This window comes from Paenibacillus sp. NPDC058898 (genome assembly GCF_049316025.1).
Lineage (GTDB): Bacteria > Bacillota > Bacilli > Paenibacillales > Paenibacillaceae > Paenibacillus_AQ.
The window spans coordinates 1-57,671 of record NZ_JBMOSM010000005.1; the positions used below are offsets into that span (position 1 = coordinate 1).

The 57,671-nt window shown below is 45.6% G+C and carries 40 protein-coding genes and 1 rRNA gene (1 of these 41 running past the window's edge); 4 read left to right on the top strand and 37 right to left on the bottom strand.

Annotated elements, in window-relative coordinates:
- Window positions 1-236, bottom strand: a 16S ribosomal RNA gene (locus tag ACOZB4_RS14985); the annotation flags it as partial.
- A gap of 494 nt (window positions 237-730) precedes the next feature.
- On the opposite strand from ACOZB4_RS14985, the gene ACOZB4_RS14990 reads away from it, so the two are divergent.
- Window positions 731-1,987 carry an MFS transporter gene (locus ACOZB4_RS14990; RefSeq protein ID WP_076326485.1) on the top strand — a complete coding sequence of 419 codons (1,257 nt, stop codon included), beginning with the start codon at window positions 731-733 and terminating at the stop codon, window positions 1,985-1,987.
- A 59-nt stretch (window positions 1,988-2,046) separates the two neighbouring features.
- Here ACOZB4_RS14990 and ACOZB4_RS14995 read toward each other — a convergent pair whose 3' ends face one another.
- The 24 genes from ACOZB4_RS14995 to ACOZB4_RS15110 form a co-directional block, all read right to left on the bottom strand.
- Window positions 2,047-2,244 carry a hypothetical protein gene (locus tag ACOZB4_RS14995; RefSeq protein ID WP_379414330.1) on the bottom strand — a complete coding sequence of 66 codons (198 nt, stop codon included), beginning with the start codon at window positions 2,242-2,244 and terminating at the stop codon, window positions 2,047-2,049.
- A gap of 161 nt (window positions 2,245-2,405) precedes the next feature.
- Window positions 2,406-6,956 (bottom strand): S8 family serine peptidase, encoded by a 4,551-nt coding sequence (locus ACOZB4_RS15000; protein ID WP_379414331.1) that lies wholly within the window; start codon window positions 6,954-6,956, stop codon window positions 2,406-2,408.
- Between the two features lie 362 nt (window positions 6,957-7,318).
- Window positions 7,319-9,334, bottom strand: coding sequence for an NAD-dependent DNA ligase LigA (ligA, locus tag ACOZB4_RS15005; RefSeq protein ID WP_379414332.1), 2,016 nt, complete (start codon window positions 9,332-9,334; stop codon window positions 7,319-7,321).
- Between the two features lie 39 nt (window positions 9,335-9,373).
- Window positions 9,374-11,704 (bottom strand): DNA helicase PcrA, encoded by a 2,331-nt coding sequence (pcrA, locus tag ACOZB4_RS15010; protein ID WP_379414333.1) that lies wholly within the window; start codon window positions 11,702-11,704, stop codon window positions 9,374-9,376.
- 249 nt (window positions 11,705-11,953) lie between these two features.
- The gene (locus ACOZB4_RS15015) at window positions 11,954-12,643 is read right to left on the bottom strand and encodes a heptaprenylglyceryl phosphate synthase (RefSeq protein WP_379414334.1); all 690 of its coding nucleotides are present in this window, start codon (window positions 12,641-12,643) and stop codon (window positions 11,954-11,956) included.
- 430 nt (window positions 12,644-13,073) lie between these two features.
- Complete coding sequence (locus ACOZB4_RS15020; RefSeq protein ID WP_379414335.1) at window positions 13,074-13,946, bottom strand: phosphatidylinositol-specific phospholipase C/glycerophosphodiester phosphodiesterase family protein; 873 nt, start codon at window positions 13,944-13,946, stop codon at window positions 13,074-13,076.
- Between the two features lie 129 nt (window positions 13,947-14,075).
- On the bottom strand, window positions 14,076-14,681 hold the full coding sequence (locus ACOZB4_RS15025) for a class I SAM-dependent methyltransferase (protein WP_379414336.1): 606 nt from the start codon (window positions 14,679-14,681) through the stop codon (window positions 14,076-14,078).
- A 445-nt stretch (window positions 14,682-15,126) separates the two neighbouring features.
- A complete protein-coding gene (locus ACOZB4_RS15030) occupies window positions 15,127-16,527 on the bottom strand; it encodes an undecaprenyl-phosphate glucose phosphotransferase (RefSeq protein WP_379414337.1) in 1,401 nt (466 codons plus the stop codon).
- Window positions 16,524-17,435, bottom strand: a complete 912-nt coding sequence (locus ACOZB4_RS15035) for a glycosyltransferase family 2 protein (protein ID WP_379414338.1) — start codon at window positions 17,433-17,435, stop codon at window positions 16,524-16,526. The genes ACOZB4_RS15030 and ACOZB4_RS15035 overlap by 4 nt, the downstream gene beginning before the upstream one ends.
- A 103-nt stretch (window positions 17,436-17,538) precedes the next feature.
- On the bottom strand, window positions 17,539-18,468 hold the full coding sequence (locus tag ACOZB4_RS15040) for a glycosyltransferase family 2 protein (RefSeq protein ID WP_379414339.1): 930 nt from the start codon (window positions 18,466-18,468) through the stop codon (window positions 17,539-17,541).
- Between the two features lie 132 nt (window positions 18,469-18,600).
- The gene (gene rfbD, locus ACOZB4_RS15045; RefSeq protein ID WP_379414340.1) at window positions 18,601-19,485 is read right to left on the bottom strand and encodes a dTDP-4-dehydrorhamnose reductase; all 885 of its coding nucleotides are present in this window, start codon (window positions 19,483-19,485) and stop codon (window positions 18,601-18,603) included.
- A complete protein-coding gene (gene rfbB, locus ACOZB4_RS15050) occupies window positions 19,482-20,504 on the bottom strand; it encodes a dTDP-glucose 4,6-dehydratase (protein WP_379414341.1) in 1,023 nt (340 codons plus the stop codon). The genes rfbD (ACOZB4_RS15045) and rfbB (ACOZB4_RS15050) overlap by 4 nt, the downstream gene beginning before the upstream one ends.
- A 124-nt stretch (window positions 20,505-20,628) precedes the next feature.
- Window positions 20,629-21,597 (bottom strand): dTDP-glucose 4,6-dehydratase, encoded by a 969-nt coding sequence (gene rfbB, locus ACOZB4_RS15055; protein WP_379414342.1) that lies wholly within the window; start codon window positions 21,595-21,597, stop codon window positions 20,629-20,631.
- 22 nt (window positions 21,598-21,619) lie between these two features.
- Window positions 21,620-22,165: a dTDP-4-dehydrorhamnose 3,5-epimerase gene (gene rfbC / locus ACOZB4_RS15060; protein WP_379414399.1), complete on the bottom strand. Its 546-nt coding sequence runs from the start codon at window positions 22,163-22,165 to the stop codon at window positions 21,620-21,622.
- A gap of 7 nt (window positions 22,166-22,172) precedes the next feature.
- Complete coding sequence (locus tag ACOZB4_RS15065; protein WP_379414343.1) at window positions 22,173-22,763, bottom strand: hypothetical protein; 591 nt, start codon at window positions 22,761-22,763, stop codon at window positions 22,173-22,175.
- 33 nt (window positions 22,764-22,796) lie between these two features.
- A complete protein-coding gene (locus tag ACOZB4_RS15070; protein WP_379414344.1) occupies window positions 22,797-24,356 on the bottom strand; it encodes a methyltransferase domain-containing protein in 1,560 nt (519 codons plus the stop codon).
- A gap of 15 nt (window positions 24,357-24,371) precedes the next feature.
- Window positions 24,372-27,101, bottom strand: coding sequence for a glycosyltransferase (locus ACOZB4_RS15075; protein ID WP_379414345.1), 2,730 nt, complete (start codon window positions 27,099-27,101; stop codon window positions 24,372-24,374).
- Complete coding sequence (locus tag ACOZB4_RS15080) at window positions 27,094-27,858, bottom strand: ABC transporter ATP-binding protein (RefSeq protein WP_379414346.1); 765 nt, start codon at window positions 27,856-27,858, stop codon at window positions 27,094-27,096. Before ACOZB4_RS15080 ends, ACOZB4_RS15075 begins: the two co-directional genes overlap by 8 nt.
- 17 nt (window positions 27,859-27,875) lie before the next feature.
- Window positions 27,876-28,655 carry an ABC transporter permease gene (locus ACOZB4_RS15085; RefSeq protein WP_379414347.1) on the bottom strand — a complete coding sequence of 260 codons (780 nt, stop codon included), beginning with the start codon at window positions 28,653-28,655 and terminating at the stop codon, window positions 27,876-27,878.
- Between the two features lie 13 nt (window positions 28,656-28,668).
- Window positions 28,669-29,838, bottom strand: coding sequence for a glycosyltransferase (locus ACOZB4_RS15090; RefSeq protein WP_379414348.1), 1,170 nt, complete (start codon window positions 29,836-29,838; stop codon window positions 28,669-28,671).
- Window positions 29,831-30,346, bottom strand: coding sequence for a GNAT family N-acetyltransferase (locus ACOZB4_RS15095; RefSeq protein WP_379414349.1), 516 nt, complete (start codon window positions 30,344-30,346; stop codon window positions 29,831-29,833). Before ACOZB4_RS15095 ends, ACOZB4_RS15090 begins: the two co-directional genes overlap by 8 nt.
- Before the next feature lie 18 nt (window positions 30,347-30,364).
- Window positions 30,365-31,207, bottom strand: a complete 843-nt coding sequence (rfbD, locus tag ACOZB4_RS15100) for a dTDP-4-dehydrorhamnose reductase (RefSeq protein WP_379414350.1) — start codon at window positions 31,205-31,207, stop codon at window positions 30,365-30,367.
- 1 nt (window position 31,208) lies between these two features.
- Window positions 31,209-32,090 (bottom strand): glucose-1-phosphate thymidylyltransferase RfbA, encoded by an 882-nt coding sequence (gene rfbA, locus ACOZB4_RS15105; protein ID WP_379414351.1) that lies wholly within the window; start codon window positions 32,088-32,090, stop codon window positions 31,209-31,211.
- A 62-nt stretch (window positions 32,091-32,152) separates the two neighbouring features.
- Complete coding sequence (locus ACOZB4_RS15110; protein ID WP_379414352.1) at window positions 32,153-33,280, bottom strand: DegT/DnrJ/EryC1/StrS family aminotransferase; 1,128 nt, start codon at window positions 33,278-33,280, stop codon at window positions 32,153-32,155.
- Window positions 33,281-33,547: 267 nt separating this feature from the next.
- Between ACOZB4_RS15110 and ACOZB4_RS15115 the strand changes: the two genes are divergently transcribed.
- Window positions 33,548-36,007 (top strand): O-antigen ligase family protein, encoded by a 2,460-nt coding sequence (locus ACOZB4_RS15115; protein WP_379414400.1) that lies wholly within the window; start codon window positions 33,548-33,550, stop codon window positions 36,005-36,007.
- A gap of 77 nt (window positions 36,008-36,084) precedes the next feature.
- On the opposite strand, the gene galU is transcribed toward ACOZB4_RS15115, so the two are convergent.
- Window positions 36,085-36,957, bottom strand: coding sequence for a UTP--glucose-1-phosphate uridylyltransferase GalU (gene galU / locus ACOZB4_RS15120; RefSeq protein ID WP_379414353.1), 873 nt, complete (start codon window positions 36,955-36,957; stop codon window positions 36,085-36,087).
- Window positions 36,958-37,252: 295 nt separating this feature from the next.
- On the opposite strand from galU, the gene ACOZB4_RS15125 reads away from it, so the two are divergent.
- On the top strand, window positions 37,253-38,299 hold the full coding sequence (locus ACOZB4_RS15125) for an acyltransferase family protein (protein ID WP_379414354.1): 1,047 nt from the start codon (window positions 37,253-37,255) through the stop codon (window positions 38,297-38,299).
- A gap of 147 nt (window positions 38,300-38,446) precedes the next feature.
- Here ACOZB4_RS15125 and ACOZB4_RS15130 read toward each other — a convergent pair whose 3' ends face one another.
- The 4 genes from ACOZB4_RS15130 to ACOZB4_RS15145 form a co-directional block, all read right to left on the bottom strand.
- Entirely contained in the window at window positions 38,447-39,754 is a 1,308-nt protein-coding gene (locus ACOZB4_RS15130; RefSeq protein WP_379414355.1) for a lipase family protein, read from the bottom strand.
- Between the two features lie 24 nt (window positions 39,755-39,778).
- The gene (locus ACOZB4_RS15135) at window positions 39,779-40,060 is read right to left on the bottom strand and encodes a hypothetical protein (RefSeq protein ID WP_379414356.1); all 282 of its coding nucleotides are present in this window, start codon (window positions 40,058-40,060) and stop codon (window positions 39,779-39,781) included.
- A 307-nt stretch (window positions 40,061-40,367) separates the two neighbouring features.
- A complete protein-coding gene (locus tag ACOZB4_RS15140; RefSeq protein WP_379414357.1) occupies window positions 40,368-42,881 on the bottom strand; it encodes a U32 family peptidase in 2,514 nt (837 codons plus the stop codon).
- A gap of 528 nt (window positions 42,882-43,409) precedes the next feature.
- Window positions 43,410-44,507: a DNA alkylation repair protein gene (locus ACOZB4_RS15145; RefSeq protein WP_379414358.1), complete on the bottom strand. Its 1,098-nt coding sequence runs from the start codon at window positions 44,505-44,507 to the stop codon at window positions 43,410-43,412.
- A 532-nt stretch (window positions 44,508-45,039) separates the two neighbouring features.
- Here ACOZB4_RS15145 and ACOZB4_RS15150 point away from each other — a divergent pair.
- Entirely contained in the window at window positions 45,040-46,248 is a 1,209-nt protein-coding gene (locus tag ACOZB4_RS15150) for an MFS transporter (protein WP_379414359.1), read from the top strand.
- Between the two features lie 333 nt (window positions 46,249-46,581).
- Here ACOZB4_RS15150 and ACOZB4_RS15155 read toward each other — a convergent pair whose 3' ends face one another.
- From ACOZB4_RS15155 to uvrB, 7 genes are all read right to left on the bottom strand, one after another.
- Entirely contained in the window at window positions 46,582-48,537 is a 1,956-nt protein-coding gene (locus ACOZB4_RS15155) for a GTP-binding protein (protein WP_379414360.1), read from the bottom strand.
- A gap of 242 nt (window positions 48,538-48,779) precedes the next feature.
- Window positions 48,780-50,714, bottom strand: a complete 1,935-nt coding sequence (locus ACOZB4_RS15160; protein WP_379414361.1) for a copper amine oxidase N-terminal domain-containing protein — start codon at window positions 50,712-50,714, stop codon at window positions 48,780-48,782.
- Entirely contained in the window at window positions 50,708-51,790 is a 1,083-nt protein-coding gene (locus ACOZB4_RS15165) for a S1C family serine protease (protein ID WP_379414362.1), read from the bottom strand. The genes ACOZB4_RS15160 and ACOZB4_RS15165 overlap by 7 nt, the downstream gene beginning before the upstream one ends.
- Before the next feature lie 246 nt (window positions 51,791-52,036).
- Window positions 52,037-52,246: a hypothetical protein gene (locus tag ACOZB4_RS15170; protein WP_071219760.1), complete on the bottom strand. Its 210-nt coding sequence runs from the start codon at window positions 52,244-52,246 to the stop codon at window positions 52,037-52,039.
- A 256-nt stretch (window positions 52,247-52,502) separates the two neighbouring features.
- A complete protein-coding gene (locus ACOZB4_RS15175) occupies window positions 52,503-53,996 on the bottom strand; it encodes an S-layer homology domain-containing protein (RefSeq protein WP_379414363.1) in 1,494 nt (497 codons plus the stop codon).
- Between the two features lie 209 nt (window positions 53,997-54,205).
- Window positions 54,206-57,073, bottom strand: a complete 2,868-nt coding sequence (gene uvrA, locus ACOZB4_RS15180) for an excinuclease ABC subunit UvrA (RefSeq protein ID WP_379414364.1) — start codon at window positions 57,071-57,073, stop codon at window positions 54,206-54,208.
- Window positions 57,074-57,176: 103 nt separating this feature from the next.
- Window positions 57,177-57,671, bottom strand: partial view of an excinuclease ABC subunit UvrB gene (uvrB, locus tag ACOZB4_RS15185; RefSeq protein WP_098749165.1) — the end only. Its footprint extends 1,497 nt past the window's final position; 495 of the gene's 1,992 nt are visible here — the last part of the coding sequence; its start codon lies beyond the right edge, outside the window; the stop codon is at window positions 57,177-57,179.

The window sequence follows — 57,671 nt, forward strand, 5'->3', positions numbered from 1 at the left end:
CCCAAGTGACAGATTGCTCCGTCTTTCATTATTCCACAATGCTGTGAAATAAATCATCCGGTATTAGCTACCGTTTCCGGTAGTTATCCCAGTCTCGAGGGCAGGTTGCCTACGTGTTACTCACCCGTCCGCCGCTAACTCTCAGGAGTGCAAGCACTCCATCAAGTCCGCTCGACTTGCATGTATTAGGCACGCCGCCAGCGTTCGTCCTGAGCCAGGATCAAACTCTCCAATAAAGTTTGACTTGCTCATTTCAAAGCTAACGTATTAACGTTTGCTTGTATTACATTGACGTGATCCATTTGTTCAGTTTTCAAGGAACTTGTTGGCTGCTTTGCCGATCATCTTCAATCAGCAGCGCAGGTTTATATCTTATCAAGTATTTAACTTGATGTCAACACTTTTTTTCGACGCCGTTCGACAAGCTTCAAAAGATTCCGTCAAAAGCGACAGTCAGTAATATACCATGATACAAAAGATATAGCAAGCATTTTTATAAGAAAATATGTAAAGTTTCGCATAACATCGATCCTATCATGATTTATACCTTATAGAGATCGATATGTAACCCAGTCTGTCGGTGGCCTCTTCATAAATGTGCTTCATCATGGACCTCAAATTCACGAAGTATCATCTCGAAATGTAATTGATTTCCTATAAAAAAGGTTTTAAGGTTAGTTCATCGCTTTTTTAAAGCCCGACTACATCTAATAAGAAAGGAGTTCGCCGAATGGCAGACAAAAGCATCGCTCTCCAAAAGCCCAAAGATACTCCCAGTCCTGCTCACGGAGAAGCACATCAAGCCACCGTATATAAAATTCTGATCGCCATCAGTTTCGTACATTTGTTTAATGATTCGATTCAGTCCGTGATCCCTGCTATCTTTCCTATATTAAAGGATAATCTGCTGCTTACCTTTACTCAGATCGGTTGGATCTCCTTTGCTATCAACTTCACATCATCTATCATTCAGCCGGTTATCGGATACGCCGCGGATCGAAGGCCGACACCGATTCTGCTTCCGATCGGTATGTGTTTCACGTTTGCAGGCGTATTTATTCTTGCATATGCACATACATATCTCCTGGTTCTATTCGCGGTCGTTCTGATCGGATTAGGCTCGGCGACCTTCCACCCTGAGGGAATGCGGGTCGCTCATATGGCTGCAGGTATGCGAAAAGGGTTATCCCAATCGATCTTTCAAGTAGGGGGCAATGCCGGACAGTCACTTGCTCCGCTCCTGACAAGATACATTTTCGTACCATTCGGACAGTTTGGCGCGATCGGTTTTACCTTCGTTGCTGCGGCTGGTATCATCGTGCAATCCTATGTTGCCCATTGGTATCACGGTATGCTGAAGGCTGGTTACACATTTAAAAAGAAAGCTGCCGGGCGCATGCTCGACCCCGCCCGCCGCAAGAGCGTACGCAATGCAACGCTGGTGCTCGTCATTCTCGTGTTTATCCGCTCCTGGTATGGCGCAGCCATTAGCAGCTATTATGCCTTCTACCTCATGGATGCATACAAGATCACGATTGATAATGCTCAGATCTATATTTTTCTGTTTCTCGCTTCCGGAGCTGTGGGCACCTTCTTCGGCGGTCCACTGGCCGACCGCTTTGGCCGCCGCAATATGATCATGCTCTCCATGATCGGTACGGCACCCATTGCGTTGATTCTGCCGTTCGCCTCGCCATTCTGGGCGGCTGTATTGCTGCTCATCGGCGGATTTGTCCTATTATCCAGTTTCTCGGTTACCGTTGTATATGCCCAACTGCTGCATCCTGGCAATATCGGTACGGTATCCGGGCTGATCACCGGGTTTGCTTTTGGCATGGGCGGGATCGGTTCGCTTGTGCTCGGTAATCTCGGGGATGCTTGGGGAATCGGCAATGTCATGATCGCCATCGGCTTCCTGCCACTGCTTGGTCTGCTTGCCCTGCTTCTTCCCGGTGATGACAAGCTGGACCAGTGGGCGAGAGATTAATCGACATATAAAAAAGACACTCAGCGGTCGCACTTTGCGTGCATCTGGTGAGTGTTTTTTTATTTTATTTTTCTAACGAGTTTGATAAACCAGTATAGGAATATCCATGGAAGCACGTACTTCGTCAGCCACTCGATCGTTAAGCGGAGACCTTCCGTTCCCCCGTTGGACTGAATCAAGCCTTTTAATACCAAAATGATAAGAAACAACGGTAAGATCAATATGGGGATATAACCTAACCATTTTTTATTCTTCATCACTACCACCTCTCTGCCAAAAATATAGCACATCCGGTAAATTAAAAATCAAAATATTTATCTCATCAATAAAAAGGGAGCTATCCTGGTTTAAGAAAAACCATGGACAACTCCCCATTGCTTTAAACCCTTCTTATAAGTGAAATTCGACCCTGTCGAATTTAGATCTTGTTCAGATAATCAAGCAAACGGTACACAATCACGGATACCTGAGCCCGAGTGGAAGTTTCACCCGGTGCGAAGCGGTTGCCGTTCACTCCCTTCACCAGACCCTCGTTCACAGCAAAAGCTACGGCCGCACGTGCATCCTCCGAAATCAGATTCGTATCGTTGAATGACAAGGTGCCTGCGTCGGAATCAATCTTCAACGCTTCCGCAATCATGACTACCATGTCTTCACGGGTCAGCGGAGTCTTCGCTCCCGCTTCTTTGCTGCGTGTTTCCCAATCGATGCCTGTCTCGAAAATACGATCAAGCAGTGTAGCAAATTCGGCACGGGTCACCGCATTGTTTGGAGAGAAGCGACCTGCACCTGTACCGTTCGTGATATGCTGCGAGGCAGCAACCTCTATCTCATCCTTAGCCCAGTGGCTGACGATGTCGTTAAAGGTCACGTTATTCTCGGCAGCCACATAAGATCCTGGTACGTTAACACGGAACGTGATCGATCCACGCGCAGCCGATTGCAGCAATCCTGCGGATTGCAGGTCTCCTTTTTCCGTCTGCACGTAGGCACCTACCTTGCGCGCATCCTTCACTTTTGTTGGGTCATAGTTCAACGTCAGCAAAAGCGGATGTTTAAACTTGTCCCCGTGTTTGACCGAAATGATCGGGGATACAGCGTTCAAGCTGCCCGCGGCTCCCTCTTTGCTTGCAGCTACGGAAACCGCTAAGCTGAATCCGCTGCTCGTTGTGAAATCATCCAAGGCATCAGCAGGAACCGTCAGGCTAAATCCGTTACCTGCAATAACAAGCGGTTTGCCGGATGCTTTCAGTTTATCCACGGTAGCCTTACCGAGGGTAAGGGCTACATCGCTATATTTGCTGAAATCCAGCTTCGATACATCCAGCTTCACTTCTTTACCGTCTCCGGCAATTCCTGCTGTAACCGCTGCTTCCGACAGAGCGGCCGTTGCAGACTCGGTACCATCCGCATTTTTCTTCGTGGTTACTTTGGCATCACCTGATACTTCAGGAGCCGGAGTGGACGGAGTCCCTGTGGAACCGCCACCGGAGGACGATCCTCCTCCACCTCCGCCGCCGGATCCGCCACCCGGGTTACCTGGATCAGGGTTGCCTGGTCCGGGCGCGCCCGTCAGCTGCAAAGATACGGAAGCCTTTCCTTGAAGTCCTTGATGGTCTTTGACGGAAAGTTCGACAGTATAGTTGCCTGAAGACAAGCCGTCTAAGGCAATGTTAAAGGCACCATCCTGTTCGACATCAAAACGGCCTTCCTTCGCTACCGTTTTATTGGCTCTTTTAATCACATAAGTGGCATCCAGCCATTCGCTGACGTCAAAATCAATCGTCCATTCATCCCACATTGCTGGAGCAGCCGTTACATAGAGGTCATCGACCGTGCCGGTTAATGCGGGATTGTTCTTGCCGGAGATTTTGACATCAAGCTCGGTTTTGATCTCTGGTGCCGTTCTCTTCACGAAGAAAGGAATTGTGGCGTAATCAGAATAAATATTCCCATTAGTGCCGAGAGAGAGAAGCTCAACCGAGTACAAGCCGTCTTTGACCTCTTCTATTTCCTTGGATGAATAGTTGTGGTACTCCCCATCCCAGTCGAGTGTATATTCCGTATTAGCATTAAAGAGATACTCATCCGTACCAAAAATTTGCCCAATCACTCCATCTTGATCTGGTCCTGATTCTGGGTGAAGGCTATCATACAAATCTACGATGACGATTCCCATAGGATTATAGAATTCAAAACCTACACTCAGTTCACCCAGCTCTCCTTGTTCGTTCAGAGGGAAATGCGCCAGATAGTTCTCGGTCTCACTGTAAACCTTGGTATATTTGACACCGGTCATTTCCAGATTAAAGTAAGCTACATAGGGTACAGAGTAAGTACGAGTATCATTTTTGAAAATAATATACCCCTGCTGCTCTGAAACCCCGGATACACCTGCCGGAACTTGAAGCGTTACAACCAGTTCTTTCTCGCCACTTAAATCAAAAGAAGGTTGATCCACCGTAACAGCTACTCCAGGGGTAGATTGAGTTGTACTAACCTCAACCTCAAACTGACCACCAATGTCACCAATCTGCTCAACTTTTATTTTCTTCTGAACAGTTTGTGCGGTCGCTCCTGTAAAATTACCGAAGTTAATGCTTCCCGTAATATTATCCTGCTCTTTACTTGTTCCGTTCTCCTGATAAGAAGTTTTGTCCAGAACCTTCACCAGAGCCTCTGCCTGGATCGTATTGAGTGCTTGTACGCGCCCGGCCCCTTGATCCGTTACGTCGTAAGACTCGGTATTCAGTACTTTGGCATTGTTCATCAGTGCGACTTTGACATCGAATGGAGTCCAATCGTTGTGTTTCTCCAAAATGAGAGCTGCAAGCCCTGCCACATGCGGGGATGCCATACTAGTACCTGTTAAACGATCATAGGACTGACTGTAATCTGCATCTGCAATGTCCTTCCCGTATGCCGGAACGGATGACAAAATGCTTGTTCCTGGTGCTACCACGTCAGGCTTGATGTCAAGCGTCTTTTTAGCCGGGCCTCTGGAGCTGGAATCATTAATCTCATCGCCTGCGGTTCGGTTTTTAATAAAATCCGTGAAATTCACTTTCAGGTCCGGGTTGGCCTCGAGCAGCGATTTAATATATTCGCCGTCTTCTTTGCTCATACTAAAGGTTGGAATGAAGGCAAAACTGTCTCCAAGCAAAACGCCGATCGGACCAGGGTTCTGGTTGAATACGATGACACCCGTCGCGCCCGCTGCTTTCGCGTTGGCAATTTTATCGACAAAGGCGAGTTCGCCGCGTTTAATCAAAGCAATTTTACCTGTTACGTCTTTATCTGCGAAGTCCTCTGGCTTACCCAGATCCGCATAAACCAGTTCAAAATCTCCATCAAGGACGAATTCTGGGTCCTCAGCCAGGTTCCAAGCCATTAATTCAAGCTTATACGTAGCATCTACCACAGTAATCGGAGTGACATCGTCTGCCGGAGGCACTTCTACATCCTTGACAGATTCAACAGGCGCTTCATCCGTGACCGACTCCTCTTCTGCGCCATCTCCCGATTGAACTGGATTGGCATCCTGCTCCGTATCGACGGATGGTGCAGTTTCATCCATAGCGACCGTGTCATCAGTCATTGCTGCCTGGGCAGATTTATCGATTGGTGCGGCATCTTCAGTCGATGTTGGCCCAGATGCTTCATCTGCCTTTGCTCCTACATCCGTCTGCTTTTCAGGTGTGACAGATGGTGATGGTCCTTCTCCAAGCTCCAACGGACCCTCCTTGTTATTAATTGGCTCACCTGGCAATTCCGTATCCGTGAAAAAGTGCGATGTTGCCGCAATTTCGTCACTTGGACCTGTAGAGTTTCCTACCGTTATCGGAAAAGCCGCCGCCCCCGGCGATCCAACCGTCCAGCGGTTTGGTCCTGTATTTCCGCTTGCAACGACTGGCGTGACACCAGCCAGCGCAGCATTGTTGAGTGCTACGGATGTTACATAATCCGGGTCATTGCGGGAATTACCAAGCGAGAGGTTGATTACATCCATCCCATCCTGAACGGAACGGTCAATACCTCCCAGTACCCAGCTGGAATTACCGCTTCCGTACGGCCCAAGAACGCGGTAAGCATAGATATCCGCTTCGGGTGCAATACCCACGACTCCATATTCGCCAGCATCGCGGGCTCCGATCGTACCTGCTACGTGCGTTCCATGATCTGTCCAGTACGTATTCCCCCTGTCATCGACCTGCGGGGGATTGGAAGGATCGTTCTCCCAGTCGACTGGAGTAGTCTCATATGGATCATTATCATTGTCAACGAAGTCATATCCGCCCTTATAAGCATCTTTCAGGACAGGGTGAGCATAATCAATACCTGTATCAATAACGCCGACTTTAATGCCTTTACCTGTATATCCGAGATCCCATACTTCCGGAGCACCGATGAATGGCCCCGTATCTTTCATATATGGATTCACTTCGCCCTTCGGTCCAACCGTTACCTCCAGATCGGGATAAACGCCTAAAACGCCTGGAATATCAAGCAGCGCTTCAACCTTGCTGCCATCGATCTCCATTGACACCCCATTGAATGCGTAACTGTATTGGTTCGAAATTTCGTGTGATATATTCTTCGTGTTCAGGCTGCGAATAAAAGTCCGCTGCTCCAATTGGACCTGGGCTTCGACCTTCGCCTCTGCCGAAGAACTAAAAGATTGGCCCTGAATGGAGGATAGGCCTTTTGCCAAAGCCACTGGCTCAGTAGATAACTCTACGATGACTCTTGTTGGACCCCCAGCAGACTTCTGTAGACTTTGATCAAGCTTGGGAAACTCCGCTAGCTTAGCTCTCTGTTTTAGAATATCCTTTAACTGCCTTGCTTCATCGGCACTGAGCTGATTGCCCTGTTCGATCTGCCGTTCTGCCGGAGCGGCCCCAGCCGCTGGTGCAATCAATGATAGCATCAATATAAAACTTAGTAGTGCGGACCATAACTTTTTACTCAAGGCTTTGCCCCTCCCAAAAAATTAGATTTCTCAATCAATTCAGGGTCTGGGATGTCATCAGCATAACTGTGCTGCCTATCGATGGTATCCACTCCTTTCCGCATAAGACTGACCCGTGGTAAATTATTCGAGAATCTGAAATTAGATTCCTTCATCCTTTTCTGTATGTTTTTGTTAAATCCAGTCGATTGTATAGGAGGTTTTGACGAATGCCAGGAAACATCATAAATTCAAGGGAATTAAGGCTTACATAGGAGGTAAGGGGGGAGAAATGAAATCGAGGAAAAAGAAAAACCGAGACTATGAAATAGCCTCGGTTTCTAAGGGGTGTAACTGATTCTGCAAGATATATCCAGTCGATCCTATGATTCGTTCAGCAACCGCACAAACTCTTCTTCATCCTCCAGGATGTCGATGCCGAGCTGCTGGGCTTTGGTCAGCTTGCTGCCGGCTTTTTCGCCTGCAATGAGGAGGTTGGTTTTCTTGGACACACTGCCGGTGACTTTGGCACCGAGTGCTTCCAAGCGTTCGGTTGCCTCTTCGCGGGTCAGCAGATGGAGGGTGCCTGTCAGCACGACCGTTTTGCCGCTGAAGTAAGAATCGGTGCTGACCGGCTTCGGTGCTTCCGGTGCTTTCGCCTGGACACCCAGTGAGAGCATTTTCTGAATGCTCGCTTGCGCAAACGGATCCGCGAAGTATCCAGCGATACTTTCGGCCACGATGCCGCCTACGTCCGGCAGCTCGACCAGCTCTTCTGCAGTCGCTGCCATCACACGATCCAGATCACGGTAATGATCGGCCAGCATTTTGGTTGTGGATTTGCCGGTATTCGGTATACCCAGTGCAAAGAGGAATGATGCGAGATCCCGCTCCTTGCTCTTCTCGATGGCATCCAGCAGATTCTGGGCTTTTTTCTCACCGAAGCGCTCGAGCTTCAGCAAACTGTCAAAAGATAACGTATAAAGATCAGCCGGTTCCCGCACACCCAGTTCGTCGTATAACTGGATCGCGGTCTTGTCGCTGAACGTTTCAATGTCCATGGCATCCCTGGAAGCAAAATGCGTGATGCGGGCTACAATTTGCGGCTTGCACCCTGTCTTGTTATTGCAGAAAAGATGGGCGCCGCGCTGCTCCAGCGGAAATCCGCAGGATGGACACTGTTCCGGGAACAATATCTCTTCCCCATCCTGCTCCTCCGTTACTTTGCCGAGAATCTCGGGAATGACGTCATTCGAACGGCGAATAAAGACACGGGAGCCCAGCGCGAACTTAAGGTTCTTGCGCTCAATATCTCCGATATTGTTCAGCGTACAATTTTGCACGGTGACTCCAGCAAGCTCAACAGGCTCTACACGCGCTAATGGTGTGATTTTTCCGGTCCGCCCCACATTCCAGCTTACCGACTGCAGCACGGTCGTGGTTTCTTCCGCTTCGAATTTGTAAGCGACTGCCCAGCGCGGGAACTTGTCGGTATATCCAAGAGCCTCGCGGATGCGGAAATCAGTCACCTTCACCACCGCTCCGTCGATGAGATAATCGAGCTCGGAACGGCGTTTCTCGATATCGGCCAATTGCTCCATCACGTCATCAAACTGCTCAAAATAGAAAATGTACGGATTGACCTTGAGTCGGTTCTCTCGTAGGAAATCCATCATTTCCATGTGATCGGCAAAGGTGATTCCATCCGAATAACCTACATTATAGAAGTAGGCGTTCAGCTTACGCTCGGCCGTCACCTTCGGATTAAGATTGCGGAGTGCCCCTGCTGCGGCATTACGCGCGTTTTTGAGAGGCTCAGCCGCGGTTTGATTGTATTTGTCCAGCACGGACAGGTTCATGATGCCTTCGCCCTGTACTTCAATCGTGCCTTCTGTATACGGGATCGTCATCGGCACCGACTTGATGGTCTTCACCTGAGCCAAAATGCCTTCGCCAACCACACCGTTGCCCCGTGTCGACGCCTGAACCAGCTTACCATCCTGATAGGTCAGATTCAGCGTCAACCCGTCAAACTTCAGCTCCAGTGCATAACAAGGCGCCTTGAGAGGATTGCCGGGATTCTTCGTATTGTAGTCATTGACCAGCCTGACGACGCGATCGTGCCAGGTACGGAGCTGCTCGATGTTCTGAGCCTTATCAAGGCTCCATAACGGAGCCAAATGGCGATGCGGGGCAAAACCTTTCAGAATCTCCCCACCCACCCGCTGGGTCGGAGAATCCGGAAGCGTCACTCCGGTCTCTGCCTCCAACGCTACCAGCTGGTCGTACAGGGCGTCATACTCCTTGTCGCTTACAAGCGGCTGATCCAGCGTGTAGTAATGGTAATTGTAATTGTTCAGCTCCGCAATGAGCTTCTCCATCTTTTCCTTGAAATCCATGCAGGGGCAATCCTCCTTCAATAATATAAGTTCTATCCCTTATTCCACCTTCGTAATCGGCGCGAAGCCGGCAAGCAGACGTTTCACACCCACAGGCGCCGGGAATGCAATCTGCAATTCCATGTCGTTGCCACTACCTTTGACCGCTACAATCGTACCGGTTCCCCATTTGCCATGGGCTACTTTGTCACCAGCTTTGAAATCGCCGTTGTCCGAAGAAGCTGCCGAACGAGATGGCGCACCGGTTGTCATGGTCACCCGGCTCTTCGGTGCGGCTTGCGCGGAAGCGGTCGATCCGCCAAGGGAGAGGTCATTGGTACGGCCGCCGCCAAAGTTGCTGCCTCCACCACCGCTGAAACCGCGTCCTGCATAAGATCCGCCCACATTGCTACCGCCGCCGCGGCGGTATCGGTCATGCGCCATCTGGGTATCTTCCTTCAGTTCTTCCGGAATCTCCTCCAGGAATCGCGAAGGCATGTTCGCCGTCGTGCGGCCAAATAGCGTACGCATGCGCGCACAGGACAGGAATAACTGCTTCTCCGCACGCGTGATCCCTACATAAGCAAGCCGGCGCTCCTCTTCCAGCTCTTCGTTATCCATAAAGGCACGGCTGTGCGGGAATACCCCTTCCTCCATGCCGATGATGAATACGACCGGGAACTCCAAGCCTTTGGCACTGTGCATGGTCATGAGCACGACAGCATCGTCGCGATCTTCTTCGTCATCGTTCATCGAGTCGATGTCCGCAATCAAGGCAAGATCCGTGAGGAAGGAGATGAGCGACTTATCCTCGTTGTTCTTCTCGAACTCTTGCGTAACCGACAGGAACTCGTCGATGTTCTCAAGGCGGGATCTGGATTCGATCGTATTCTCGTTTTGCAGCTCGAGACGGTACTCGGACATCTCCAGTATTTTTTCCGTAAGCTCGGTGACCGACAGAAACTCGACCATTCGGCTGAGCGCGGCAATCATGTCGTAGAAACCCACTAGCGCATTGCGCGTCCGTCCGGCGAAGCCGAGGTCGTCCACGATTTCCAGAACGCGGAAGATCGAGATGCCCCGCTCTGCGGCCGCAGCAGCCAGCTTCGCGACGGTTGTGTCGCCGATGCTTCTTTTTGGCACATTAATGATCCGCGTTAAACTAATATCGTCGTCCGGGTTGGAAATCAGGCGAAGGTAAGCAAGCATGTCCTTAATCTCTTTGCGATCATAGAACTTGATGCCCCCGACGATCTGGTACGGGATGTCCGACTTGATCAGAATTTCCTCGATCACCCGGGACTGCGCATTGGTCCGATACAGAATCGCGTGGTCCTGATAACTCTTGCCGGCGTTAATGCTCTTGCTAATTTCCGAGGTAACAAAATACCCCTCATCATGCTCCGTATCCCCGCGGAACACCTTAATCTTCGGTCCTTCACCTTGCTCGGTCCACAGATTCTTCGGTTTGCGGCCAGTGTTCAGGCCAATAACATTGTTGGCAGCGTTCAAAATGTTCGCTGTAGAACGGTAATTCTGCTCGAGCAGAATCGTCCGCGCCTCGGGATAATCCTGCTCAAAATTCAGGATGTTCGTGATATCCGCGCCACGCCAGCGGTAGATCGACTGATCGCTGTCCCCGACGACGCAGATGCGGTGATGGCTGTCCGCCAGCATACGGCAGAGCATGTACTGCGCCCGGTTGGTATCCTGATATTCATCCACGTGGATGTACTGGAATTTGCGCTGGTAGAAATCGAGAACCTCCGGCACTTCCTTAAACAGCTGAATCGTGGTCATGATCAGATCGTCAAAATCAAGCGAATTGTTGCTCTTCAAGCGCTTCTGGTATTCGGTATATACCTTGGCTACAAGGGATTCAAAATAGTCTCCGGCTTTCTGTTCATACTGCTGCGGGGAAATCAGCTCATTCTTAGCGGCGCTCATGGCCGCTTGAATCGCCTTCGGCTCGAATTTCTTCGTATCGATATTGTGATGCTTCATTACGTTCCGAATAACCGACAGCTGATCCGTCGAGTCCAGAATACTGAAATTCGAGGTGAAACCAATCCGTTCAATGTCTCTACGCAAAATCCGCACGCACATCGAGTGGAACGTCGATACCCAGATGTCCTGGCCTTCGCGGCCAACCAGCTTGGATACCCGCTCCTGCATCTCGCGGGCTGCTTTATTCGTAAATGTAATCGCAAGGATGCTCCATGGTGCAGCTTTGCGAGTGGCGATCAAGTAACCGATCCGGTGCGTCAGCACCCGCGTCTTACCGGAGCCGGCACCCGCCATAATGAGCAGCGGTCCGTCGGTTGCTTCAACGGCTTGACGCTGCTGTGGATTCAGACGACTGACGGCGTCGTGTATATCAATGGAATGCATAGTATTGCCTCCTAATAGGTGTAGATTTGATAAGGGAGAAACTTGGGTAACGATCATAATCGAAAAATGAGATAGGGTCTAGCAGATAGATAAAATTAAAAGAGAATGAATATGAATATAGATTACGACGTATCTGTATCTAGGACACTGTGAGTTCTGCGTTGCTTAGATGGAAAAGTAACTATTATAGAATTGAGGTTAGCGTAAAGCGTCTCAACATTTTTTAGCAGATCATATAACCGAGACCAGTCAGCCCTTCACGGCCTTAACCGTCTCGAGCGCCTGCTCCAGATGATCATACACAATGTTGCCTACAACGATCGTATCAGAGATAGCTGCTGCCTCCGACGCTTGCTGGGCGTTCGTTATTCCGCCACCGTAGAACAAACGGGCGTTATCCAGCGATCTGCGCACTGTGCGGACAGTTTCCATATCACCAAAGGCGCCGCTGTATTCCAAATACACAATCGGAAGATTCATCAGCTTGTCCGCAATCTGCGCATAAGCAGCGGCTCCGCTCGCATCAATCGAAGTCTCTGCTCCGGTCAACTTCGCCACCGCGGCGTTCTCGTTCAACACGATATATCCTTCGGTCACAACCAGATCCCACGGTATCATATACCCGTAGCGTTCGATTCCTTCGCGATGCCGGCCCATGATCCAGGTTGGATCCTGCGTATTCATGACCATCGGAACCATATATAGATCAAATCCGGGTACAACGGCTTCCAGATCGGATACTTCCTGCACGCACGGCAGCTCGTAACGCCTAATTCGGGACAGCAGATCCACGGTATTTTCATAAGTGACTCCGGTTGAGCCTCCGACCATAATGGCATCGGTTCCTGACAAACATACCACATCAAGGGTCTCGTCATCGATCTCCTTGTCGGGGTCCAGCTTAAACACATGCCTCCAGGATTGTATCATCTCTTTCAAGCGTCATTCCTCCACGTTCACGGGTTACTATTATACTAAAATAAGTCTATGCTAGCACGGTAAGCAAGTCAATTTATGTTCGCATAAAATACGAACATTTTTTTGGTAATTGTCATTTATCCGTTCAGTCGATATCCGAACCGGGCCGCTGGAAAGGGATTTGGGCTGATACTTCGCTAAGACAAGTGTCTATCGACGTACAATTCCAGACCGCACGACGTCACCACCCCAGACCGCATTTAGATGGTGGTTTTCTTGTGATATCAGGAGGCCATGCTTCGAAATTTATACTTTCTCATATTATGAAAAAGCCCGCGTCTCTTCTGAGACAACGGACTTCGATGATCAGCATTACTATATATGAAGAATAGCCTATTCCTTAGACGGGCGTTGCAACATGAAGCAAGCCATGTAAAACACCCTATGCCAGTCACTTTTTAATGGTGTATCTCAAACTTTTCTGCTCCAGCTCGGGCTCTGTCAGCAGGTCCGAGTAAACGCCGTACACGCCCCATTTTTCATAATTATTCACGGTCGTGGTGTCATTAATGGTGTGGACATAGGTCACGGCACCCGCTTGCCTCAGCTTGGCTACAAAATTCGGGCTGACCTTGTACTCCGGCATGGTAACGGCGTCAATGTTGTTCTCCTGCACGAAAGCCGTGATCTCGGCAGGTGAATCCTGCGTGGCATACAGCGTATAGATAATTGACTCAAACGGATAGATGTCCAGAACCATATCGAGCATGGGCTCATTATAAATTTGGATGACCACCCGATCCAGAAGTTCCGGGTCCCGCTCATTAGCAGCGTTTACAATCTCCGTGAACAGGTATTGAATATCCTGATCCTCCTGCTCCTTCGTGTCTGTCACGATGTAGATATCGGGGTGACGCTCCATCATATTCATGATCCCCTCAATATCCATCGGTTGGTATTGCTCCAAAATCGGTGTATTAATGAATTCCTCATGGCTCAGACGGGCTGCCTGCTTATCGTCCGGGAGTTTTTCCTTCTGGCCTAGCTGCTGTGTCATGCTCTCCGTCCACTCATGCCTGGCGACGACTTTACGGTCCTCCGTCAGCATCAAATCAATCTCGAATACCCGAGTGCCTTTCTCGTAGTTAACGACCATGGCTTCATAAGCGTTTGTATAGGGCTGTTCACCGATACTCCCCATGGCGTGCGCAATCAGGCGATAGGCCGCGAATCCTTGCGGTTCTTCCTCATCCATCTCAAGATGAGTCTGAAGCAGTGTCATAATGGCGGAAAATAATAGAAGGACAGCTGCGATCCGTTTCATGGTATCCCCACCCTTTGCATCGTTCATCGCTGTTGCTAAGTAAATACCCGGTTGAAGGGTGGGCCAAACAAAAAACCGCCACTCGGCTGCTGCCAAATGACGGAATGATTTTATGGATACTGCTGATCACTAGCTTTTGGCCTTCAAAAGATGAATATACCATTTCAATCCCGCGTTGTGGTTAAACACGCTGACTTTATCCACGATATCAAATAATCCGCAGCTTTCAATCTCGCTAATCTTATGTTCTACCATGAGATAATCAGAATCTTGGGTGTTCTTGTGTGAATATAGAGAAGAGATGATGACGCCATCTGGGGTCAGGTAACGCGCATATTCTAGCAGTTTGTTCGGGGTGTTGGGCACGTACTGCAATGACTCATTAAACACAATGACGTTGTAACGCTTATGAGGAACATAATGATTGATGTCCGCGCGCTGGAATAGGTTCCTTGATGTTTTGCTGGATGCGATTTTGATCGCTTCTTCGGACAGGTCGACACCCGTGTAATTCAACTGTTCAACATCAAGGAGCATGTCATACAATATCCCGGCCCCGCATCCCATATCCAGAATGCCCTCGTCCCCAATAAACTTTCTTATGTAACCGTACACGACCGAGTATCTGGCATATTCCGTGATGTCCGATAAATAATCCCACATGTTGGATCTATACTCTTCGTCCCATTGCTGTTGATTACTTTCAATGAAATCCTGAACCTTGGCGTGTTCCATTTCGATTCCTCCCCATATTGAATGTTAACTCCCATCTGGCAAATGAAGTGACAACATGAAAACAAGGTCATTTGAAAAACATTAGCTTAGTGCTCACAAAGAAAATCAAGAATTGGATCATCCTTGCGTACTAACGATCCTACATATGGACCACTGAAGACATTGACGAGTCTCTTATTTCATTATAATAGTATTATAGTTATATATTGTAAATGTATCCGATTGACTATTGTACGATGTGGTGCACATGCATGTCTCTGGCTTGATGAATGGATCAAATGTCCGAAATTAATTCTCTGATACGCCACAGCCTTACAAGAAGCGACAGCATTCGATATCTTTCTGCGTGAGTCGGGACCTGGGGAGCATATAAACGTCTGGGACAGGTACGCAAACAAAAAAACGCCATCTGGCTCATGCCAAATGACGTTAACATCGATTATGATCAGTATGCGTTCTTGAATCCGTTGCGGATCGTGCGCAGAATGATTTTGATATCAAACAGAATGGACCAATTCTCAATGTAGAAAATATCGTGTTTGATCCGTTCCTCAATCGAAGTATCCCCACGCAGGCCGTTGCTCTGCGCCCATCCCGTGATGCCCGGGCGTACGTGGTGTTTCACCATGTACTTTGGAATTTCCTCTTTGAACTGTTCAACATAATAAGGTCGCTCCGGCCTAGGGCCTACCACGCTCATATGACCAAACAGGACATTGAAGAACTGAGGCAGCTCATCCAGACTGGTCTTCCGAAGAAAAGAGCCGAACTTGGTGCGGCGCGGATCATTTTCCACGGTCCAGCCCGTATCCGATGCCCCCTCCGGGAGCGGCTTCATGGAGCGGAATTTATACATATAAAAGTTTCTGCGGTTCAGCCCAACACGCTCCTGCTTGAAAATGACAGGGCCTGGGGAAGTCAAACGAATCCCTAGGTAAATCCCGATCATCACCGGCAGGGTCAGAATAATCGCCACTAAGGCGAATACAATATCAAACGCTCGCTTGAACAGCCGGTTTGCCGCTAGATCCAGCGGGATATCGCGCACGTTGATCATCGGCATTCCCGCAAAGTTATCAAACACCGGCCGTGCCGGGAGGTAATCGAAAAAGTCCGGGATAATCAGCGTCCGAACACCGGCTTTTTCACAAGCGGCAATGATCTCTGGGTACTTGTGGTGCGCATTTAGCGGAAGTGCTAGTACGACCTCATCAACGAGCTTTTCGTTTAGCACCTTATGCAGATCGCTGACCGAACCCAGAATGGGTTTAAGCCGTCTGGCTTCGATCTCGTCCCACTGCTGGTAATCATCCAGGAAACCGATGACTTCATACCCTAGCTCCGGGTATTGCTTCAGATTTTTGAAAAATTTCTTGCCCAGCGTACCTGCACCCACGATGAGCACGAATTGGCGATTGTAGCCTTTTTCCCGAAAATGTTTTAGGGATTTCTTTAGGAAATAACGGTATAGGATAATGAAGGCTACGTTTAGAATCATGTAGATGGCAAGATACCAACGAGAGATATTCACCTCTTTGACAAAGAACATGATACTTAATAGAATGAACATCCCGATAAGATGAGTCTGAAAGATTTTCATGAACTCGTCGGCGAAGCGCTTTTTCCGCTTTGGTGAGTATAAGGAAATCATGATACCAACAGCCAAGGCTACTGCACCATAAACTAGACTCCACAAAGTATAGGTTTCAAGAGGGAGCGGTTCTTCGTACGGAAACCAGCTGCTCTCAAACTTGATCCACCATGCAAACAAGAATGCCAGTTGGATAAAAGCAAAATCAGTGATCATATATAATTTAGTCAGGAAACCCTGATTTTTACGGATCATGATTTCACCTCCACTCCACCTGAAGATTGCGTTATGGTTGCTGGACGAATGGGCTTAAGCCGGTTCGTGAGCAGGGACAGGAGCAATTTTAAACCAACGCCCGCATACACGGCTCCATTAACGAATATGTTATATTTCTGCCGGTAATGCTTCCGATGAAAAAGAATCATCGCCCGATGGAACTCATAAATGATCTTGAACGGCCGACGCCGAGCGCTACCGCCTTTATAATGGATAATCGTCGTCCGGGGATAATAGTGAATTCCCCATCCCGCCTGCTTGATGCGGTAACACCAGTCAATATCTTCCCCGTACATAAAAAACGTTTCGTCCAGCCCGCCTACCTGCTCGATCGTCTCGCGGCGTACCAGCATGAACGCACCAACCAAACAATCCACCGGATACTCTACGTCCGGATTCAAATATCCCAGCTGATACTGGTTAAACACCGGCTTGTTCGGGAACAGCTTGCTGAGCCCAAAAGCATAATGAAAAGAAGCTGAAGGTGTTGGGAATCCTCTTTTGCAGGCCTTATCCAGCGAACCGTCCGGAAGGACAATTTTACAGCCAGAAGCACCAATGATCGGATTATAGTCCATAAAAGCGACCATCGTCTCGATCGTATCCTGCTGGATAATCGTGTCGGAATTTAGCAGCAGCATATAGCGACCTTCCGCCACTTCCATCCCCTGATTGTTGGCTTTAGCAAAGCCGGTATTCTCCGTGTTCTGGATCAGCTTGACCTGCGGAAATAACTCCCGAATGGTCTGAACCGACTCGTCCTTCGAGTTGTTATCTATCAAAATGACTTCATATGTATACTGCGTCTCTGATGCAAACACAGATCGCAAACAGTCCACCGTCAGCTGACAGGTATTGTAGTTCACGATTAAAATGCTTAAATCCATTGCATAACGTCTCCTGACAAATATAGTAATCTATCGACATTATAGCATAGTTCAAAGGGAAAGAAGGAATATCAAGGAATAAGTTGCTTTATGTTATTCAACCTCATATAAACCCGATCAAAATAAAGAACTTAAACAACAAACTCTCTGCTTTGGATTGTCTGTACAATTTGCTCTTACGCGTATAATGTAGCCTGTCTACGAATCTTGTGCGAGATGCAAGAAATAAAACCAGCTGCTCTTTCTGAACGCCAGTCAATCGTGATCCATAGATTCGATTAAACTCGCTCGCTTGTTTATGCAACAAGTCTTTACCCGTATGTCTTTTAAAACTGGCCCATTTGCTCTTTAACTTACCTGCGAGGGAGTTGCTGCCTCCTACCACATTGTTCCTGTGCTGACGGTATAACATGGACGGCGTGTTATCGTAGATTACAGTTCCAAATGCCGAAACGAGCAAATAGAACCACCAATCATGCATAAGAACCTTTTGACTGTCCACCGATTTACTATGCATAAAAAGGTTTCTTGCTGATTGATTCATCGTGATCGTCGCGCCAATGGCGATATTCTCGTATAATGCATTGAAAAAAGATGGCTCCCGAGTAGGAGGCTTAGGCCATGTACCTTTCCGGTTTAACTCGTCATCGGTAAGGTAGGTCGATGTAAATACCATCGCCGGTACTTCTGTATGTATAGAGGAATTCAAGCGTGCGATAGCATGTTCTACCTTATGATCAAGCCACACATCATCCTGGTCGCAAAAACAGTAGTAATCAACTTCAGTGTCTGCAGCACGCAGCAGTTCAAAGAAGCTGGACACAACGCCAACATTCGGTCCTTTAATAAGCTTTATCTGATCTGGGTGTATCTTTATCAGTTGTTCGAGAACTTGAACTGTTTGATCCGTGGAACCATCGTCTCGTATCAAAATCGAGATGAAGGGGTGTGTCTGGTTGAGAATGCTCTGGATTTGTTCGGATATATACTTTTCACCGTTATAGGTGGATAGTAATACTTGCACTTTATTCATAATGGGAGAACCTCCGAAAAACTCATGATATCAATTATCTCGCAGACCCAATACAGCTTAAAGGTACGATGAAGAAAGAAGCTAGCTAAAAAAGGCCTGATCATACAGATCAGGCCTTTCGAGTCGCTGTAATTATTTTAAGTATAGTTCAGGATGCTGCTTCATATCCAGCATAAACTGCTTCAGCCCTTCACGCCAATGTGGCAAATCCTCAAATTGGTTTAGACGGATAGCCAGGTGATCCATCGTTGAATTGGCCGGACGTGGGGCTGGTCGTGGAAATTCTGCCGTCGAGCAAGGCTGCAATTCAGCGGTTATGGTAAGTCCCAATTGTTTACGAGCCTCTTCAAAAATGGCGCTAGTAAACTCATACCAAGTACAAGAACCACTGTTGGAGGCATGATATATACCGTATTTTTCAGTGGAAATTAAGTTTATCAAGAACTGCGCCAGATCTACCGTGTAGGTGGGCGAACCTTTTTGGTCGTTAACCACCTTTAACAGCGGTTTTTCTTGTCCTAGACGAAGCATCGTTTTCACGAAATTGTTGCCATGTAGACCAAACAACCATGAAGTTCTTACTATAAACCACTTGCTGGAGAAATTCCGAATCATTTTCTCGCCTTCCAACTTGGATCGACCATATATCGTTTGCGGATCGGTGTCGTCATACTCAACATAAGGCGCCTCACTAGTACCACCAAAAACATAATCCGTGCTTATATAGACTACTGTGGCACCAATCTTTTCGGCGGCTAAAGCAATATTCCTTGTACCTATGGCATTCACAAGATAAGCACCATCTGGATCACTTTCGGCTGTATCCACGGCTGTATAAGCTGCACAATGGATAATAATATCCGGATCATGAGCAGAAATAACCTGACCGCATTGCTCCATGCTGGTAATTTCCAGCTCTGCTCTCCCACAGCCAATAACCTCATGTCCGGCTTCACCAAAAACATGCGTTACATCCCGCCCCAACTGACCGTTTGCTCCGGTTACGAGTACCTTCATTCAACTTCACCCAAACGCTTGCCGTACTGCTGAGTCATGTATTCCCGATAGGCACCGGACTGGATGCGTGTCCACCAATCCTTATGGTTCAAATACCATTGAATCGTTTCCTTAATGCCTGTCTCGAAATTATGCTTTGACTTCCAGCCCAGCTCATTCGTGATTTTTGTAGGATCAATACCATATCGGCGATCATGACCTGGACGATCCGCTATATATGTGATCAAGGACTCCGGCTTCCCGAGTTCTTCCAGAATCGTTTTTACGATATGCAGATTGGTCCGCTCGTTGTTGCCCCCAATGTTATAGACCTCGCCTAATTTCCCCTGATGAATAACAAGATCGATCGCATTACAATGATCCTCCACATAGAGCCAATCACGGATATTCAATCCGTCGCCATATACAGGCAGGGATTCATCATTTAGAGCCCGAGAAATAATAAGGGGAATCAGCTTCTCAGGAAATTGGTATGGACCGTAATTATTCGAGCAACGGGTAATGTTGACCGGGAGACCAAAGGTCTCATGATAAGCTCTTACAAGCAGATCCCCACCTGCCTTGCTGGCTGAATAAGGACTGTTCGGAGCAAGTGGTGTCATTTCAGAAAACAGCCCCGTCTCACCTAAAGAACCGTACACTTCATCCGTGGAAACTTGAATAAATTTGGTCACGCCATATTTCTTGGCTGCATCCAGAAGAACCTGCGTACCCAGCACATTGGTGTTCACGAAGATTTCTGGTTCCAAAATGCTTCGGTCCACGTGTGATTCTGCTGCGAAGTTAACCACCACGTCGATGCCCTGTTGGAAAATAGCATCTACTGCTGTTTTGTCAGCAATATCTGCTTGAACGAACGAGTAGTTTGCCTGACCCTCCATCGATTTTAAGTTTTCTAGATTTCCTGCATACGTAAGTGCGTCCATATTCACGATCTGATAATTCGGATGCTGCTGCAGCATATATAAAACAAAGTTACTGCCTATAAAACCGGCACCGCCGGTGATAAGAAGTTTCACGAAAAAACCTCCATTAACATGCCAACTTATTTATTGAGTCTACATAAGATATGCGTCTCAATTATAATTGGTGCCACGTAACAGAGGTATTTAGCCTATTAAATTTCTTAAGATCACATTAATTCTATCTACTCTCCAGCTGCTCCAACCAAGATTCATTAGACAAATACCATTGTACCGTTTGTTTTATACCTGTTTCAAAAACATATTTTGGCTGCCAACCAAGTTCTTTTCTTATTTTTGTTGCATCTATTGCGTACCGTCTATCATGACCAAGTCTATCAGTTACAAAGGATATTAACTCCTGGGATTTACCAAGTTCTTTTAGAATTGTGTTTACAATTTGCAGATTTGTCCTCTCATTATTTCCACCAATGTTGTAAACTTCCCCAGCCTTCCCTTCATGCAATACTAAATCTATCGCACTACAATGATCCTCGACATGCAACCAATCTCGTATATTTAAACCATCCCCATAAACAGGTATTTTTTCATCCCTTAATGCCTTAGTGAAAACAAGGGGGATTAACTTTTCAGGAAACTGATATGCACCATAATTATTCGAACAACGAGTTATACATACTGGAAATTGATAAGTTTCAAAATAGGCTCTGGCTAACATATCTCCCCCAGCCTTACTTGCAGAATATGGGCTGTTGGGGGAAAGTGGAGTAGACTCTGCGAACAATCCCTCAGCACCTAAACTGCCATAAACCTCGTCTGTGGATACTTGAACATATTTACTTATACCGAATTTTTTTGAGGCTTCAAGCAATACCTGAGTACCTAGAACGTTAGTCTTTACAAATATCTCCGGGTTAGCAATACTTCGATCGACGTGAGACTCCGCAGCGAAATTGACAACATAATCAATCCCCGTGGATAGGATTCGTTCGATAGCTGCTGTATCTGCAATATCTGCTTGAATAAAAGAATACCTTGGATTATCATGAACATTTTTTAAATTGTTAATATTACCAGCATATGTTAGGCTATCGACATTAACTATTTCATAGTTTGTATACTTATTAAGAATGTGAATGATAAAATTGCTACCAATAAATCCAGCGCCACCAGTCACTAATATTTTCAATTCATATCAACTCTTTCTTCTTTTAAAAGTTAATTTCCGAATTTCTAAATTCAGGATGGTTTTTATCCTTTTCTGATAAAATGGGGTTCGAGACGGGCCAATCGATATTGAGATCTTTGTCATTCCAGACTATTCCTCGATCATGTTCGGGAGAATAATAATTATCAACTTTATACATTACTTGTGTATTGGTTATCAAGGTGCAGAATCCATGTGCAAATCCTTTAGGAACAAGGAGTTGCCGCTTGTTTTCTTTACTTAAAATAACACCTATCCACTGCCCAAATGTTTTAGATTCTTTTCTAATATCTACTGCTACATCATATATTGCTCCTGCAGTCACCCTTACTAGTTTAGTCTGTGCTTTGGGATTCAGTTGATAATGCAAGCCTCTTATTACCCCTGCCTCACAAGAAAGAGAATGGTTATCTTGAACAAATCGATAATCTAATCCATTTTTCAAAAAAGCATCCTCGTTATAGCTTTCTAAAAAGAATCCTCGGGAATCCTGATGAACAACAGGCTCTACAAGATAAAGACCATCAATCTTTAATGGAGTTATTTTCAACGTTGATTCATTCCTTCCTGCTATAATCAAATTTTCCCACTTCAATATATTCATCTTTATCCCTGAGTTTACTTAATGCGTACACTTTTGCTTCATTAGACTCGATTTTTAGATATCCAACCCAGCCATTGTTATCAACATTCTTCATGCCTAATGCCTCAGATAATCCCTCACGATTAATACCGAATACACCTGCTCCTAATACAACATTATTCTCATCAACAAACACAATATAATCCGTTTCATGCTTCTCTAAGAATAACCAGCCTGAAGCCATAAACAAGTTGCCATTCAGGTTAGTTATGTCATCAAAATTGCCCAGTACTTTTGAGTCTTTACTAACTTTTGAGGAAGCTAATCTCCCTTCTTTAAAGCTTGCCTGGAGTGAACTTTTAGCAAATAAATCACTATGCTCGCTATTTAGAAGTGAGAGAATGTCAACCTCTTCGACTTTACTAGGAGCTTTGCTTTGATTCTCTTTGGTAGCACTTTCATTGCTTACTGCATTTTGAAATTCGGACTTTACAAGAAAAACCAAACAAACAATAAGCAGAAAATTAAATACTATGAAGGCTATCTTTAAAAATTTACTTTTCATATTATTCCTCATTTTTTAATTAAAGTATTTATTTTAAAGTAATCTTCCTGCAAATGCGGTTCTTTTTCTTTTCCCAACTTTATCGAACTCAACCCACTCATAGAGTTGCACACCCCAAATATGAGGCGATATGCCCATAAAGCGAACAATAAATTTGTTATCCCCTGAAATCTGAATATCTTCAAAAGAAATAGTTGTTGGTTCATTGTGTTTTATCGCGCTACTATCCATAATCACGGTTCTAATTATATGGTGATCCATGTTTAATACTTCAAATGCGAGAAACTCATTAATTTTTTCACTTCGATAATTGGTGAATAAACATTCTACACCGCTCCATTTATCTTGGGATGGGGATACCTCATAATACATGATTCCCTCATTTAGTATTGAATCACCAAGAGTTAATACATAATTATCTAAAGATTCTTTCGCTTGAATCACACTGTAATTTATAGTTTCCCGACATAATTCATTAATCTGATCACTTAAATCGAAAGAATTGCTATTTCTAATAAGTTTTAATCGGTCACTAGCTTTTTTCCACCTACTTTTTTTGCTTAGGTCATGCTGAACCCACAACTCATAACTCTTCTGATCATTATTGCTTAAAGTACCTACCAAATCATAATACTCACTTGCAGAATTCGTAATATTTTCTTGAATATCATTTTCTTGAATCTGATGCAGCTCAATATTTTCAATACGATCTATGCCTTCTTTTAGCATAGATGTCATTAAATCATTCTCCCTTACTGTGGCACGTAAGTTTTTTATTTCATTTTCTAATTTGTCTATTAGATTTTTAATAGTTGCCTCGTCTTGCAAGGACTCTTGTTGATTTTTAATTATTTGATTTAGCTTTTCAATTTCCCCATTAATTTCTGCATTAGTCTCTTGTGAAATTTTAAATTTTTCAGATAATATTATCAAATCACTTGTGTTGTCCTCATGTTGTTCTCTTAATCTTCTAATTGTTACATGATGTGGTTCTTCTAATGGTGTTTTTGATATATTAATTAATTCATCCTGAGTAATCTCATCTTTAACTACTACCAAATGTATAACTATTTGGTCGACTATATTTATAGATGTATTACGTAGGCGAGCCTTTTCCTCCTCAACAAGTTTCCTATATTCGGGGAAGTAAAAGTACTCCATTTTTATACATCTGAAGTCAATTTTTAGATTACTATTATCGCTCGCCCCTAGACCCCAAGCTACTGCATGTGGAAAATAGTATTCTTCCTGTGGAATAATAGAATATGGATCTGAAGTGAAAAATCTAGCTGTATGCTCATTAAAAACTTGTTTGTGGTACGGGTTAGCTACATTTAGGCTAGTATTATAATAAGGAGCAGCTATGCAAACAATGGCTTTATGTTTACATACTCTATAAATCTCCTCCATAGTAATCATTATATCTTTTGCATGCTCTAAAGAATGCGATGCCATCACGTAATCAACTGAATTATCGTCCAGAGGTATATTGACATCAAAATCACAAACTATTTTAGTGTCTGGCGTCTCATATCTGTCGATGCCTATATAACCAGGCTGCTTATTGTAACCACATCCGAGATCTATTTTCATGACAATCCCTCCATTCTAAAATTCATAAATTGCTTCTAGTTTCAATAATTCTAGAACATCTCTTGAAACTTTAGATCTATCATTGCTTTTAATTCCAATAATAAATTTGCTGTTTTTGGATTTAAGTATCGGTCTGTCAAATAATACATCCACATAGTCATTTTTTCTTTGATTAAAAAATATCATATTAGTCCTTAATACTATTGATTTTCTATTCGGTGTTTTCAATTCAATCGTTAGCTGGCTTTCCTGCATAAAATCCAAATACTTAATTCTGATCCCCATAAACGTATCACTTAAGCATGTAAAAATAAAATCTATATTTGTAGAAAGGCGACTGCTTATGACTTTCTTTTCAAAGGGTAGCGACACAGACTTCTTTTCTATATTTTCATTTACGATACCATCATTGTTAATCATCATCCGATTCTTAGCGAAATGATTTATCTGTAGAGTATATAAATTTAGTAATAGACTAAGTGTATCTTTTTGACCTGCCCTTTCAATTTTTAAATGTGTTTCAATAGAAGCATTTTGAATATATGGTACGTTTGCTTGATAGCAATACCATTGAATTAAATTATCGTTTGTAAAGTCGTGTACCAGTTCAACACTAGATTCCTTTGCTACCTGTACTAAGTCTTCTTTCATGAGGAAATTATACTCCCACTCTCTTTCTAGAGCTAACTCTTTCACTGTACTATTGTGCTGGAAAGAGAATAATAACGGCTTTATACCTAAATCTGACAAATTCGATAGAATATTATCTGCGAAATCACCTTTCTCGATAACAAAAGCAATCTTCTTGAAGTTGGTAACGTAATTGAATTTTGCCATTTCCACCATTTGAACAAATCTATAAGCATTACCTTGGGTAGTATACTTTTCTTGTACAGTTTTCCTAGCATTCAGGTATATTTCCTCTATTTCTTTCTGGTCCATACCGATTATCTTCCGCAATTTTTTTACGAGTTCCCCTGATTTATTAGAGATTAGAAAACCATTTCTATTATCTTCGACCATGTTATAAACAATACTATTTGAGTATATTCCTACCGCTCCAGTAGCTACTGTTTCCAAAAATTTAATTGGACTCTTACTATTTTTGAAACTTGAATCTTCAATTAATGATATTATTATGTCAAAAGAATGGTATTGTAGCATGGTCAAATATTGTTTATAATTATTAATTTTTTTAATATACTTACAATTACGAAATTTCATTTCACTTGATTTTGAATATCCCACAAAATAGAATTCAATTTGGTCAGAAAAATGATCATCAATCTCTTGAATATCTGCTGAAAAAACTTCTAATTCTTCGGTTCTGGATTCGAATCCAATCCAAGCAACCTTTAACTTACGCTTAGAAAAATTACGCTCACTGAGTAAATCAATAGAAATATTAGTAGGGATTTGATATACATTTTCATTAAATATATGTATCTTTTCCGATAGTTGTGCAGTTGGTGTTACAACTAAATCAGAGGATCTAATGTATTCCATTAATATCTTATGATTTTCAGTATCTGGAGCAAAAATTTTATACTCATCTCTTTTAAGTGTGTGAATTTCCAATAAATTATCGTCAATTAAATATATATTTGGTTTTCTTTGAATCAATTTCCTAACTTCAGGTAGCATATATGTTAAACGTTGTAACATGACTATATCCGCATATTCGAGAACTCTATGATCTAAATGATTTAAGGTTACAAACATAACATTATATTTTTCTCTATACAGTTCTGAAAAATTTGTAATCATAATATTTGTTGTTGCATTATAATCTTGAATAATAACTACAATTGTTTCTTTTTGAACAAATAAAGATTCGAACTCATACTCACCTGATATTTCAGATCTATTATTGTACCAGGGGAGTAAATGCTCTATATACATTAATTTTTGTAGGTCTGGTTTATCAATTATCTTTAAACTATCAACAATGTATTTCTCGATATTATTTATTTGCAGTCTACAATTTCGTTCATCATTTTGGGCTTGTAAATATTTTATTATTGATTGATCTAGCACAGCTGTTCTTCCTAATGAATCAATCTGATTTCCTTCAACCAAACTAACAATCGAATTAATATGAACCATTAAAATCTTCTCAGACCAACGAACCCATAAATCCCAATCACAAAGTCTTTTCATAGAGACATGTATTTCATATCCCCCATACAAAAAAGGTAATTCTCTATGGTGGAGAACCGTATTATTGGCGATAGTATTAGTCAGTCTTAATTTATTATAATCAAATTCATCTCCGAATATTAATTCTTGCTTTGAAAGAAGATCCACAAATCTACACTTGCCATATACTAAGCAAGGCTCATCGATATTAGTGATTTCCTCATAAAGAACCTGCAAACCATTACTATACCATTGATCGTCATCAAATTGATAAGCTATATATTTCCCTCTTGAATGCATAATCCCCTGATTAACCCTAAGTGCAGGCAACCCAGAATTTATATTATTACGAATGTAAACTATTCTATTATCCTTTTCTAAATATTCCATAATCACATTACGTGTTTGATCAATAGAACCGTCATCTACAATGATAAGTTCCAAATTATTAAATGTTTGATTTAGTACAGAGTCTATTGATCTGCTTAAAAGGCCATTATCTCCCCTACAATAAGTTGGCAATATAACACTAATCTCTGGATGATCTATTAGGCTTTTTGAATGGTATATATCTACATCGTTCAAAAAAACACCAGCTTCAATCATTGCTATTCTCCTTATACAATAAACTATTAGAGTGCTCTAAATATGCGGCAGCCACTTCTTTGGGAGTACCTGTCATTTTAATTTCGCCGTTTTCAAGCCAGATACATTTATTACAAAACTCAAATGCAGATGGCATGCTATGTGTGACGTAGACTAGTATTTTCACTCGGTCGACTAACTCATTTAACCTATTTTGTGCTTTTTTCAAGAAACGCGCATCTCCTGCTGCTACAACCTCATCTAACAGGAGTATGTCAGGTTCAATAGATGTTGATATTGAAAAGGCTAATCTAATAAACATCCCTGAGGAATAGTATTTCACAGGGATGTTTAAATGATCCCCCAATTCACTAAATTCAGCTATAGCTTCTATTTTTCTCTCAAGCTCTTTAGGGCTTTCTCCTAACATTAATCCTCTTAATTTAATATTTTCCCATCCTGTTGCTTCCATCTCAAAACCCGTAGCAAGCTCAAATAAACTGGCAATTCTCCCATCCACCTTAAGTTCTCCACTAACAGGAGGGAAAATCCCAGCTATAACTTTTAGAAACGAACTTTTTCCGGCTCCATTGTGACCAATTATAGCCAATCTATCTCCATCCGATAGAGATAAATTTATATTTTTCAATGCTTGAATAGACTTTTTTTTAATTAGATTGGGACTTTTATACTTTCTTGGAAGAAGCAATTCCTTAAGTCCCATATCATTAAATATTTGATAATTCAAATTGATATCAGTCATTCTTATATAACTCATTGGAAACCACCCTTATATCACAATCGGAATGTGATCTTCCTACCGATTTTATTAATTAGCAAAATTGCTATTTCGCATAATATTATTGTCAAAATTATGCTGATCCCCCAACTTTGCAAACTTGCTGGTTCTTCGCCCAATAAAGGTCTTCTTATGATTTCTAACAAATAATAAAATGGGTTTAGTAGATATAACCAATGGAAATTACTGTGGTTTAACATTTCCGGTTTGTAAATTATTGGACTTAGATAGAACAAACCCTGGACTACTAATGATTGCAATGGCTGGAAATCGCGTACATACAGATTTACTATTGCAGATATAATTGCCCATGAAGAACAAAAAAATAGCCAGATTATCAAACCTGGAATAACTAACAACATTTTTAGGCCAAAAGAGTGGGGATTTATAAAAGCATAGATTAGAAAAAAAGCTACTATAGAAATAAGTAGGTTAATAAAGTTAACCAAACTTACTCTTAGTGGGAATATTTCAACTGGTACCTGCGTTTGTTTAATATAACCTTGGGAACTTAGAAAAGACAAAGAACCACCTTCAGCACTACCTGTAAAAAACAGCCATGGTAATAGTCCAGAGAATAAATAAGGAATGAGCTCTTCAATCGGCGTCCTAAATACTACAGAATAGACAGTACCAATAATCACAACTATCCCCAACGGTGATAAAAAATTCCACAACATTCCCATTACAGAATTTCTATATTTATTTTTCAGATCTTGCCTCGTGAGACTTAACAAAATATGCCTTGCTGAATATACATTTTTAAAAAAACTCACAATCAATACCTCGCTACTTTGAGTATAGTTTCTTAAAAATTTTTTTTAGAATAATAAAAAACCCTTTGATACCGAAGGTTCTAAAAATTTGCACAATTTTAAAGATATATAGATTTTGAGGCTCTTTTCTAAGCTTCACATCTTTTTCTAAACAATAGGGAGCGTGATATGATCTTAACACTGGTAACTTAGAGACAATCTCATCCGCTATCTTATCCAAGGTAAAATGATTCTCTAGCCTAATACGACTTTCTTCAATTATTTTTCTCCTTAACATATTATCTTCAATTAGATTTTTTATAGCAGTTACCCATTCATCAGTGAAATTATTTACTAATACGCCGTTTTTTCCATTTTCCACAATAAAAACATAAGGTTCAACATTAGAATATATACCAGGAACTCCTATAGCTCCATATTCCAAATATTTATTGAAGTACTTGCATTTATGAAAATCACTTGATGGTAAAGGTGCTAATCCGATATCCCATTTCCTAGTTCGCATAATTTCTATATAATCATCGTAATTGTCAGCATAGGTTAAATGATGAATGCGTTCATGATCACAAAAATCAGGCTTTGCCCCGAAAAATTCAAAACTAACATTTGGAAAAAGGTCTAATATGTTAAAAGCAACCTTTTGAAAAAAATCATTTAGAAAAAAACCGTGGTCCATACTTCCAGAAAAACCTATTACTATTTGATTGTTATTACTTTGCATCGGTAGAGATGATATACTCTCCAAGAGAACGGAAGGAGCATTTATAATGACTGATGAATCAGAATAGTGTCCATATTTATTAGCTATATTTTTATTTGTTGTCCACAAATAATTCGATAACTTTAATATTTCAATAATATTACTTCTAATATGCGGCATAGAAAAGTAAAGAGTTGACGCTGTATTTTGAGGGATATTAAGAAGATCATCATCTAGAAAGTACAGTAGTTTTTTTCCCAGCCTCCCGCCTTCTTTCATAATATCCAGTTCCAGGTTTTCGCATCCTCGTATACTTATAATAACATCGGCCCATGCAATATCCTTTTTATCTACATTTAAAGTCTCTTTAAATCTATACTCCACTGTCCCTCTATTCTGTAATAATATAAGCGGAGAACTAACGCCTACAATAGCGGATGGAATTTTTCTCAAGCAAAAAGCAAGGATCTTAGTTCTAGGCATGCTGTTCACCTAATCTAATCATTTTATATAACTCTCTATCTCGAATGATATATTTGTCGATTATTTTGAATCCAACTTTTTCATAGATATGAACAGCCTTAAGATTGGATGTAAAAACCTCTAATATTACCTCTTTCAAATTCAAATCATTCATTGCAAAATCAACCATGGCTTTCGTAACTTTTTCACCGATTTTTTTTCCCTTTGCAATATCTTCTGCAAGAAGTAATCGTCCAAATTCAGAGGTACCCAAGGCATAATCGACATGATATAACGCTACAGTTCCAACATCAACATTATTGAATTGAATAATGAACATGTAGTCACCTGGCCTAATGAGATAGGATTCAAACCAAGCTTTTTGCTGCTCTTCAGAAATAACTTCACTGTTTAAAAAAAAAGATCTTGCGCTAGCGGAATTTCTCCATCTTCTCATTTTTTCAAGATCATTTGGTCCTACTGGGCGCAACGTTATCTCCTGTATCTTCAAAATAATATTATGATCCATTTAATCTCCTCAAAAATTTCAACAATTAATTTTATTTACATAATCGAATAACGAGTCTTCCCAGTAAGGCATTTTATGACTCACACATGATTCTAACAAAGAGTTGCTCAATGCTGAGAATTTTGGCCTTCTGGCCTTAATTGGATAATCATTAGTTCGCACTGGAATCGCTTCTGCTTTTAGCTTCATCAAGCTCAGAATTCGCTTTGCGAATTCATATTTAGAACTATAACCATTACCGGAACAATGGTATAGTCCATACACTTCTTGATCTATTATTCGCACCAATTGCATTACTAAATCCGGTAAGTAAGTCGGGTTTCCTACTTGATCCTCTACAACAGATATGGTCTTTTGTTTTCTTGCTTGCTCAATTATAGAGTTGAAGAAGTTTTTTCTTGGACTTCCATACAACCACGCAGTCCTTATAATGATATGCTTCTCACAAAGATATTTAACGTGCTGTTCACCATCTAACTTTGTTTGTCCATATATATTTATTGGTCTCGTTGGGTCATTTTCCCTATAAGGCACCTTTGCCTCTCCATCAAATACAAAATCAGAAGAAAAGTGAACCATGACAGCGTCTAGGTGCTGTGAAACTTCAGCTATGTTTTTAGGGCCGATTACATTCACATTCTTAGCAACATGCGGGTTTGATTCAGCATCATCGACAGAATTGTATGCTGCGCAATTCACGATAATATCAGGTTTGATACTATTCATGCATTCATATACAGACACGATATCAGTTACATCTAAATCTTTGGAATTATACCCATATATCTTATGTTGGAGTTGGAATTGTCTAATAACCTCTTGCCCTAATTGCCCTTGTGCACCAGTTACGATTATTCTCATCTTATGACCCTACAGTTACTTCATTAAGCAAATTTTTCAGATATATACCATAGTTGGTCTTCAGTAAGGGTTGAGCTAATTTTAACAATTGTTCAGCGGTGATCCATTTATTTCTGAAAGCAATTTCCTCAATACAAGCTACATAGTTTCCCTGGCGTTTTTGAACAGCTGCTACAAAATTCGAAGCATCAAGCATTGAATCATGTGTCCCCGTATCTAACCACGCCATACCTCTCCCTAGTAACTCTACATTTAACATCTCTTCTTCCAGGTATAGGAGATTTAAGTCCGTGATTTCAAGTTCCCCTCGTCGGGATGGCTTTAAAGATTTAGCCTTTTCCGTAACCGACTTATCATAAAAATACAGACCTGGAACAGCATAATTTGACTTTGGAATCTCTGGCTTTTCTTCTATTGAAATCACTTTTCCAATGTGATCAAATTCCACTACTCCATAATCCTTAGGGTTCTGCACGTAATATCCAAAGATCGTTGCTCCATTAACAAGATTTGTTGCCTGTTTTAGACTGCCCGTGAGACCGTGTCCCCAAAAAATATTATCACCGAGAACCATCGCAACTTGTTGATCAGCTATGAACTCTTCCCCAATAATGAAAGCTTCCGCAAGACCATTGGGAGATGGCTGGACAGCATATTGAAAGCTCATTCCTAATGCATCACCATCTCCAAAAAGTTCAGTAAATGCAGATATATCTCTTTCAGTGGAGATTATTAGTATTTCACGTATGCCAGCCAGCATTAATGTTGAAAGAGGATAGTAGATCATAGGTTTATCGTAAACTGGCACCATTTGTTTTGACATTGCTTTCGTTATTGGATACAGTCTAGTCCCGGATCCACCTGCTAATATAATCCCTTTCATTTCTGCCTCCTGGATACTATTATAAATTTTATTTAAAACTTAATTTAGATTAACTCAAAAAACTAAGTGTACTTAATTACTGTCTCACATATAAAATCTACATCTTGCTTAGTTAATTGTAGATGCATAGGCAATGAAATTATTTGTTCTGACAATTTGTGACTATTCGGACAAGTACCGTAAGCGTGTTTGTACATAGAATATTCAGTGTTATCTCTGTAATGAACTCCTGGATAAATACCACTTTCATTTAGTGCCAGCAATAACTCATCTCTGTTATCAACCGCTATGACATACAAATGTCTAGATGATTCACAATCGATAGCAACAGGTACTGGTTTTATTTTTGATGAGAATCCTTTGAAGTTTTGATCGTACCATTCTGCTAATTGTCGTCTATAGGAATTATCTCGGTCTAAATATTTCAATTGGACAAGCCCTATTGCGGCCATTATAGAATTACCGTGATATTTATAACCCACATATTCAACATCATATTTCCATTTATATGCACCCTTATCGTTTGCTCTGGCATATGTATCTTTATTTATTCCTAACCAAGTCAACTTACGACACAATTCATCCAATTCTGAACTTTGAAAACATATCATTCCTGAATCCGCAGTCGGAAGATTCTTTACCGCCTGGAAGGAATAAACGACAACATCCGCATCTTTTCCAGGTATCTCTCCATTCACCCTTGTTCCAGCCATATGAGCTGCATCTAAAACAAGTTTCAAATTATACTTTTTGCATAATTCTACGATTTCTTTATATTTTCCTGTATTGCCTCCCAAACCAACAAACATGATTGCTTTTGTTTTAGGTGTGATTTTTTTTTCGACATCAATCGGATCCAAACAAAGATACTCATCTACATCTGCAAATACAGGAGTAAGATTCTCATAAACAATTGCGTGGTTAGTTGAAATAAACGTTAACGGTGTTGTTATTACTTCATCATTATCATCCCAGTTATTTTCCATCTTTAGTATTTTTAATGCCAAACTTAAACCTACAGTAGCCGAATTAAGAAAATGCGCATTCGGAAGACCTGTGTATTCCTTCCATTTATTCTCGATTTCTACTGTTTTAAATCCCAGTCCTGTCCATCCCTTTTCAAGACATTCTCTAATTTCATGTAAGCATTCCTCAACCCGAAATGTGGGGGTAAATAATTGAATTGCCACTTTAATCCCTCTCATCATTGTAAATTTATGCAGATTATTTATATGTGCATACACGTGATACCCAAAATTCACATTAACAACTATAAATATAGAAGATTAAGGCAACACATGCCGTTTCCAGTATACGAAAAAAAAAGCATGCCGTCGAGAAAATAGGCGTCTTACATAATTCTACTTCTATGTCACCCGTATTTATATTTAAAGTTTTTATCCCACCCTTTATATGCTAGAATATTGTCGTATCTACACGAAAAGGAGCTAATTATGTTGTCGAATCCAGTATACGGTAAAAAAACCGCTGAGTCGAGGAATGGTGAGACGAGATCGGCTTTGTTTTGGGTGTTAATATCAGGAATTATTCTGTTCCTAGCTTGGACGCCGTTCCAAACGGCTCTATTTAACGGACAAATGTTAGAATTTGAGAAACCGATTTTCTGGGCTGCTATCTTGGCTTGTCTACTACTATTTCTCTGGATTGCTCATTCCTATAAAAGCATCCAATTAAAAGATCAAAAAGATTGGCTGGCCGTGGGTGTGCTTTTACTCCCCCTAACTTACATACTCTCACTCATTAGCGCCGCCTCCCATGTTCTTGCCATGAATATGGTAATCATTAATTGTATCTACGCCATAATGTTTATCGTCGGTTTATATGTGCTACGTGAAAAATTAGGGAATCGAATCGTTCAAATCACGATTATGACGGTTGCTTATCTGATCGTGGGATTCGGCTTGCTCCATTGGTTTGGACAAGGCAAGACTGCGGGTGCCATTGCGAAGTGGTTTTCCAATACCGTTTTAAACGGTACATACACCCATGCCGTCATGATTGACTCTAACGGTCTGCGTCTGACTTCGGTGTTTCAGTACGCGAATACTTATGCCGCTTTTCTCATGGCATTCCTTTTCGCAGCCGTCTTTTTCGTTACAACATCACGTAAATGGTACGGACAAGCCTTTCATAGCTTCATGTTGGTACCTATCATCGTCTCGCTGCTCTTGACGTTATCTCGGGGCGGTCTGGTGATGTTACCTGTTGTGTTTGTTTTGTTGCTCCTATTCCTGAAACCAGCTAAACAACTATTGTGGATCTTGTACTGCGGTATAGCAGGCGTGACATCACTGATCGTTTCCAAACCGGTAACAGAACTGGGGTTGAAGTTAAATGAAGCCTTTAGCAGCACTGATGCCCTTAAGGGCTGGGGCATTCTGCTTGGTGCTTCCGCTATTGTAGGACTTCTCGGATGGGTAATACAAAGTTTTATTGCGCCCAAACTTGAACGGTCTTTAGACAATTGGTCGGCTAAAAAAACCTCAAACTTATGGATTCCACTCGGTTCCGTTGCAATTGGAGGCTTGCTGATCTTCCTATTCATCAGTACAGGATTGAAAAATATACTTCCGCAAAACATCAGCGTCCGACTCGAAAATATTAACTTTAATCAGCACAGTGTTCTGGAACGTTTTACATTCTATAAAGATGCCATGAAAGTGCTGGCTGACTACCCGATCATCGGGGCCGGAGGCGGCGCATGGGCTTCACTGTATGAGCAATATCAGAACAACCCATATACAAGCCGTCAAGCCCATAACTTCTTTTTGCAGTACTTGATCGAAGTCGGAATTGTCGGATTTGTGATATTCATGTCGTTTATTCTGTATATTTTCTACAAATATATTCGTGGTTATATCAAAGGGAATGAAGACGAACGTAATAGCCACTTCCTTTATCTCATCATCGTCCTTTCCATTTTGATTCATAGCATTTTGGACTTTAATATGAGCTATGTGTTCATGGGAATTCTAGTATTTCTGGGACTTGGCGGAATGGCAGCCGTAATGGATAATAAGCCTGTGAAAAAATGGAGCTTCAAAGATTCAACGGCCAGAGGTGCATATAGTGCAATCGTTGGGCTTTGCGCTATTCTTGTCATGATTACATCTATCCGGTATGTACAAGCCGCCGACTCGGGAATTGAAGCACGAAGAATCGTTCAGGTCAGCTCTTCATTTGAGGAAATTAAGGCTCCTCTTGATAAAGACTTGAGCATACGCCCGAGCCATCCCGACTCGATACTGTTAACCGCATCACTCTATCAGACTATATATAAGCAAAATCAAGATGAGAATTTTTATAACGCCTCTGTCGATCTACTTAATAAAGCGTTAAAAGCTGAACCATATAACAAGTCTATGCTAAGTCGATTAATTGAAAGTTACGAAATGAAACAGCAACCAGAGCAAGCCTATGAAGTACTTATCAACAATGCCTATAAATTTAAATGGGACATTAACTGGTCCGAACAGATTATCAATAAAGGTTATGATCTAGGGACGAAGGCACTTGGCACAGGAGACCTAGCAACGAAAGACAAGTACTTCAAGCAAGCAACCGAGGCATTTGCCGAGGTTCAGACAGGTATTCAGCATTTAGCTACATTACCAGAAGGACAACTGCAAGGGCGCTCATTTGAGAACACACCAGATATGATCCTCCATGCAGGCAAAATGTACTACATGATGAATCAACCGGAGCAAGCATCAGAAGCTCTTAAGCTTGGCATACAAGAAGATCTCTCGCAGACAACCCAACAGGAGATTGTACGTTGGTATCTGGCAGCATTACAAAAACAAAACTTGAGTGATGATGCCCTTATGGAGAAACTAACCCAAGTTGATCCAAATGCGAAACAAAATGTTCAACAGATTAGTGATCTTCAATTCTAATTAAAAAAGGGACAGTTCGTGGTAGAAAATCTCTACCCAACTGTCCCTTTTTCTTATCGGTTATGAAATCGTCTCTACTACTGCACCTTTGCCAAAACCCCACTCAAATAAGCAATCAAATCATCTCTCAAATCTTCCCGCTGCATTGCATAATGAATGCTGGTTTCAATAAAACCTAACTTCTCGCCGACATCATGGCGCATCCCGTCAAAATGATACGCATAGATCGGGCTCCGATGAGCTAAGGTGGAGAGCGCATCGGTCAGTTGGATCTCCCCGTTCTTTCCAACCTCCTGATTCTCCAGCAAATCGAAGATTTCCGGCGGCAAAATATAGCGGCCCATGATGGCCAGGTTGGAAGGCGCCTCGGCACGTGAGGGCTTCTCTACCAATCTTGATGTTTCATAGATTCGTTCTGATTTCTGAAATCCATCTACGATCCCGTAACGGTCCACTTCGTCCCAATCAACTGGCTGTACGCCAACTATGGCAGTTTCGTAGGTGTCGTAGACTTTCATCATCTGTTTTAGGCAAGGGACTTCCGACTCCACGATATCGTCGCCTAGCAGCACGGCAAACGGCTCGTCCCCGATGAATTTGCGTGCGCACCAAATGGCATGGCCTAGCCCCTTAGGCTCCTTTTGACGGATATAATGAATATCTGCCATATTGGAGGGCTTACGCACTTCTTCGAGGAGGTTCCATTTCCCTTTCTCAGCAAGGTTATGTTCCAGCTCAAATGAAGAATCAAAATGATCCTCAATCGCCCGCTTCCCCTTACCCGTCACAATGATAATGTCCTCGATGCCAGAAGCGACCGCTTCTTCGATGATGTATTGTATGGTCGGCTTGTCCACAATAGGAAGCATCTCTTTCGGCATCGCTTTCGTGGCCGGCAGGAAACGCGTACCAAGCCCCGCGGCCGGTATGATCGCTTTTCGAATGTTCATCTTATCTTCTCCATTCCCGTAAGTCTCCCATATTGATGACATTGTACCATGAGTCCAGCTAACCCATCGATTAAAATCGGTTTTTGTCAAAGGCAGGCGGCTTATTATTCGTGGCTTTGCCGCTTAGGCCGCGTTGCCCTTCCCTTCACTTATCGGTTTTGATGTGGCTTTTTCAAGGAGAGACAGAAAACTGGAAATAGTGCCTTCCAACTTTAACCATGGAAAGCCCCACTACCGTCCGATATACTAGTACGAAACTTCGATGGACCACAAAGCCAAAGGAGCTGGTTACCTGATGAAAGAGAGAGACGCCTATTTCGATAACCTCAAATTCATACTGATCCTGTTGGTGGTTGTGGGGCATCTCATCGAGCCGTTTAACGGCGAAGCAGCGATGGGAACGATCTATCAATTTATTTACTCGTTTCATATGCCGCTGTTTATTTTCACGGTCGGTTATTTCGCCAGACGCATTCAATCCCCCAAACAATACGTCGGCCTGCTGTCGGGGCTGGTGGTACCGTATTTCATATTCGAGACGCTCTATACCCTGTTCGACTACTACATGCAAGGCTTGGATCGGCTCGTTTTCACATACTTTTACCCCAATTGGATCCTGTGGTTCCTGTTCAGCATGATGCTGTGGAAAATGCTTCTGCCATATCTGCTGATGCTCAAATATCCCCTCGTCGTCTGTTTCGCGATGTCAATCATGCTCGGGTACTCAATCGATGTCGACTATTACGCAAGCATTTCGCGCACGCTGTATTTCCTGCCTTTTTTTCTCATCGGATATGTTTTTAAAAGGGAATGGCTGGATGTCATCAAGACCCGGCCATTTCAGCTGCTATCGATCATCCTGCTCTCCGCCGGATTTGTCCTGCTGTACGTCATATCGCCGATCCTGCCAACTAACTGGTTCTACGGGGCGATGCCTTACCTGGAGTTTGGCTTGGACTCGTGGTATGCAGGCCTCTACCGAATGATCACCTACGCGTTCACCGTCATCATGGGACTATGCGTCCTCTCCCTCATTCCGAGGTCAGATACGCCCTTCACGGACCGTGGGGTTAATACCATGTACGTTTTTTTGCTTCACGGGTTCATCGTCAAAACGATGCAGCATCTGAGCTGGTTCGAAGCGTTCCGGTCCACGGGAGGCAAGCTGCTGCTGATCCTGTTCGGCGCCCTTTTGACCTGGCTGCTATCCTCGTCCTGGATCAAGCGCGGCTTCGGATGGGTCGTCGAGCCAAACGTCGGATTTCTATTCAATTACCGATCCAAGCACCGCCATGAACGCGCCGAAACGAAGCTTTCCGATGCAAAAAGGAGTGATGCCTAATCTGGCATCACTCCTTCAAATTAATATAATCGATCGGTATATACGCAATACACGTGCATCCTTACTTCACCAACTGCCCACGCTTTAGAATATAGGAACACTTTTAAAAAACAGAGTTCCTAAAGCAAAAGCAACTAATTACAGTTGTTAGCCATTATTATCGACATTCTCAAATTGATCTGCTTTTATATTTATGTAGTACAATATGTCATTGGTTTGCTGCAGATAATATTGGCTCAATGTAGTAATGGACATCGATAATTGCTCAACCATGGGCTGAAGTCGACGACTCCGGCTACTCTGGATGTATTGGGAGAATCGGCTTTGAATGTTTCCAAGTTCTGCATGTGCCCTATGCGCATTTGTTTTCCATCTATTCGCAACATGGCGAAGCTCATCTGGAGAGACTTGAATGGTCCCTGACGTTAAAGCTGCTGTTGTAGAAGCAAGTATCTCATGCTTTTTTAACAAAGGTGCCACACTATTACTTAGGCCTAGTATAAAGTCACTAATCTCATCCATAATATTGAAATCAGAGGGCATTCGAGGTGATTCACCGAGTCTCTTTCCATCACTTGCATCAAATATATCATTAGCTAAATAACCATTATCAAAGCTATACTTATCTAGTGAATGATAATTAGCTCCGCCAAAGGAATTACTAACTTTCCCCCATAGACTGACGCCTTCATTTGCCTCAGTATAATTGGAATCAATGTAATATGTGGAACCTACATGCCGATCATAGCCCCCCATTGCACCACTCGCAACAATGTCCCCAGGATGGGCGTAGTTTATAATCTGACGATCAAACTCACCGGCCTCCGCCTTTCGGCGTCCCTCAGGTGTAAGGCTGGATATAACAGAAGGCGCACTGAAGGTAACCGCTGAGATTCCAGTGTACGCTGCTGCATACTGAGCATTCGCACCGCCCAGAGAATGTCCTGTAAGTGAAAAATTATAATCTTTATACTTGTTCTGCATTTCCTTAGCGTAATCCTCAGCGAGATACAATTGATTTGTCTTACCTCGTAATAACGGAGATTTATCCACATCCTTCGCGATTTCGCCAATCCACTCATCCGCTTTGGTTATGCCGGTGAAATCATTAAAATTGGATATTTTGTTATCAAGCCACTCTGGAGTAACATCCAAACTCTGAGATAATTTCCGACCGAGTTCAGGCATCCCGATTTGAATATCATTGAGGAAATCAGGAGCTGAATGGACCCACTCAGCCTGTCCCTCAGTTCCTCGATAAGCGATTACCGCTTGGTTGATACTAGCATTATAGAAGGTTACAGCATCAAAACCGGAGAATACGCCATCAGCCGGTTTCTCCAAGACAACCCACCCATCAAGATCGACGGGCTGAAATCCTTCACCAATATTGGTGTATGCAGCATTGGATAACTTTGCATAGGTTTCATCATCAATTCCTGTTGTGTTGCTCAAACGAAATCCTCCATTTTATAAATCTCATTTTTCTTTTTTCGCATTCTTCCCCTTATTAAGTGCATCATTCAACTCGGGACTCAAAAACGTATTCAAGGTAGTCCAATCTTTATAATTTACGGAGATGTTAAATCGCTGCTCTTCCTTACCAACCACGTGTCCCTCCATGTTTACTTGGGAAGCCACATAGCTAGGGAGCATCTCTTGCTTCGTTATTCGAACCTCTAAATCGTACTCATCCTTAAAGTGCCTAATTGCCACTTCCTGTGCTTCCTCTATGATCGCTGTTTCCTCGTTTCCCTTCACATCCTTACACCCCCCAAGAACGACAGATAATACGATAAGTAACCCGAGACAAAACATATATTTATTAGAACTCATAATCCCCGCCCTTTTACTCTTAATACGTAACAGGTATATCTATCGATTCTATCACTAAATAAAACAATAGATTCCAATTATAAACAATTGTCATATAAATCTCGCCATACGTATAGGGGACTGAAGTCCCGAATGCTGCGTACATAAAAAAAGCACCCCTTATCTTATTCTAAAAACAAAAAAACATGCCTGACCCTATTCAGGGCAGACATGCTTCATTTACAATCGTTCCTTACTTCACCAACTGCCCCCGCGTGACGCCGAGCTGGTTGGTGGCCTTCAGCTTCTTCCACACCTGGGTGCCGCTGATCTCGCCGCGCAAGGCGCGGTTGTAGAGATCGATGACCTCATGGACTTGTTCCGGCGTTTCCTCGAGGAACTCCACGCGGTAGCTGGATACGCCCAGCTCCATGAAGTTCGCCAGGTATTCAGCGCCGGATTGCTCGATGGCATTGTAAACCGTGTTACGGCAGCCTTCGTCGACCCGAACCGGATGGGACATGCCGATCCGGTCCTGCAGGGACACGCGGCTCTCTTCGCACGGACGACCGCAGTTCGTGAAGTCCGTTCCTTCGCTCAGGAACGTGCAGTACACGCAGTGCTCCGTATGGAACATCGGTAGATGCTGATGGATGACGATCTCCACATTGGACGTGTCAGCCTTCCCGAGAAGATCCACCATCTGCTGGATGTTCAGGTCATAGGAAGGCGTGACGGTGTCGCATCCGGCTTCGACGAACAGGTCAACCGCCTTGTGGTTGGCAATGTTCAAGGAGAAGTCGCCGATCAGCCGGGGATGCTTCGCCCCCGGGTTCTCCATCCGGTGGCGCAGGTAGAAATACAGCGCACCGGTGTTGCGCACCAGCACGGCGTCCGGCTGGAGGCGCAGGATGTTGTTGTGGTAGCCGTTCTCGCCCGGCATGTGAATGCGCGGCGTCGCCAGCGCAATCTGCTTGCCGGCTGCACGCACGGCTTCCACCGCTGCCGGGAACTGCTTGATGAACTCGAAGTCGGCGTAGATCATCTCGACGCCGGCCGCAAGCGCAGCCTCAACCTGCGGCAGGCTGCGGCACAGCGCGGTGAGCTTCGCCTCACCGCGAGCCACGGGCGCTGCGGGCACAGCCGCATCGCCATACACCGACACCGCCCGTTTCACGTACACGGGCGGCTTTGGCCGCTCGCCAGCGAGCAGCTCCACCGCACGGCGGCGGATGCTGTTGAGCTCGCGAATCGGCACGATGACGTCGCCATACAGGTCGACGTCAAGTGCCTCGAGCTGGAACACCGTTCCGCCCAGGCGGCCAAGCTGCTCCTCCAGGATCTCCTGGCTGAGCGGCCGCTTCTGGGCAATCTCCAGTTCCAGCTCTGAATCCACCTGGACCGTCGTGCCCTTCTGCACATCGGTCCACCAGGTCGTCAGCGGCTGTCCGGGACGGCCGCTGACACGTACATGTACCGGGAATACCCGGTACGGCTTCTCCGTCTCGTACGTCTGACGGAGGCGCTTATCCAGCGCCGGATCGTTGGTCTTCCAGATCCGGTCGCCAACGTGCAGCTTGCGCAGGTCCACGTCGCTTCGGCCGGGAACGATATCGACGATCCAGCCTTCCTGCGCTTCACCCTCCAGCTTGACGCCTTTGCGGCGGACGTCGTAGACGCGACCGCCTTCTTCTTTTTTCGTTGGATCACCTGCATCGAACACGATACCGTCCCCGCGCTTCAGCGGCGCATCCAGCTTGCAGACGACACCGTCACGCAGAATCTGTTCTACCCGGCCGAGATACACACCGCGGCTTTTCGGGAAGGTACCCTCGACCAGCTTTTTATTATTCGTTCCATCCAGGAAGCCATGAGTGAAGCCGCGGGAGAAGCTCTGCTGCAGCTCACGCACCTCTTCCTTGCTCGGTCTCGCATCTTCGCCGTCAAAATACCGGTCGATCGCCTTCCGGTACTTACTCACAACGTTAGCCACGTATTCCGGACTCTTCAACCGGCCCTCAATCTTGAACGAGGTCACGCCCGCTTCAATCAGCTCAGGCATCAGATCAATCGCCGCCAAATCCTTCGGGGATAGCAAGTAGGCAACGTCGCCCATCGGCTTCTGCTCGCCATCCACGATCAGATCGTACGGCAGACGGCAGGCCTGCGCACACTCTCCGCGGTTGGCGGAGCGGCCGCCCCACATTTCGGAAGTCAGGCATTGGCCCGAGTAGGATACGCATAGCGCACCATGCACGAATACTTCCATCGGGAGCTTCGCCTGCTCCCCGATCTTCTGGATTTGCTTCAGATTGTTCTCCCGCCCCAGTACGACACGTTCCATATTGAACGGCTTCGTGAACTCGACGGCCTCCGGCGATGTAATCGTCATCTGCGTTGAGCCATGGATCGGGAAATCCGGGGAAATCTCGCGAATCATTTTTACCAGACCCAAATCCTGCACGATCACCGCATCCACGCCGGCATCCACGCATGCATCGATTAGCTCCTTGGCATCCTCCAGCTCGTTCTCGAATACCAAAATATTGAAGGTCAGGAATCCCTTAACCCCATAACTGTGCAAAAAGGCCATAATTTCGGACAGCTCATCCATCCGGAAATTGTTCGCTCGTGCGCGCGCATTAAATTTCTCGACCCCAAAAAAGATCGCGTCCGCCCCGTTAGCCACCGCAGCCCGCATACAATCCCAATCCCCTGCAGGGGCCAGCAACTCCACGTCTTCTCTTCGTAGTGCTTTCGTGTCCATCCATATCCTCCCAGGCCGGTTCAAGCCGGCGTGCTGTGTACTACTATTCTTTCATTGAAACATGCAAGCCATACTCTATTTTCATAGAACAGGGCATCCGACATCTATATCAATTGATTTTGTAAATACTTTGAAAGCTTTTCAACTTATCTAGTTTACCAAAAGTCCGGCTTCTCTTCTACCTGCTAACTTGATTTCCACACTTTTGATAGTGTTGCCATAATCCGCATAGCACCCTGTTTCGTAGAAACAAAAACAAGCCCTCCCAATCGGAAGGCTTGCCTCACATCATCCGCAGCGGATACTACCGGTGGATGATAATCCGTGCAGGGCTGTGTTCTTATGCTCTTTTTTGGCTATGGAGGTTATCCTCTCTCCTTTACCAGTAATACTGCATTTTGATCTCCGAGCCCTTTAGTCAGAGTCTCCTTAACAACACAGTTCCTTGAGATCATGCCGACTCAAATGGCTCGGGACGATTCCTTCGCCTCAGCTTCACTCATGCACGTCCTGCACGGACATACACACCTACTCCGCACCCTCCAGCACAAAATCCATGCTCGCTAAACGCTTGCCATTCACGACAATGTGAAGACGATGATCGCCGGAGTAGAAACGGCGGGTGGAGATCGGTTTAAACGACTGCTTCTTCTCCACCTTCCAGCTTCCCGGCGCATAGACCTTGTCCGAGCATTTATAACGTTTTGGCGCAAGCTTACCGCTTGCCTTCATATAATCGATCTCATAATCAATGCGGAGCGCCATCGGGTTCCCGGTTTCGTTGACCACCTGAAAAGCGAACTCCAGATCGTCCCCCATCGCAATCACGGAACGTTTAATGCGCAGCTCGCGCACCTCAAGTCCTTCCAGCTCTTCAAGCTCCTCATACCCGAAAATGGCCAGTGCCCGAATGTCTCCCTTCCGTAGCAGCGAACGCAGCGCATGCCGCACGATCCAATCCGTTAACGGATGTTTGCCATACCATTTGGCGGCAATCTCAAGCACAAGCTCCGGATGATCCTTGGAGATATCGTTCAAGTGATTGGCGACGCTTTTTCTAACGTATAAGGAAGGATCCTCTTTCAACTGCTCCAGGATCGGCAAAGCCGGCCGAGGATCCTTAATCAAGGACGGCAGCTGCGGCGCCCAAGGCAGGCGTGGTCTGCAGCCTTCACTCGCCAACCGGCGCAGATGCTCGTCATCGGACTGTGCCCATGTCATCATCTGTGCCAGCATCTGTTCCTGATCCTGGATGATAAAAGGCCGAACGGCAAACTCCGCCGTAGAAGAATGCGTGAATACCGCCAAAGCCTCCATCGATGTCTCCAGATCCTCCATCCCATTAACCTCAACATAATCCGGAAAGAACACATATTCAACGCCTCTAAAATGCGGGGCTACCTGCTTCAGGATCCCAATGGCTTCCGGATAAGAAGCAGGCAGCGTGTCCGTTAAGGCCAGCGTAATATGCCGGATGCGCTGCTTGAACTCCTCCTGTCCCCAAGCTTCATCATGAATCAGCTCCATGAACCGGTTCGCATCGAATGCCGGATAAGCCTCCTTCAACCGATCGGTCACTTGCTGGAACAACGTATTTGAATATAGATCCTTCAGCGTTTCTCTCATATCAGTTCTCCCCAAAAAAATAATTTTTACGATATTGTATCCACGTCTTATAGAATCCTGAAAGCCCTTTATGTATGCGTTAACCCGGCGGTTCCAACCCATCTCCAAAAGAGCCACCGACCGCTCCAACCCCGTTCCCTGCCCCTTCCCAATCCAAAACATGTGGTGTAGGATGAAGTTGCACGCCTTTCGCTTTAGTGCGGTAGTCTGGTTAATTCCAGTTTACCCAATTGGGGGGCGTTTTGCTTTATCCGAACCCGGCCTCCCGAAGTTGGGAAGTCGTAGGATGAATAGATGGATTAGTCCATTAACAACTTTCTTATCTCGAAGGAAAAACCTCTATCGACTTACTTTCACAGATGACAGACCGCATTTAGAGGAAGCTTTTCTTGCAAGATAAGCGCAGTAAACCTTGAAGTTTATCCATTTGTTATCTCTAAAAATGTACTACATACATCTTTACCCCATTTAAAAGACAGGAGGCGAAGCTCGAAGGATTACAACAAATCGCACATCAGGAGATGAAGAAGACATGGAAAGTTGGAAAAAGAATTTATGGATACTATGGTTCGGCTCATTTATCGTTTCATCAAGCTTCTCGATGGTCATACCATTTCTCCCGCTTTTTCTAATTGAGCTCGGCGTTACCAAGCATACGGAAATGTGGTCGGGACTGCTGTTCAGTTCCGCTTTTTTTGCGGGCGCCTTGTCCTCTCCCTTCTGGGGAGCCGTCGGCGATAAATATGGACGCAAACCGATGATTATCCGCGCGGGGCTGGTGCTCTTTGTCATCTATATTCTGATGGCATTCGTCACGAATGAGTATCAGGTGCTGATTCTCCGCCTGCTGCAAGGCCTTCTCTCCGGCTTTATCCCGGGTGCAATCGCCATTGTAGGCACCAATACCCCCGAGAAAAAGGTAGGCTACGCACTCTCCATGATGTCCACGGCAACCGCAACCGGCGGCATCATGGGCCCGATGATCGGAGGCACCCTGGCCTCCCTGTTCAGCAACCGAATGGCATTCGGACTGGCAGGGATACTGTGCTTCGCCGCCACGCTGCTTGTCATATTCTGGGTCAAGGAAGAAAAATTCGTACCCAGCAAAGAGCGCGTCTCCGTCATAAATACATTTAAGGTCGCCGGACACAACAAGGCGCTGATGACCGTGCTCATGCTTACGGTGCTGACGCAGTTCTCCGTCATGACGATCGAGCCCGTCCTGCCGCTGTATATCGCTCAGATCGGCGGCTCTTCATCGCATACCTCAATGATTGCCGGCTTTGTGTTCTCCATCGTCGGGATCGCCAGCATCCTCTTTGCGGCCCGCTGGGGACGCCTAGCCGATAAAATCGGGTTCCAAAAGGTGCTGCTGATCGGCCTGCTCGCCGGCGGCATCGGATCGCTCGCCCAGATCCTGTTCAGCAACATTTGGGCATTCTCGGCCATCCGCTTTGCTTACGGCGTGTTCTTCTGTGCCGTGTTCCCGGCGCTCAACGGCCTTGTGGTCAAGCATACGCCAAGCGAATTCCGCGGGCGTGCGTTCAGCCTCAACCAGACCGCCAACCAAATCGGAGGGATGGCCGGGCCGCTCGCGGGCGGCATGATCAGTGGCATCTTTAACATTCACTCGGTATTCTTAATGACCGGTGTGTTAATGCTCATTACCACCGCCATTACCTATTGGACAATGCGGCCGTCGCGCGGGCAGCCTGTAGAAAAAGGCTCCCTCTCTTCATAAAGTCTCTTTACTTGGCGCACGCGAAGATGATTTCATATCTCGCGTGCGTAACTCATTACGGACTTAAATTGAATCATCGGGGTGCTTATCTAGCTCAACATCGTTAACTCATAATCGCCCGATTGTCTACATACTTCATTACATAGTTAATGTCATTGCATAATTAATGTCATTGCATACCTAATCCTGCTGCATATCAGCGTCGTAATACATGATTCCCCTTCACGGTGTACAAGCATGAATCCCGCAAGCTCTTACCACGAACCCCATACGACTCCCTCACGACCACGAAACATCTTGCCTAACCACCTATCGCTTCCGCAACATCAAGCATTAGATATGCATATGACGGTCCGCTTCATCCCATGGCACCGCATAACCGCTTCCCTTCGCACAGAATATTGAAGAGGAGCTGTATTCCGGGTCCGCATTTTTATCGTATCCTTTACGTTCAATGACCTCAGCCTCGTTATGACACCGGCCATATCCCCCGTAAACCAGGGATATCGTACCTCTTCCCTTGGTGTAGGCGGCTAATTCCATGCTGTAATTCATCATGGTCGATACGGGAGCCGATCCCGTGACCGTCACCTTGTTTCCCGCTGTTTCCGGTGGCTCGAAGCTTGCCTTCGCCTGGGTCAGATCCGACATTAACCGTCCGATATACTCGGCATCCACCTTCACCTTGAAATGATAGTAAGGCTCCAGGAGCCTATTGGCTGTCTTCTCCAGCCCTTGGCGTAATGCACGGTAGGTGGCTTCCCTAAAATCCCCGCCATGCGTATGCTTGTTGTGCGCCCGTCCTTTTAGCAGGGTAATCTTGATGTCCGTGATGGGAGAGCCAGTAAGCAGCCCGTGATGATCCCTCTCCCCAACATGCTGGGCGACCAGATGCTGATAATTGACCGGAAGCACATCAGGATGGCAAGCATTGGCGAATATGATGCCGCTGTTGCGCTCTCCAGGCTCCAGCCGGAGGTGCACCTCCGCGTAATGCTTCAACGGTTCGAAATGACCACAGCCCACAACGTCTTCCGTTATGGTCTCTTTATATAAAATCTCCGGTTCACCGAAGGTGATCCGGTAACCGAACCGCTCAAACACGATTCGTTCCAGCACTTCAAGCTGAATGATACCCATCACATGGATATGGATCGCCTGAGCGAACTCATCCCACTGCACAGACAGAGAAGGATCCTCCGCATCCAGCAGACGGAATTCGCGCAGCATATCCTTGGGATGAATCGAGGATTCGAATTGCACCTTCGACTTCAGAGTCGGTACAAGCTCATATACCGTCCGGCCACTCAGAGTCCCAAGTCCGTCGCCCGCCGCAGCTGAAGAAATACCCGTAACGACAAACAGATCACCCGCATGCACCTGATCGACATTCGTCACGCGTCCCCCATTGATCAAACGGATATGCGTAACCTTCTCCGTGATCGTCTCCGTTCCGGCAAAATAAGTCATCTCATCCCGCACCCGCAGTGTTCCACCCATGGCTTTAATATACGTCAGCCTGGCTCCCTGTTCATCATGACGAATCTTATATACCCTTCCGGCAAAATCAGCCCCGGCATCATAGTCCGTAATTGTCAGCAGATCCAGCTGATGCAAGAAATGGGACACGCCCACGTATTGCAGAGCTGATCCGCTGAAGCAGGGGAATAGCTGCCCTTTCCTTATCATCGCGGTCATCGTATCCAGCCACCGTGAAACCTCATATCCCTGTTCCATATAGAGCTCCAGCAGCTTCTCGTCCCGCTCTGCGATAGCCTCGATGAGCGAGGTCTGCATCACGCCTTCGTGCAGTACATCCTCCTCCGTAATCATACAGACGTCCTCGGTAAGTTCACTCCGAATCTCTGCAAACACACGCGTCACATCCGCGCCTTCTCTGTCGATTTTATTAATAAACAAAAACGTAGGGACGCCATGCTTACGCAATAACTGCCATACCGTCTCCGTATGCCCTTCGACACCTTCCACGGCACTTATGACAACGACGGCGGCATCCATGACCTGAATGGCCCGCTCCATCTCCGGCGAGAAGTCGACGTGACCCGGCGTATCGATTAAATAATAAGTGCAGCCGTTAAACTGCATGGTGGCCTGATCGGCAAATACGGTGATACCCCGTTCTTTTTCAATGTCATGTCGATCAAGAAAAGCACTCTGATGATCCACACGCCCGCGCTCCTGAATCGTATCGGTCATATATAACAACTGCTCCGCCAACGTGGTTTTGCCTGCATCCACATGGGCGAACATGCCTATCGTTTTTTTCATCCGCTTATTCCCTCTTCTGTAAGCCGATTTTATTACATATCCATTGCTCTCACGATTTAATTTTACCATATCAGGTCGCATAAACGGCACATATGTTCTATTATTTCGGATGAGAATCGACCATATAACCAAAATAGCTGCCCGCCCGCACCCCTATGGATGCAGCAGGACAGCTATCAGCGTTATCAAAAATATGATTGCCCACTAAAGTGTGATATTCGTCTATAATTCCATCCTTCGGATTACTTCACCAGCTCAAACGAGGACAGCGCACGCGTAAGCGCGGCTTGCTGCATGTCCGTTGCATTGGCATCATTCAACGTCGTCGTAATCGTGTACACGATATCTCCGTTTTCAAAGACAATCTCCTGAGTTGTAAAGCCAACGCCGTTCTTCACCTGATGCACCTTGAACGACACGGCAGGCACACCGGCAAACGTAATGTTATCCACGCCAAGCAATTTCAACGTCGTCCCTGAGGCCGTGCTGGCTTCATTATAATAACGTTTCAGGTTGCTGACGATGAATTCTGCGGAGGTATCCTTCTGAGCATTAATTTCAAACCCGCCCCCGGCAAATCCATATTCCACCGTTCCCTGCTCGAATTGATCATTCAGCGGTTCCCAGTACTTTGGAATATCGATATGGTAGCGGTACGTTTCGGAGTTCTTGCTTCTCATCTTGGTTTTATCGGTAAGATAGCCTTCATCGCCAATGCGGCCGAAGTTCTCCGGTACCACATCATAATCAATCTCGATCGAATCCAGCACCTTCTTCCAGTTGGAAGCCGTCCGTTCCTGGCCATCCGGTACCGCATACTCCAGATAATAACGGTAGCCGTTCTTCTGGATCATCACTTCATATTCCGTCACCCATTTATCTCCGAAGTTGTACCGTACTTCTTGAATCTGCCCTTTGACGCCCGATATCTCCACAGGCGTAAGTCCGACGTATTCGTATGAATCTTGAACGAAGGATTCCGACAGCCAGTCTTTAAGCCGCTGCCCCCAAGCTGTGAGCGTGCCATCAACCCCTGCCCCAGCGGATGTCACCGAGACGGACAGATAACCTTGCCCTTCGCTGCCGTATAGCATATCCTTGTTGTTGATTTCCCAACCTGCAGGAATGCCAAACCATATGCCGTATTCTTCATTTCCTGCTTCGCGGAGCCCACCTACGATGGAAGAGACGTCTTTTAATGTTTTGTCTCCAGCCTGATAGGTCGTTCTAAATGAACCCAGCAAGCTCGCGTGCTTGTCCATATCCTTATAGTGAACCGCTTCTGCATCGGCAAAATACAGCTCATAGACGCGATCATTGGCATAGTACTGCCGACCTTCCCACAAGACGCCGTCGATATCGCGGGAGATTACTCTGGCATACGGCAGAACTCCGCTTGCAACCGTCTCTTGGTGAAGCACAACATCTCCAGAATCGCTCAGTTCTTTCAGGAGCCGTTCTAACAAATCGTCAGGACTCAGCTTTACTTTCTGGGAGGAGGCATGAACCTCAAGATAGTAGCGGCCCGTAGCATCGTTAAAAGCAGCACCGCTCTCGTCGTCCGTTCCTCTCCCAACGATCATCCAAGAAGGATAATTCATACTCCATTCATAATAACTATTTCCGATTCGGGTCTTCCCGGTCGTATTGTTGATCTCGCCCTCGTCATGCTTCTCTTCCTTATCCGTAACCATGAGGCTGATGGATAGCTTGCCTTGGGAGGAGCTTACCTTGGCGCCAATCCCCGCGGCAACCGGACGCAGCGGTACCATCAGCGTTCCGGACACCATCGCCGGTTCTACCGGCAGCTGTACTTTTTTCCCGTCAATCCATGCGGTCTTGTTGCCGATAACGAGCACAATCGTATGCGGTCCTTGCAGCAGTCGAACCCGGTTCTCGCCCTCCAGCTTGATCTCGCTGCCAAACGCTTTTTTAAACACGCCCAGCGGCACCATCAAAACGCCCTGCTTCTGCTGTGGCTTGGCAATCGTATACGAGGTGCCATTGACCGAAGCTGTGCTGCTTCCGCTTTGCACGGTCAGTATACGCTTCTCCGGCACAACGTCATCACCCCATACGGGAAGTGACAACGACGTGAATAGCATCAAAGCCGATAAGGTTCCGGCTGTCATCTGCCGTAAACGTCGGCTTGACTCCGTTCTTTCTCTCTTCACCATGACTCAGCCTCCTCAACGCTTGACGAAGCAGCTCGATTACCATCCTGGCTGAGCGTCAGTTTTACATTTACAATATCTCCATCCCGCTGCATCAGCAGCTGAACCTGCTGGCCTGGGATGAAGGGCTTTAACCGTTCGTTGATATCAACGACGGAATAGATGCGCTTTCCGTTAATGGCGTATAACACATCATCCTCTTGGATTCCGGCTTTCCGGGCTTGCTCGGACAGCACCTTCGTAACGGTCAATGGGTCATCTGAAGGCAGACCCACGATGGCGGACCAGCTTTCTTCCAGTTCCAACCCGAGACCGGCTCTTCGAACCTCGCCGTATTCCAATAAATGATCCACAATATAATGGACCGTTTCCGCAGGAATGGAAAAGCCCATATTTTCAATGCCGACAGCGGCAAACTTCTTGCTGTTGATGCCAATGACCTCGCCTTTCAGATTGACGAGCGGCCCTCCGCTGTTGCCCGGGTTAATTGCAGTATCGGTTTGAATCAGGCGATAAGAGCCGTCTACGCTCCGGTTTAAGCCGCTTACCACACCCACGGATGCCGAGTTTCGTAACGAGAAGGAGATTGGCGTACCTATGGCAACCACCGTTTCTCCAACCAGCGCATTTTGCGCGGATGCGGCAAATTTGGCCGGCTTCAGAGACTTGGCGTTAATTTTGACCAACGCAATATCACTCATGGGATCGCTGTATACACCCTTGGCTTTATAGGATTTGCCGTCTGACGTCACGACTGTGATTCCGGTTAGCCCGTCCACCACATGAGCGTTAGTAACGATCCACCCGTCTGCCTTCCAGATCACTCCCGTACCGTGCGCCAGGTTGTATCTGTCATCCACTTCGCTGGTTCCTTGTGGTGCCTTTCCGATAATGCCAACAACCGATGGCGACATCCGGCTGATAACCTGAGGCACCGCACTTTGTTCATATGTATTCTTGGACTTAGCGCTTGCTGCAGCCGCTATGTCTGTATGCATAATCGCATCGCTGCTTCCTGCCAGCATGATGGCCCCTAACAGTGCAACCGCCGACCGTTTTTGCCATTGTAAATTCTTCAATTCGCTTGTTCCTCCCCCGGTTCCATCCTCTACCCAACCTGTACTCCTCAATTTATCATGTTTTTCCATTTGCAGCCATTGCTTCTAGACCTATTTCTTTTACGTTTTTCCTGCGGACCTTGTAGCTTTTCCCCGAAGAAACAAAAAGACGCCTTCACACTGCGAACAGTAGACGGGCGTCTTGTTTGTATGTATTTCATTACATTCGTCAAATGAAGCCGCTTTAAATAAGGTGCCTAGGCCAACCTAATTGTTAAACCATCCTGTAATCATGGCATAGTCAGAGTACAAGAACACAAATAAGCTGACGAGACCGAAAGCGATTGCGAATTTATTTTTTTGGCGGGCCATCAACAAGCGAACCACACCAACAAAGATCAGAATCGTAAACAGGATCATGAAAATATCAAATGTCTTAAATGTCGCACTCGCATCCGATGCTGCTGCAAGGATCATGAAACGTACCTCCTCGTGGGTTTCTTCTCGGGCAAATTTACATATCTTCTTCTATGTTATCCATGTGCCCGTCCAGATGCAAGCCCTCCGCCCCTAAAAATGAAAAAAAGTCATAAAAATTTCTCATTTTTAACCAAATTTTCAGATGTTAGCATGACTTTCATCACGGCAGAGGCTAGATCAAGTTTGCGTTATGGAGTAAGACATAGGCTGCTTCGTATATCCAAGTGACTCCCGAACAGGGATCGAGAAACCTTCACTCCTGTTCCTCATACTCCTCAGAAAACAATTTCTGCTCTTTTGCCGGTTCCTCCTCTAAGTCTTCACTTGGCAATGCCACAGAGGGATCTGTGATCGTAATCCGATCCTCAGGGTCCTTCTTGACATCCAGCGCAACTTCACTGGACGGTTCACTGCTTACATTCAATTTGTTCACAGCAACCACATGGATCGTATACCGGCCGGACGGACCTGCCAACATATTGCGGTTCGGAATAAGATAGGAACGGCTCACTACAGGTTCATCATTCAAACGATACAGTACTCCGTCAGGTCCTATGTAATATACATGATAATTTATGCCTTCCTGCGTATCTGTCCAGGTTAAACCAATGGATTCATCTTCCTCATTTAGGTTGGCCTGAAGACCGGATATTTTATTCGGGCGGCTCGAAACTTCATTAGAATAGCTACTCTTGCCGAAGCTGTTCACAGCCTCGACCACATAGTAGACGGTCTCCTGAAAACGCACATCGGATGTTAGGTAGGCGCCTGAATTCACATTCGCTCCGTCAGCAAATAATGTATAACCCGTTCCGGACTTCTCGCTGTAATAGATATTGTAGGTTTCACCTGGCTGCTTCGTCCAGGTTAATTGAACCTGACCCTTCACATATTGGAACTTCAGATCCATCGGAGCAGTTGGTATCGTTGTCGGCGATCCCGACTGAGATGCTAGGGACTCTGTCCCCCCATGGGGCTGTACTGATCCGGTAACGGCAGGAGTTGTCGATGATGGTCCCGATGATGAGGTTACGATACCATGGATTACCGGGTGCGGACTTCCTGGTGGTGTTTCTACCTCACCCTCGGCTATATCCAAGTTGATTTGCTCCACGGCTTTCAACCACTTCGCTGTAACCGAAGCCGCTTCTTCCTGAGTAACGATACCCTTGGGATTCAAAGCATCGGCTGTGGATTCCTGAAAGAGACCTAACTCCATGGCCAGTACGACAGCCTCCTTAGCATAATGGCTGAAGGAGCCTTCATGTAACTCCAGCTGCGTGGCTTCCCCGTCCGTGGTTTCCTTGTCGGTAACCCCTTGCAGAGCTCTTTGATACAGCACGGCCATATCTTGACGTGTCAGCGGTAGTCCAACTCCAAATCTTCCGTTCCCTACCCCCTTCACAAGCCCTGCATGAACCGCAGCTTCGATTGCGGAGAAAGCATAGTGATCGTTAGGTACATCCTTGAAGGTAGCGGCTCCTGGAAGTTCACCTGTGCCCAGATTCAAAGCATTGACGATTAATATGACAAAATCCTGCCTGCTGATGGCCGCTTTCGGCTGGATATCCCTACCACCGTCACCGGGATGGAGTCCTCCTTCGGTTAACCGGATGGCTTCCTGCGCATTAAAGCCCATCATATCTGAAACGGGTACACCAGCACTTGCTTGAACGTTATCGGATGAGTTTATGTATAAAGCACTTGCTGCCAGAGCTATTAGAACGGAACAGGCGATTCTCTTCATACAATTCCTCCATTTTGTCGCAATTATCAAGATCATACCATATCCTGGAATGCGAAGATATTGGAGGATGATATGAAAATAAAAAAAAGAGCCCCATTAATACATGGGGACTCCATTATGACGCTAACCTGTTCAATCTGCTGAAATATGAAATGCAATAAGCTGTGGGCTGCACAGCTCACTTCCAGCATGGAACAGATTCGAAGCTATTAACGTGCCGCTTCCACCTTGTTCAATTCCTTGGTTCGCTTCGTATCACGTTCCAGGATGGGTTTTAGGTACTTCCCTGTATAAGACTCGGGCACCTTCACCAAATCCTCAGGCGTTCCGGTAGCGATGATGGTACCACCGCCGCTGCCGCCCTCCGGACCCAGGTCAATCAGATAGTCCGCTGTCTTAATGACATCGAGATTGTGCTCGATGACAAGGACGGACTCCCCGGAATCCACCAGGCGGTGAAGCACAACGAGCAGACGGTCGATATCGTCCACATGCAGGCCGGTAGTCGGTTCATCCAGAATATACATCGTTTTGCCTGTGCTGCGGCGATACAGCTCGGAAGCCAGCTTCACGCGCTGGGCTTCACCACCGGACAACGTGGTGGCAGGCTGGCCTAAAGTAATATAACCCAGACCGACATCCATCAGCGTCTGCATCTTCCGGTGAATCTTCGGAATGTTCTGGAAGAAATCCGTCGCATTCTCAACGGTCATCTCCAGTACTTCAGCGATGTTCTTGCCTTTATATTTGACTTCGAGCGTTTCGCGGTTGTAGCGTTTGCCCTTACACACTTCGCAAGGCACGTAGATATCCGGCAGGAAGTGCATCTCAATCTTGATAATACCGTCCCCGCGGCAAGCCTCGCAGCGGCCACCCTTCACGTTGAAGCTGAAGCGGCCCTTCTTGTAACCGCGAATCTTCGCTTCATTCGTCTGGGAATAGATATCCCGGATATCGTCGAAGACGCCTGTGTAGGTCGCCGGGTTGGAGCGAGGCGTACGGCCAATCGGAGACTGGTCGATGTCAATGACCTTCTCGATATGCTCCAAACCTTTCATCTCGCGGTATTGCCCCGGACGTACCTTGGCTCTGTTCAAGTCACGAGCAAGTGTCTTGTAGAGGATTTCGTTGACCAGTGTCGACTTGCCTGACCCGGACACACCGGTTACCGCCGTAAAGACGCCAATCGGAATTTTCACGTTAATATTCTTCAGATTGTTCTCTTTCGCGCCTTTAATCTCAAGCCAGCGTCCATCGGTCTTGCGCCGCTTGCTGTTGACCGGAATGAACTTTCGGCCGCTCAGGTACTGGCCCGTCAGAGAGTTAGGGTCGTTCATAATCTCCTTCGGGGTTCCCTCCGCGATGACTTGGCCGCCATGAATACCAGCGCCAGGACCAATATCGATGATATAGTCCGCAGCCATCATGGTGTCCTCGTCATGCTCGACCACAATCAGCGTATTGCCCAGATCCCGCATATGCTCCAGCGTCGAGATCAGGCGGTCATTATCTCGTTGATGCAGCCCGATGCTGGGCTCGTCCAGAATGTACAGCACGCCCATCAAGCTTGATCCGATCTGCGTGGCTAACCGGATCCGCTGCGCTTCCCCACCGGACAGGGTTCCCGCCGAACGACTGAGATTCAGGTAATCCAGACCCACATTGACAAGGAAGCCCAAACGACTGTGAATCTCCTTCAGAATGAGATTTGCGATCTGTTGTTCTTTCTCGCTAAGCTCCAGATGATCGAAGAATTTCAGGGACTCTCCGATCGACAGGCTAGTGACATAGGCCATGTTGCGGTCATTGACCGTAACGGCCAGGCTTTCCTTTCGGAGACGATGACCTTTACACACATCGCATGGCTTGCTGCTCATATAACCTTCGATGTATTCGCGAATACCCTCGGAATTGGTATCGCGGTAGCGACGTTCCAGGTTCGGAATGATGCCCTCGAAGGTTACATACGCTTCCTTGCGCTGACCGAAGTCATTCTCATAACGGAAGTGAACCTTCTCATTGCCCGTACCGTACAACAGTTTATTCATCTGTTCTTGGCTAAAAGTACTGACCGGCTTGTCCAGCGGAATGCCGAAATGCGCGCAGACCGATTTCAGAAACTGCGGATAATAAGTGGATGTGCCCCCGCTCCATGCGGCAAAGGCACCTTCCTCCACGCTTTTGCTCGTATCCGGTATAAGCAGCTCCGGATCCACAATCATCTCGACGCCCAAGCCGTCACAATCGGGACAAGCACCGAAAGGGGTATTGAAGGAGAACATTCTCGGCGTCAGCTCTTCCATACTGAAACCGCAGATCGGGCAAGCAAAGTTGGAGCTGAACCGCAGCTCCTCCTGACCCATAATATCGACCAGAAGCTGACCGCCTGACAGGTTCAGCGCCGTCTCGATCGAATCGGCCAGACGTGCCTCGATATCTTCCTTAACCACGATCCGGTCAACAACCACCTCGATCGTATGCTTTTTATTCTTCTCGAGTTCGATGCTTTCCGACAGATCGCGCAGCTCTCCATCGACACGCACCCGAACGAAGCCCTGCTTCGCTATATCGGCGAACAGGCTCTTATGCTCGCCCTTGCGTCCGGAAATGACCGGCGCGAGGATTTGCAGTCTCGTCTTCTCGGGATACTGCATGATGCGATCTACCATTTGCTCGACCGTCTGGGAGGTAATCTCCACGCCATGCTCCGGACAGTGTGGGTGTCCGATCCGGGCGAACAAGAGACGCAAATAATCATAGATTTCCGTGACGGTACCTACCGTAGAGCGGGGGTTGCGACTCGTGGTTTTCTGGTCAATCGATATCGCCGGCGAGAGGCCTTCAATGGAATCGACATCCGGTTTCTCCATCTGTCCGAGGAACTGGCGTGCATAAGCGGACAAGGATTCCACGTAACGGCGCTGACCCTCGGCATAAATCGTATCGAATGCGAGAGAGGATTTGCCAGAGCCGCTAAGCCCCGTAAGAACGACGAACTTGTCACGCGGTATCGTGACGTCGATATTTTTCAGATTGTGTGCACGAGCGCCTTTGATCACAATATTTTCAATGGCCAAACGATATCATCTCCTACTCCATATGGCATGCATGTGGTGCTTATATTTTCACAAAGAGAACGACCGCATAGGCCGTCCCCCCTGTCATTCGTATCTCCAACATTTATTCGGCTTGCAGCTCCAGCAGCGCATCACGAAGCTCTGCCGCACGCTCGAATTGCAAATTCTTGGCCGCTTCCTTCATCTCGGATTCCAGACGCTGGATCAGATTCTGACGCTCTTTCTTCGACATCTTCTGTCCTTCTCCCACCAGATAATCTGCTTTGCCCTCTGCAACCTTCGTTGCTTCGATGACATCGCGGATCTTCTTGCGGATCGTCTGCGGCGTAACGCCGTGCTCCTCATTATAAGCGATCTGGATACTGCGACGACGTTCGGTTTCCTTAATCGCCCGATCCATGGAGTCTGTGATCTTATCACCATACATGATCACTTTACCTTCCGAATTCCGGGCAGCCCGGCCAATCGTCTGGATAAGGGCGCGGTCAGAACGGAGGAAACCTTCCTTATCCGCATCCAGAATCGCAACCAAGGAAACCTCCGGCAGGTCAAGCCCTTCCCGTAGAAGGTTAATACCCACCAGCACGTGGAATGTACC

Bases quoted from the DNA above. Each gene is read 5' to 3' on its own strand.
- ACOZB4_RS14990 (WP_076326485.1), top strand. From the start codon at position 731: ATGGCAGACAAAAGCATCGCTCTCCAAAAGCCCAAAGATACTCCCAGT.
- ACOZB4_RS14995 (WP_379414330.1), bottom strand. From the start codon at position 2,244: ATGAAGAATAAAAAATGGTTAGGTTATATCCCCATATTGATCTTACCG.
- ligA (WP_379414332.1), bottom strand. From the start codon at position 9,334: ATGGATTTCAAGGAAAAGATGGAGAAGCTCATTGCGGAGCTGAACAAT.
- pcrA (WP_379414333.1), bottom strand. From the start codon at position 11,704: ATGCATTCCATTGATATACACGACGCCGTCAGTCGTCTGAATCCACAG.
- ACOZB4_RS15020 (WP_379414335.1), bottom strand. From the start codon at position 13,946: ATGAAACGGATCGCAGCTGTCCTTCTATTATTTTCCGCCATTATGACA.
- ACOZB4_RS15025 (WP_379414336.1), bottom strand. From the start codon at position 14,681: ATGGAACACGCCAAGGTTCAGGATTTCATTGAAAGTAATCAACAGCAA.
- ACOZB4_RS15030 (WP_379414337.1), bottom strand. From the start codon at position 16,527: ATGATCCGTAAAAATCAGGGTTTCCTGACTAAATTATATATGATCACT.
- ACOZB4_RS15035 (WP_379414338.1), bottom strand. From the start codon at position 17,435: ATGGATTTAAGCATTTTAATCGTGAACTACAATACCTGTCAGCTGACG.
- ACOZB4_RS15040 (WP_379414339.1), bottom strand. From the start codon at position 18,468: ATGAATAAAGTGCAAGTATTACTATCCACCTATAACGGTGAAAAGTAT.
- rfbD (WP_379414340.1), bottom strand. From the start codon at position 19,485: ATGAAGGTACTCGTAACCGGAGCAAACGGTCAGTTGGGGCGGGATGTA.
- ACOZB4_RS15065 (WP_379414343.1), bottom strand. From the start codon at position 22,763: ATGAAAAGTAAATTTTTAAAGATAGCCTTCATAGTATTTAATTTTCTG.
- ACOZB4_RS15070 (WP_379414344.1), bottom strand. From the start codon at position 24,356: ATGAAAATAGATCTCGGATGTGGTTACAATAAGCAGCCTGGTTATATA.
- ACOZB4_RS15075 (WP_379414345.1), bottom strand. From the start codon at position 27,101: ATGATTGAAGCTGGTGTTTTTTTGAACGATGTAGATATATACCATTCA.
- ACOZB4_RS15080 (WP_379414346.1), bottom strand. From the start codon at position 27,858: ATGAGTTATATAAGAATGACTGATATCAATTTGAATTATCAAATATTT.
- ACOZB4_RS15090 (WP_379414348.1), bottom strand. From the start codon at position 29,838: ATGCCTAGAACTAAGATCCTTGCTTTTTGCTTGAGAAAAATTCCATCC.
- ACOZB4_RS15095 (WP_379414349.1), bottom strand. From the start codon at position 30,346: ATGGATCATAATATTATTTTGAAGATACAGGAGATAACGTTGCGCCCA.
- rfbD (WP_379414350.1), bottom strand. From the start codon at position 31,207: ATGAGAATAATCGTAACTGGTGCACAAGGGCAATTAGGGCAAGAGGTT.
- rfbA (WP_379414351.1), bottom strand. From the start codon at position 32,090: ATGAAAGGGATTATATTAGCAGGTGGATCCGGGACTAGACTGTATCCA.
- galU (WP_379414353.1), bottom strand. From the start codon at position 36,957: ATGAACATTCGAAAAGCGATCATACCGGCCGCGGGGCTTGGTACGCGT.
- ACOZB4_RS15125 (WP_379414354.1), top strand. From the start codon at position 37,253: ATGAAAGAGAGAGACGCCTATTTCGATAACCTCAAATTCATACTGATC.
- ACOZB4_RS15140 (WP_379414357.1), bottom strand. From the start codon at position 42,881: ATGGACACGAAAGCACTACGAAGAGAAGACGTGGAGTTGCTGGCCCCT.
- ACOZB4_RS15145 (WP_379414358.1), bottom strand. From the start codon at position 44,507: ATGAGAGAAACGCTGAAGGATCTATATTCAAATACGTTGTTCCAGCAA.
- ACOZB4_RS15150 (WP_379414359.1), top strand. From the start codon at position 45,040: ATGGAAAGTTGGAAAAAGAATTTATGGATACTATGGTTCGGCTCATTT.
- ACOZB4_RS15155 (WP_379414360.1), bottom strand. From the start codon at position 48,537: ATGAAAAAAACGATAGGCATGTTCGCCCATGTGGATGCAGGCAAAACC.
- ACOZB4_RS15160 (WP_379414361.1), bottom strand. From the start codon at position 50,714: ATGGTGAAGAGAGAAAGAACGGAGTCAAGCCGACGTTTACGGCAGATG.
- ACOZB4_RS15170 (WP_071219760.1), bottom strand. From the start codon at position 52,246: ATGATCCTTGCAGCAGCATCGGATGCGAGTGCGACATTTAAGACATTT.
- ACOZB4_RS15175 (WP_379414363.1), bottom strand. From the start codon at position 53,996: ATGAAGAGAATCGCCTGTTCCGTTCTAATAGCTCTGGCAGCAAGTGCT.